The organism is Marinobacter sp. H13, assembly GCF_059072335.1.
This window is the reverse complement of the sequence record NZ_JCACRU010000001.1, coordinates 2,278,317-2,335,987: the sequence shown is the minus strand read 5'-3', so window position 1 is coordinate 2,335,987 and position 57,671 is coordinate 2,278,317. Positions and strand designations below refer to the sequence as shown.

Below are 57,671 nucleotides of genomic sequence, written 5' to 3'. Positions count from 1 at the left end.
GGGTATTCCTTGGCAACCTGGGCGGCGCGCTGACCGTCGCCTTCATGATGGCCTTTATCTTCACCTATGGTTTCAATACCGATCCGGGAGCCGTTGGTGCGAAGATCGCCAGTGTTGGCGAAGCGCGTACGCTTGGCTACGCCGAGTTCGGGGCTGCCGGCTGGGCCACCATTTTCATTCGCGGCATGCTTTGCAACTGGATGGTATCCATGGGCGCGGTTGGCGCCATGATTTCCACAAGCGTCAGTGGCAAGGTACTGGCCATGTGGATGCCGATCATGCTGTTCTTCTTCATGGGCTTCGAGCACTCCATCGTGAACATGTTCCTGTTCCCGTCCGCCATTATCATGGGCGGCGAGTTCTTGGTGATGGACTACCTGTGGTGGAACGAGATTCCCACCGTGCTGGGCAACCTGGTGGGCGGCCTGGCCTTTACCGGCCTGACCCTCTACACCACCCATGCGCGCACCGCGTCCAAGCGCAAGATTGCAGCAGCCTACAGCGACGCTACCCTGGCCCGCTCCAACTACGCCGGGTCTTCCTGCAACTCCGGCTGCCGCACCCGCCGGAGTTGCTTTTTCCTTTATCAGGGAAACCCCAGCTCTCGATGACCTGATCCCTTTCCATTTCCGCCGGCCAGTACTCTGACGCCGGCGGAAAGCCCGTAAACCAGGACTTCCACGGGTTGTTGGTGCCGACGGGCCATCAGCTGCTTACCAAGGGCATCGCCGTAGCTATCGCCGACGGCATCAGCTCCAGCAATGTCAGTGAGATTGCCAGCGAGTCAGCCGTTGCGGGCTTTCTCAGCGACTACTTTTCCACCCCGGAAAGCTGGTCGGTGAAACAGTCCGCCCAGCGTGTGCTACGAGCTGGCCGGGTTACCGTTTGCGCCGGAACTGCAGCCGGGGCAGCGTCTTGATGGCTACCGGATTCTGAGACAGATTCATGCCAGTAGCCGTAGCCACGCCTACCTGGCCGTGGATGAGGAAACCGAAATCCGGGTAGTGCTGAAGATGCCCTCACTGGAACAGAGACACGATCCGGTCTACCTGGAACAGTTTTCCACCGAGCAGTGGATTGCCAGGCGAATCAGCAGCGCTCATGTCGCAAGACCGTTCCAGTCCAGCCAACGACCCAGCTTTCTCTACCAGGCCACAGAGTTCGTGGAAGGCTGTACCTTGCGGCAATGGATGCTGGACAACCCGGCTCCGACACTTGATACCGTGCGTGATCTCGTTGAGCAGATTGGTAAAGGCTTGAGGGCATTCCACCGGCTTGAAATGGTGCATCAGGACCTGAAGCCGGAAAACGTGCTGGTGGATCCCCATGGCACTGTCACGCTGATTGATTTCGGTGCCACCCGGGTCGCCGGCCTTGAGGACTCTGAGATCGGCGAACAGGCGGTTCCTCGGGGGGCCGCCCTTTACAGTGCCCCTGAGACCTTTCTCGGCGAGCCCGGCAGCTGGCTATCAGACCAGTTCTCCCTGGGCGTGATTACCTACCAGTTGCTCACCGGCCAGCTTCCCTATGGCGCGGAAGTACCGAAAATCCATAGCCGGAACCAGCTTCGCGGGCTGAACTACCGGCCCGCGAGACACTTACGTGAGAATCTTCCCGCCTGGGTCGACGATGCCATTGAAAAAGCGGCTCACCCTCAGGCCCACAGACGTTACCCGGCGCTCTCGGAATACCTGTACAAGCTGCGACACCCATCCGTCGACTGGCACAAGCGTCATCGGCCGCCGTTAATGGAGCGCAATCCCGTGGCCTTCTGGCAGGGTGTATCCGCGTTATTGCTCCTGGCGTTGCTGGCAGCCCTCGGCCTGGGCTGAAGCGGGTATTGCCCGAGCAAGTTTTTGCCCCACCAGCAATCCTTCGCCCGGCGTTCGGGCGCGCGGTTGCCTGGCCCGCCGGGGACATCTCCGAGAAAAAAGATAACCCACTGTTTTAAAAACTATTTCCTCTTCTGGCACAGGCTTTGTAATGAAAGTCCGCGTCCAGGGAACACCCGGGGACACTATTCATTCACAAGTCATGGAGCAGACTATGCCAACTCCTTGTTATATCAGCATCGAAGGCCAGACCCAGGGCAACATCACCGCCGGCGCATTCACGTCCGATTCTGTCGGTAACATCTACGTGGAAGGCCACGAAGACGAAGTGCTGGTGCAGGAATTCAGCCACGTTGTTACCGTACCGACCGATCCCCAGTCCGGTCAGCCATCCGGTCAGCGCGTGCACAAGCCGTTCAAGTTCACCTCCGCCCTGAACAAGGCCACCCCGCTGATGTACAACGCCCTCGCCTCCGGCGAGATGCTGCCCAAGGTCGAGCTGAAGTGGTACCGCACCTCCGTTGAGGGCAAGCAGGAGCACTTCTTCTCCACCATCCTCGAAGATGCGACCATTATCGACATCAACTGCAACATGCCCCACTGCCAGGACGCCGGCAACGCCGACTTCACCCAGCTGGTCACCGTTTCCCTGTCCTACCGCAAGGTAACCTGGGAGCACGCCGTTGCCGGTACTTCCGGTGCTGACGACTGGCGTTCGCCGATCGAGGCGTAATCACGCCAGAAGGGCCCCGCAGGGGTCCTTCTGCCTTTGCAGGGATGAAAAAAATGGATAGTCAATTGTCGGCCGAAGACATTGATAAAATCAGAGCCATCATGAAGGCGTTCTACGGCCATTCTGTTGCTTCAGGATTCACTGAAAGCAGCGTAACCGAAGAAACCGTGCGCGCTATCGCCCATATGCTCGTGGAAACCGTCGATTGTAGTAGATGGGTTGATGCTGTTCCTTCTCCACAGGACCTACTACGACCAACACGCAGGATCACAAAATGGGCTTTACGCCTGATTCGCGAGGCAGGGAAACCTTTTTTGCAGAACGAAGTGAAGGTAAGCTGGATTTGCCGAACTGTTCGTTCTGGCCAGTTCAGATCCTCTATCGAAACGACATTGAGATGAGACTCCCACCATGGCAAGGACAGCCCTAGCTTTATCATTTTTACTTCTTCTCTCCGGCTGCGCATCCCAATCTTCATTGGTCATTCAACCATACAGCGAACTAGCTATAGAAGTACCAGAAAAGATGTTCTCCTCTGTGAAGATGAGGGATGGCGAGCTTGTATTTTTGAGAAACAACCGGGTCGTAGGTTTTGTCAGATCGGAGGAGATTCCAAGTACAGTAAGCTCAAGTTCAGCGATTGACACCTCAACGACGCTTTTTGAGAGTGCCAATCAGGGTTCAAGTAAACCAATTTGGATGGAGCAAATTCCCGAAGCTCAGGTATTTGGAGTAGTTCAGGGGGACTTTAGAACCGTATTTATTGTACCGAACGGCCAAGCTCAATCGCTTATTACCTTCCAGGGCCCAGTTGAAAGCTCAACGTCATTGCGGATAAATGGCGCGAAGATTTCAGAATAATGCATAGCTACCACTCACCCGAGTCCCGAATTCAGCAGCCTTCCAGCAGCTTTACGTCGAAATACAACCGGTAATGAGAAGATTCATAATTTTAAGGATTGTTTTGGCCAGCCTGGTCTCAGGTTGTGCTGTAACTGACCAGGCATCCATTGAGTTTCGCACCTCCAACGATCTGACGTTCGAACTCAGTAAGAGTCGGTTTGATGCTATCGAAGTGCAGCCTTTCGAAACGCAACAATACTCTGGTAAGGTCAAAAAGTTGGATTTGGGTGGCAGCGCCTACGGCTTCTCGGTCACCGTCAAAGGCTACACCACTGCATTTATCGCGACCTCGGAACACCCTTCTTCATGGATTACCATTAGTACTCAGGATGACGTGTTCGGCGAAGTTCTATCTTCTTTGTCTGTCAGTAAAACACGCGAATGATCTATGCTGTCTATGTCAGGTTTTCCAGCTTTTCGGTATGACGGTCCAGCCCATTGGAGCCGTAAATATGCTGCAAGCGCTGCAAAAGTTCTTGCTTGATACTGTCTTCCGAAATAAGACTAGCCATAAGCCTGCCGACTCCATGGACCGGGTGGGCACCAAATTTCCTTGGGCGCGTCCACGTCTCTGCTCAGCATCAAAGGGCCGAGGAACTCAACCACCGCCTCTACTACCTCCGAAAAAGCCTCTGGCACATGTTCTTGGCCAAGGCGCTTACGGAAAGCCCGCCACTGTGGTTGCTTGCTGTCCATAAAAGCGGCAGAAAAGGGACTGGTTTCAGGGATTGCTGTCCCACGCTTTCGGAAGGTGCCCTCAACCGCCCCCTCGAGATTTTCCAACCGGAACTCGTGCTGACGCGAAAGCAGCCAGATATCGTAAAAGTCCTTCATCCGGCTGTTCAGTTCGCCAAGGTTGACCATCGCCTGGAACTTCTCAGCAATCGACGATTCCGGGGTGTAGCACTTAATCCGTGCAGTTGGAAAATCCAGCAAGCCCGGGAACTCCAGCCAGGATGGGAACGGAAATATGGGATCGCCAAAGCCAATGTCCAGTTGCATTGGAATCCTGGCGTTGTCGAGAAAACCGCTGAAGGTCACCCTTAGCCCCTGATAGTCTGCATCTTCGGTAATGGTCTCCGCCTTCAGGGTATCCGGATCAAATCGCAAGCCATCATCCGGCACCTCAGTCGCAATAATCTCGCCCACCTGGGCCAGAATAGCCTCTGGATCATTGCTGGTCTGGCCCGACATATCGATATCCCGTGTCGGTCTGCTGTTCGGCCCCTGCATTGCCCAGAACATCAGCGCACCTTTGAGGGTAAAGCAGCGGTTATGGGGCGACTGACTCAACCGGTAAAGAAACCGCTCCATGGCGTAATACTGCAGCAGTTCATCAAAGCGACGCTTTTCTTCCCGGGACTTATTCAGCAATCTCTGCCGAACGGACGCAGCAGTGTTTTGTGCCACCGTGATCTCCTTTCACTCTTTTTATTCCATCGCCAGGATGATTCTGTTCACAGCTTGGCTTCCAAGTAGGGTGCCATGACATTGGCGACCCTGCAGATTCTGGCATATTCCATCAGTTTTCCTGGACGGAAGTTTTTGCGGGTGCGGTATAGATCCAACGCCTCCAGAACCACATCCATGCCGATTCGATTCCGGAACTTGAAACAGTCGGCCAGGGTTTTCTCCGGGTTGTAGACGTTCAGGGTGATGGCATCCACGTCAACCTGTTCAATGCCTTCACTAAAGGCCCGCCCGGAGAACCGGTACCCGGCTACCGGCGGATAATCCAGCACCGGCAAACGGGCATCCCGCTCCACCGCCAGATGCACCTGATGGGGAATCTGTGTAGTAATGTCGTGCCAGGCCAGCGCGGAAATCAGGCAAAGCACCGCATTGGGAAAACGGGTAGCGGCAGCCACCAGATCCGGGTTCTCTATTGAGGGCAGGTCCGCCAGCCGGTAAATGCCACGGCTGACCGGCTCAATCAGCCCCTCGTCCCGAAGCTGATAGAACTGGTACCGGCTAAAGCCCCGAGCCAGCGCTTCTGTCAGGCGGAGCTGACCGCCGCGTTGACGGAACATGGTTTGGAGTTTTGCCCTGGAAGATCGGGCGGAGTCGGAGCCAGACAAATCGTCACCACTTATTTATATATGGTGACAGTTTGTCTGAATGGCATAGGTCATTCAAGTGTCGGCTTTGCTGGACCTTTCCCAAGGTCGATAATCAGTACCACCGCATAATATTGCCGAGCCAGACCATAGCAAACCGTAAATTCGAACGTTAAGCTTGTTTGGTATTACGCATCCGTGAAGTAGCCAGGTACCCAAGTTTGCAGAAAACGCCCCTACCAACCCAGACCGCCATCAGCCTTGGCGAACTCATGTGCGCCGTCACCCGGGACTGGCTCTGGCAACCGGCGGAGCAATGGGTCCGGGAACGCAATCCGGGCAGCGTCCTGCATTGCCGGGTTGGGTCCGGCCAGGCCACCTATCACCGTTACGATTCTCGAGACCGGCAACACCTGATCACCTACGGTGCCCGCATGATTGCCGCCAAGCACCAGCCGGAGACGGCGAGCGGCTGGCTGTCAGGCCGAGAGATCCGGAAACGGGGGTACTTTGGCGGGGAACTGAGCACTCTGAATCTGTTGGCACACACCTGCTGCCACGAGTTTGCCCATCTCCTGCAGCAAAGTGCCGGCCAGCGATATCGGGGCTCTGTGCACAACCGCCATTTCTATACCATTCTGGATGAGTTGCACGAGAACGGGGCGGCGCAAGCGACCCGTAAGGCCCTGGCAGATGAGGCGAGGGAACAGGGTCTGGCGCTACCGGATACGCCCTTCGAGCCTGTGGACACAAGGCAACAGATGGCCCACTGGCAGGTGGGCGATACCGTGCGTTTTGGTGCCGGCCGGCGGGAACTGCACGGGCAGATCATTCGGGTCAATCGAAAGACCTGCACCGTGGACGGCATCGGGCACTCGAAAGGGGTGCGATACAGAGTGCCTGTGCAGATGCTAAGCCCGCTTACACCACCTCGGTAGAGGCAACCAGGAGGCTCCGTATCTCCGGCACACAGGACCCACAGTTGGTGCCACACTTGAGCTCACGGCCGAGGGCATCGACGCTGTTGGCACCCCGCCCAATTGCCTGCTGAATCTGTCGGTCCCCAACCTGGAAGCAGCTGCAAACCAGGTTGCCAGCATCATCCCCATCGACGGCCTTTGCCGCCAGCAGGCCGCGCCGGCTCGCCTCGTCGAGCTCTGGCTGACTAAAGCAGCTGACCAGCCAGTCCACGGATGGCAAGGCAGCCGCGTCACGATCCACCATGAGTACCGCCTCCAACTGACCATTGCGCAACCGCGCCGCCCGGAAGCGGCCTTCGCGGACATCTTCCATCACCAGCTGCGGCTGGCCGCCGAGCCAGTCTGGCACAGCACTTTTCCAATCCATTTTGCACTGCCCCGCCACGATCCAGCTATCGCAATCGGGCAGAACCTGTTGGGCCCAGTAGTCTGCCTTCCAGCGTTTTGGACGATCCCGTCGCACCAGCAAACGTCCATACCAACGGGCAGGCCAGTGGGTGAGGGTAGCACGACCGTGCTTGGCTTCCGGTTGCCCGGATATCGGGTCTACCAGGCTGTCAGTAAGCGCTGTAGCCAGACCCTGCCCGGTGAACTGATCGTTCCAGTGGATCGGCACAAACACCTCACCACGCCGCTGCTCCGGCGCACTGCGCGCCCGGCCGACAAAGTGCCCATGGGCACTCTTCAGTGTTGCCAATGCCCCCGGGGTGAGGGAAAGCGCCCGGATATCCTCGGGATGCACCTCAATGAACGGCTCGGGGCGATGGGCCAGCAACCGGCTGGACCGGGCTGTCCGGGTCATGGTGTGCCACTGGTCCCGGATACGGCCCGTATTCACGATCAACGGAAACGCTTCATTCGGATTCCTGGCCGGTAATCGAGAGGCAATCGGTATCAGGCGGGCGCGCCCGTTGGCGGTCGCAAACCGACCGTCAGTGAACAGTCGCCTGGAATCAGACGCCGCCACGGTAACCGGCCATTGGACAGGCTCAAGCAACTCGTATTGTTCATTGCTCAACTCCGCCAGCCCGGAAATATCGAAGAAACGCTGACCGGCGTTCTCGAACCCCGACAACCGGGCATGTTCCCGGAAAATGTCCGCGGGCTTCTCATAGTCAAAACCCGCCTGGTGTCCCAGGGCGCGGGCCACCGCACTGACGATCCACCAGTCCGGCCGGGCCTCTCCGGGCAATGGCAGAAAGCGCCGCTGACGGGAAATACAGCGTTCGGAATTGGTAACCGTGCCGTCTTTCTCACCCCAACCTGCCGCCGGCAACAGGATGTCCGCATGGCGAGCGGTGTCTGTGTCCCTGACACAATCAGACACAATGACAGTCGGGCACAGGTCCAGAGCCCGCCGGATACGATGGGTCTCCGGCAAACTGACCGCAGGGTTGGTGGCCATGATCCACAACACCTTGATGTCACCCCGCTCAACCGCATCGAACAGGTCGACGGCTTTCATTCCCGGTCCATCCGCGACCGCCTCGGTCTCCCAGAACCGGGCCACGCGGGCCCGGGCATCCGGTCTGTCGTAATCCATATGAGCGGCAAGGGTATTGGCCAGCCCACCCACTTCCCGGCCACCCATGGCATTGGGTTGGCCGGTCAGGGAAAAGGGGCTGGCGCCGGGTTTGCCCACCCGGCCTGTGGCCAGATGGCAGTTGATGATGGCGTTGCCCTTATCGGTGCCGGCCGAAGACTGATTGATGCCCTGGGAGAACGCCGTCACCGTGCGCTGCTCTTCTGCGAACCATCGGTAAAAGGTAATGACATCTTCTACCGGCAGCTCACAGATCCTGGACACCGCTTCGGGAGAGGGTGCCGCGGATCTGGCAGCGCTGAGGCTGGCGTCGAAACCCTCGCAATGCTCCGCCAGATAGCCATTATCAACAGCCTGCTGGTCGGCCAGCCAGACCAGTAAGCCATTGAACAGCACCGTATCGGTCCCGGGACGAATGGCCAGATGCAGATCCGCCAGATCGCTGGTCGCGGTTTTACGGGGATCAATCACCACCACCCGGCGGCCGGGTCGCGCCGAAGCCTGCATTCTCTGATACAGCACCGGATGCGCCCAGGCGGCATTGCTGCCCGCCAGCACCAACAGGTTCGCCAGTTCCAGGTCTTCATAACAGCCGGGAACCAGATCCCCGCCAAAGGCCCTTTTATGGGCAGCGACGGCGGACGACATGCACAGGCGGGAATTGGTATCCACGTTGGGTGTGCGGATAAACCCCTTGGCCAGTTTGTTGGCCACGTAATAATCTTCCGTCAATAACTGACCGGAGAGATAGAAGGCCACAGACCCGGGCCCATGAAGCGCCACTGATTCACGAATCTGTCGGGCCACTTCCGCCACTGCCTGCGGCCAGGCACTTTCACGACCGTGAACAACAGGCCGCAACAGTCGTCCATCAGGAGTCAGCGTTTCGTGTAAGGCAGAGCCCTTCACGCAAAGGCGCCCCAGATTCGCCGGATGTGTCTCATCCCCGCGGGTCGCAGATGGCGTTGCGCTCACTCCACAACCCACACCGCAATACGGGCAGGTGGTTTGAACCGTCGCCGGTTTTTTGTTGGTACCGGTCACAGCACCTCCTCGGGTTTCATAAAAAAAGCCCGCCAATCCGGATGCCTTGGAGGCGCATCAGGGGCGGGCTTCGTTGCCAGTGGAATCAGGTTGTCTTGAACAGTCGCATAACCGGTTGCAATAACAGGGCCATTCCGATCGAGAGCGGCTCCGGGGTCTGCCAGGCACCGACTATGGCGGCCCTCGAGGATTTCAGCCCCGCATCAATGCGCCAAGGTTCCGGGCCAACCACCAAATCCGGTATCAAAGTGGTGCAAACCTGCCCTACCACGCACTAAAACCAGACGAATACCCGCTCACCATACCTGCCGCCTCCTCGAAGAACTCTCCTAACTCGTTGTTTTATTTAGACCAGCCGATATGGCACGGGCCATGCAAGACTAAAAACAGAGACGCGCGTTACGACTCAACAGAAAACTGATCCCCAGGCACAGGCGCCTGCTTTCCGGCAACGGAGAGCGGGCGTTTTTGCGTTTGGGCCACACAGAATGAGGTATATCCATGTACACGCTCACACGAAGAACCGCCCGCTGGCTCACTCGAATTCTGCTAACAGCCACCTTCTGGACAGTCAGCACGGGGACTCACGCGGAAATTGGTCCGGCCGAGAAGCCGGACCTCAAGCTCGGCTTTATCAAGCTGACCGATATGGCGCCCCTGGCGATTGCCTGGGAACAGGGCTTCTTTATGGACGAAGGCCTTTTCGTGGAACTTGAAGCGCAGGCGAACTGGAAGGTGCTGCTGGACCGGGTCATCACCGGAGAACTGGATGGCGCCCATATGCTCGCTGGCCAGCCTCTTGGCGCCTCCATCGGCTACGGCACCCGGGCCGATATCATCACGGCCTTCAGCATGGACCTGAACGGCAATGGCATTACGGTTTCAAACGATGTCTGGGACACCATGAGCCAGCACATCCCCGACAATGCCGACGGCAGGCCCGAACATCCCATTAGCGCCAGCGCGCTGCGGCCGGTCGTGGAAGCAGCCCGGGATCGGGGCGAACGGTTCCGGATGGGCATGGTGTTTCCCGTGTCCACCCATAATTACGAGCTTCGCTACTGGCTGGCGGCCGGTGGCCTGAATCCCGGCTACTACGCGCCCCAGCGCGGCGACACCAGCGGCACCCTGGAAGCCGACGTGCATCTGTCCGTAACTCCGCCGCCGCAGATGCCCGCCACCATGGAGGCGGGCACCATCCAGGGCTACTGCGTGGGTGAGCCGTGGAATCAGCAAGCGGTTTTCATGGGCATCGGCGTGCCGGTGATCACCGATTACGAAATCTGGCCGAATAACCCGGAAAAGGTCTTTGGGGTTACCCGGCAGTGGGCCGAAGACTATCCCAACACCCACCTGCGACTTTTGCGCGCCATGATTCGGGCCGCCCACTGGCTGGATGAGAACAACAACGCCAACCGGGACGAGGCCGTAAAAATCCTGGCCCGGCCCAGCTACGTGGGTGCCGATAAGGCGGTGATCGCCAACTCCATGACCGGCACCTTCGAGTATGAAAAAGGCGACATTCGCGAGGTTCCGGACTTCAATGTCTTCTTCCGGTATCACGCCACCTACCCCTATCCGTCTGATGCCATCTGGTATCTCACCCAGATGCGCCGGTGGGGCCAGATCCCCGAGGCCAAGCCGGACGACTGGTACATGGAAACCGCAGCCAGGGTTTACCGGGCCGACATCTACGAGCAGGCAGCTCGTTCACTGATTGCCGACGGCACCCTGAAGGCCTCGGATTTTCCGGACTTCGATGCCGAGAACTTTCAGCGCCCGCAACAGGGGGAGCTGATTGACGGTATCGGCTTCACCCCCCGAACACCCAACGCCTATATCGACAGTTTCGACATCGGCCTGAAAGGTACGCAAACCCCGTAACCGGGTTTGCAAGGAGGTTTGATAACCATGACTACGATCACTTCGGCCAAACACACCTCCCAGCCGCCGCGATGGCTGGGCCAGAGACTCAAGTCCCTCGGTGAGTCGCTGACACCCCGCCAGCTCGCCGCCACCGGGCGCCAGATGTTGCTGCCACTGATGGGTATTCTGGTATTTGTCGGTTTCTGGCATCTGGCTGCACCGCAGGTGGATACCTCCCTGGGCAGCTTCCCGGGCCCGGCACAGGTCTGGGAACAATCGCAGCAACTCTGGCAGGAGCACGTCAACCAACGCGAGCGGGCCGACAAGTTCATTGCCATGCAGGAAGAGCGGAACGCCCGGATTCTGGCGGACAACCCCGAGGCTGAGGTCAGGATCCGGAATTACCCCGGTGCCCCCACCTTTCCCGACCAGATCCTGACCAGTCTGGTTACGGTCCTGGCCGGATTCATCGTGGCGACCGCTATCGCCGTGCCCCTGGGCATCGTGGTTGGCCTGAACCGGCATTTCCAGGCGGCGGTCAACCCGCTGATCCAGGTGTTCAAGCCGGTGTCACCGCTGGCCTGGTTGCCGCTGGTGACCATGGTGGTCTCAGCAACCTACGTGAGCGATGACCCGATGTTCGAGAAGTCGTTCCTGACCTCCATGATCACGGTCACTCTGTGCAGTCTATGGCCCACGTTGATCAATACCAGCGTCGGTGTGGCCGCGGTCAATCCGGATCTGCTGAATGTCTCCAGGGTGCTGCGGCTGTCGTTCTGGACCCATGTCCGCAAGGTGGTTTTACCTTCTTCGGTGCCGATGATTTTCACCGGCCTTCGGGTGTCGCTGGGCATTGCCTGGATGGTGCTGATCGCGGCCGAGATGCTGGCCCAGAGCCCGGGGCTGGGCAAGTTTGTCTGGGACGAGTTCCAGAACGGCAGCAGCCAGTCCCTGAGCAGGATCATGGTGGCGGTTCTGGCTATCGGGTTTATCGGGTTTGTGCTGGATCGGGTGATGCTGTTGATTCAGCGCAGGGCGGCCTGGAACGAATGAGCCCTGGTTTGGAGTATGCCGCACCGGGCAGGGGATGCCTCCCGGGACACGCGGTGAATACATCCCTGTACGCTCCGCAAAAACATCCATGTTTTTGAGGGTCCCGGGAGGCATCCCCTGCCCGGTGCTCCGCATGATTGAGAGGTGACTTCTATGAGTAAAACACATTTGGAACTGACTGGTGTTGAGATGGCGTTTGATACGCCGAAGGGGCCATTTGTGGCCCTGGACAACATTAATCTGAAGATACAGAAGGGCGAGTTTGTTTCCCTGATTGGCCACTCCGGTTGTGGCAAGTCCACCGTCCTGAACATTGTGGCTGGCCTGCTTCAGGCGACCAGGGGCGGCTGTGTGCTGGATGGCCATGAGGTGAATTCGCCGGGGCCGGAGCGTGCGGTGGTGTTTCAGAACCATGCGCTGATGCCCTGGCTGACGGTGTACGAGAATGTCGAGCTGGCAGTGCAGCAGGTTTTTCGAAAATCCATGGGCAAGCAGGAGCGACGCGACTGGATTCATCACAACCTGGAGCTGGTGAATATGGCCCATGCGGCGGACAAGCGACCGGGTGAGGTATCGGGTGGTATGGCCCAGCGGGTGGGGATTGCCCGTGCCCTGGCCATGAAGCCCAGCGTGCTGCTGATGGACGAACCGTTCGGCGCGCTGGATGCACTGACGCGGGCCCACTTACAGGACTCGTTGATGGAGATTCAGCAGGAGTTGAACAACACGGTAATCATGATCACCCACGATGTGGACGAGGCGGTGTTGCTGTCAGACCGGATCATCATGATGACCAACGGGCCCGAGGCCACCGTGGGCGAGGATCTCTACATTGACCTGCCCCGGCCGCGCAACCGGGTGACTCTGGCCGATAACCCGGAATACGTGCATTACCGGCAGGAGGTCTTGCGCTTCCTGTACGAGAAACAGCGCAAGCTGGAGCACATCTCGCCACGTCGTTCGGGAAAGCCGGAAGCCTCCGAGGGTGAGCAACCGAAGGCCCGGGCCGCCAGGACGTGATACGTTTCGGTTACTTCAGCACATCCGCCATGGACACCAGGGCCCGGGCTACCTCGGGCAACTTCCGGCCCTGGTCCATGGCCAGTTTCCTTAATACCCGGTGAGCTTCGTCGTTGCTGATCCTGCGATGCTCCATCAGCAGTAGCACGGCTTTTTCCTGGGTTTTGCGGTCTTCCAGAGCCTCCCTGGCACTCTGCAGTTCATCGGTCATCTGTTGCAGGCGCCGGGTCTGCTCCTGGACCAGATCGAAGATGGAGCGGCCAAACTGCTGACCAATACCATCGCTGGCCCAGGACTCACCGGCCTGTTGTTCGTTTCCGGAATCGCACAGCACCAACATGGGTTGAGAAGCCGGTTCCTGGGCATCCAGGGAAGTAATCAGGGTTTCCTGGTGGGCCAGCGAGTTTCTGGCATCGGCAAAACGCTCGGTGCAACGGGCGTGAAAACAGCCCTCCACGGAATCCTCTATCTTTTTGAGCTCATCCATCCGCTCAGACATGAGCCTGAACCATTCATCGGCCAGGGCCGGGTCCAGGTCTTTATAACGACCAATGGCTGTGCCCCGCTGGCGGAGGTTTTCAATTTCGGACTCACGGGGGTTTTCGCGCAGTTTTTCCCACAGGTCCAGGGAACCCTCATCGGCAAAGCTGTTAAACACCTCGAAACAGCGTTCCTGCGCCTCAATCAGGTGCGCCATGCGCTCTGACAGTGCACGATCAAACCGGCCACTGGAAAACCCCGCCGAACCGACAGCCCGCTCCTGTCCACAGAATTCTTTGCCGTTCATCAGGTGCACCATGGCCACCAGAAGCCCCGCTATGGTGGGGTCAACCGCGGTATCTGCGGCCTCAAACACCACCGCAATCAGGTTGTGGATCAGGGTACTGTAATCCTCGGTGGCAGAGGCCGCGGTTACTTTCCGGGCCACCACACACCGTCGCAGTTCGGGCAAGCCCTCAAGGCCGTGAAGGGCGCTCGCAAGCTGGTTAAGCAGGCGGCTACTGACAGGATGCGCCGTCAGTTCCTGGTGAATCTCGGCAAGGGCCTGCTCAAACTCAGAACGGAGCTGATCCGACGTCGCAACCAGGTGTTTTCGCTCCTGGGCAAACTTTTCGCCGGAAGAACCAAGAAACACGTTAGACGCACCCCGCTCGCACTGCAGTGCATGTACCAGATTGCTGATGCACTGGACCAGTTTGCCCATCTGCAAGAAGTACTGGAGGTTCATCAACTCGCAGCTTTTCGAGGCAATCAGGTAGTCGCCCGCGGATGGCGATTTATAGGCGGGGGCACGTTTGGTGTTCATAACAGACTCCGGAGGCAGACAGCCTCAAATGCGACAATCACGGTCAGATCAGTCACTCGCGTAACCAACCTCCTGCCAGTGCGCAGCAATTACCGCGCCACCGCATCTGGCCCAAAACCGTGCAATCCGCCCCGTCGCAGGGCAGTTTTCAAGTGTTCGTACTGGTGATAGCAGCCTTATAAAATTCTAATTATCTGATTTTTAAAGGTTCGTAGAACTGGCACGAAGATCGCTTTGCAATTGGTAAGGACGAACGTCTCGGCCAAGGATCAGGCCGGACCATCAGATCATTGTTGTTGGCATTGGCGCCGGACCATCGACTTCCCCTCGGGAATAGATGCTCCGGCTTTTTTTGTTTGGTCGAAAAGTACGGGTTCGAGCGAAATGACAGGAAACACTGAATCGACACTGGTGATCTGCGGGCACGGCATGGTTTCGCAACGCCTGCTGGAAGCTCTCTGCCGTGGGCGAGTCAGACCGTTTACCCGCATCATCGTGTTCAACGGCGAAGCATCCGCTGCCTACAACCGGATACAACTCTCGCTGCTGCTGGCCGGTGAAACAAACGAAGCTTCGCTGGCCTTGCAGCAGGACGAGTGGTTTCGGAACAGCGGTATTGAAGTCTGCAACGGAGAACCGGTAGTCACCATCAATCGGGAAGATCAGACGGTGACCACCGGATCCGGTCGGGTACAGCCCTACACCCATCTGGTGCTGGCCACCGGATCGAGGCCCGCAAAACCGGGGCTACCGGGCGCAGACCTTCCGGGTGTCATGACCTTCCGGGACCTGGAAGACACCAGGACCCTGATTGAGTCTGCTGGCCGCCATCGGCGGGCGGTGGTCGTCGGCGGAGGCTTTCTTGGCCTGGAAGCCGCTGAAGGTCTCCGCCAGCGTGGTATGGCCGTCACCCTTCTGCACCGCAGCGGCCATCTTCTGAACCGTCAGTTGGACAGAATCGGGGGTCAGCTCCTGCAACAGCACATGGAAGAGCGGGGCGTAAATATTCGCACCGGAACGGCTCCCAAAGCCCTGCTCGGGCGTTCCATGGTCCGGGCCGTCCAGCTGGATGACGAAACTCTCGTCAGCACGGATCTGGTCTTATTCGCCACCGGTATCACGCCTGCTACCGAGCTTGCCCGGACTGCCGGCCTGGAATGCGATCGCGGCATTCTCGTGGACGGGCAGCTACGCACCAGCGATCCGGCAGTCTCTGCGCTGGGTGAGTGTTGTCAGTTGGGAAACACCACCTTCGGACTGGTGGAACCCGGATACCAGCAGGCCGAGGTGCTTGCAGGCGTGCTCGGCGGAAACACTCCAGACGCCGAGTATCGGCCGGTGGATACACCAACCCGCCTGAAGATCAGCGGCGTTCCGATTTTCTCCTGCGGACAGATCAGCCCCGACGGGGACACCGAATCCGTGGTCTGGCAGGACCACGAACAGAACCACTATTGCCGGCTGCTGATCCGCAATCAGCGCCTGACCGGCGCCGTACTGCTGGGCGACACCCGGGACGGCCCCTGGTACAGCCAGCGCATTCAGCAGCAGGACGATATTTCCCGCTACCGGGACTTCATTGCATTCGGCAAGAACTACTGCGAGGCGGCGGCATGAGCCGCTCCGGAAAGAGGACAGACCCATGAGCAAGAAAACCCTGATAGTCGTCGGCAACGGCATGGTCGGCCATCACTTCCTGGAACAATTCTGCGCCAGCCCGGCCGCTGCCGATTTCGAGATCATCGTGTTCGGCGAGGAAAAACAGCTGGCCTATGACCGGGTCCACCTTTCCGAGTATTTCGGCGGCTCCAGCCATGCCGATCTCGCCATGGGTACCCTGGAGTGGTACACCGAGCAGGGGATTCAACTGCACCTGAACGAACAGGTAACCGGCATAAACCGGGAAAATCGCACTCTGGAAACGCCCCGTGGCAGCTACCGGTACGACGAACTGGTGCTGTCCACCGGCTCCTATCCGTTTGTACCCCCTATCAAGGGCAATGACCGCCCGCACTGCCTGGTTTACCGGACCCTGGATGACCTGGATGCCATTCACGCCAGCTCGGAAGGTGCCCGCACAGGCGTGGTGGTAGGCGGCGGCCTGCTGGGTCTTGAAGCTGCCAATGCGCTCAAGAGCCTGGGACTGGAAGCCCACGTTGTGGAATTTGCACCCCGGCTGATGCCGGTTCAGCTGGATGCCGATGGCGGCGCCCTGCTGCGCCACAAGATTGAGGAGCTTGGCGTTCAGGTGCACACCGAGAAGGCCACCACAGCGATTACCGAGGGCGAGGATGCCCGTCTGCGCATGAATTTCAGCGACGAATCCTTCCTCGAGACAGACCTGATCGTCTTCTCCGCAGGCATTCGGCCCCAGGACGCCCTGGCCCGGGCCAGTGGACTGGAGATCGGCGAGCGCGGCGGCATCGCCATCGACAACCACTGCACCACTTCGGACCCCCATGTGCACGCTATTGGCGAGTGCGCACTCTGGGAGCAGAAAATTTTCGGCCTGGTGGCCCCCGGCTACACCATGGCCCGCACTCTGTCTTCCGCCCTGAACGGTGATCGGGAGACTGCTTTCACCGGCGCCGACATGAGCACCAAGCTCAAATTGCTGGGCGTGGACGTGGGTTCCATCGGCGACGCCCATGCCCAGACCCCGGGCGCTCGCAACATCCGCTTTAACGATGAACAGGCCGGCCACTATCGGCGCATGGTGATCAGCGAGGATGGCAAGACCCTGCTGGGCGCCATTCTGGTGGGCGACAACAGCCACTACGACACTCTGCTGCAATACGCCCTCAATGGCATCACCCTGCCGGAGAATCCGGAAACGCTGATCCTGCCGGAGAGCCAGGGCGGCGCGCCGGCCCTGGGCCCGGATGCACTTCCGGAAACCGCCTCGATCTGCTCCTGCCACAACGTGACCAAGGGCGATATTTGCGGCGCCATTGATACCGGTTGCTCGGACCTTGGCAGCGTCAAGGCCGAAACCAAGGCCAGCACGGGCTGCGGCGGCTGCACCGCCCTGCTCAAGAACGTGGTGGACAGTGAGCTGGAAAAACGCGGCGTGGAGGTCAGCAAAGATCTCTGCGAGCACTTCCCGTGCAGTCGCCAGGAGCTATTCCACCTGGTGAAGGTGAACGGCATCCGCACCTTCCGGACCCTGATCAGTCAGCACGGCAAGGGCCACGGCTGCGACATCTGCAAACCGGCCGTGGCCTCAATCCTGGCCACCTGCTGGAACGAGCACATCCTGGCCACCGACCACGTGCCGCTGCAGGACACCAACGATACCTTCATGGCCAACATGCAGAAGAACGGCACTTACTCGATTGTGCCGCGCATTCCCGGCGGCGAGATCACCCCGGACAAGTTGATTGTGCTGGGTGAGGTGGCGAAGCAATACGATCTGTACACCAAGATCACCGGTGGCCAGCGCGTGGACCTGTTCGGTGCCACCCTGAGCCAGTTGCCAGAGATCTGGGAAAAACTGATTGCCGCCGGGTTCGAGACCGGCCATGCCTATGGCAAGTCACTGCGCACCGTGAAGTCCTGCGTTGGCAATACCTGGTGTCGCTACGGCGTTCAGGACAGCGTGGGCATGGCGATTCGCCTGGAGGACCGCTACAAAGGGCTGCGGGCGCCCCACAAGGTGAAGATGGCGGTCTCGGGCTGTACCCGGGAATGCGCGGAAGCCCAGAGCAAGGACTTTGGTGTGATTGCCACGGAGAACGGCTGGAACCTGTATGTCTGCGGCAACGGCGGCATGCGCCCCCGCCACGCCGATCTGTTTGCCACGGATCTGTCTGACGAGGAGCTGATCCGCACCATTGACCGGGTGGTGATGTTCTATGTGCGCACGGCCGACCGGCTGCAGCGCACCAGTGTCTGGATGGAAAATCTGGAGGGCGGCCTGGAGTACCTGAAGCAGGTGGTGCTTGAGGACAGTCTGGGGATCGGCGCTGAGCTGGAGGAGCACATGGAGGGGATTGTTGGGACCTACCAGTGCGAGTGGAAGACGGCCGTCGAGGATCCGGAGAAGCGGAAGCGGTTCCGGGAGTTTGTTAATGCGCCTTCGCAGTGCGATCCGGTTCAGGAGTGGACGGTTGAGCGGGGGCAGCGTCGGCCTGTTTTGGAGTCTGCGTAGCCTTTAGGTTCTGGTGAAGAGCAAGGCGCCATGGGGGTGCTTTTCTTCTGGGAAAAACAACTCGCTTCGCTCAGACATCTTTTTCCCGACAGAAAAGCACCCCCATACCACCTCGCTCACCAAGCTTCCGTGGTATCGCTTGTAACGCACAGTTGAAATAAACGCACAAGGAATAGGAGAAACACAATGAAACCACGCACTCGTTGGGAAGCCGTTTGCACCGTAGACGACCTGGTGCCGGAATCTGGCATCGCGGTATGGACCGAAGAAGGTCCGGTGGCGGTGTTTTATCTGCCGCATCGGCTGCCGGCGTTGTTTGCCATCAGCCATACGGACCCGTTCAGCGGCGCCAATGTGCTGGCCCGGGGGATTACCGGGGATCTGAAAGGGGAGCCGGTGGTGGCGTCGCCGTTGTACAAGCAACATTTCAGTCTGCTTACGGGTGTCTGTCTGGAAGACGATACCGTGCGGGTCAAAACCTACCCTGTCCTGCTGGACGGCAACCAGATCCGCTTGGAAGTACGGGCCAACCAGCGAGAATCCATCGCGGCCTAGGCCCTTAACAATGCCGGCGAAAGCCGGCGCGTGGTATGGGAAGTCTTTGTGCAGGGGAAAAGATGTCTGAGCGAAGCGAGTTGCTTTTCCCCGGAAGAAAGACTTCCCATGGCGCGTGACGGCGATACTCCGAGGCTAAACCTCTCTGGAGCGACGCCAACGCTCCCGCCAGCCAAGAACAAAGATGGTCAGTGACGGCAGAAAAGTCACGGTTACGATCGCTGCCCCAAGCAGGCCAAACAGAACGATGGCGCCCACGCCCCGATACAGCTCGGTGCCTTCGCCGGGCAGGAACACCAGGGGCGAGAGGCCGCAGATGGTGGTCAGGGTGGTCATGGCAATCGGGCGCAGGCGGGTCTGGACGGCGGCGGTGACGGCCTGTACTACGGTAACGCCTTTCTGACGCAGGTTCTGCCGCGCCTGATCCACCACCAGGATGGGGTTGTTCACCACGGTTCCCATCAGGATCAGGAAGCCCAGCATGGTAATCATGTCGAAGGGTTGTCGCAGAGGCTGGAGGCCGATCATGGGCAGCAGGCCACCGACCAGGTTCATCAGGGCCAGGCCCACAATGCCACCGGCCACGCCAAGCGGTATTGCGGTCATGATCAGCAGCGGGAATCCCCAGTGCGCGAAGATGGCCACCAGCAGCAGGTAGACAATGGCAATGGCAATGGCAATGATGAAATTGCCGGTCAGAGCCTCCCGTGTGGCATTAAGCTGATCGCTGGCGCCGGAAATATCCACGTTCACATTCGCGGGCAATGCGCCGCTGTCCCGCATGAACTGCAACAGTTCCGTGCGTACCCTCTCAACGCCGGCTTCGAGCGGCACATCGTCCGGGGGAATCACGTTCAGAGTCACCGTGCGGCGACCGTCCACCCGGCGGACCGTGCTGGTATCGACGGTTTCCTCGATGGTAGCCAGGCTGGAGAGCGGCAGGGTAGCACCCTGGGGGGTGTGCACCATGACATCCGGCAGGCTGTCCAGTGACGGGTTGCGACCCTCGCTGCCGTAGACGTAGATATCGATCTTTTCGTCGTCCAGGAAGAAATCGTCGACGTAGCTGCCCTCGGTCAGGGAGGCAACGGTAAAGCCAATGCCTTCAGCGCCAAGGCCAAGTTCCGCGGCGCGATCCCAGTCAGGCATGATCTGGATCAGCGGCTGTGCCAGGGACAGCGTGGAGGGTTGGCTCTGGATGCGGGGGTTGTCGAAGATTTCCTCGGCGCGCTGATAGGCAGCGTTCGCAGCGCCGTAGACCGACACCAGATCCGGCCCAGAGATGTCCAGGTTGATGCTGCGGGTGCCGCCGTCGTTGCTGGAAATGATGGAGCCTTTGGCCGCGAAGGCGCGCATGCCCGGGAACTGTTCATAGAACCGGGTGATCTCGTCCATCAGGGCTTCGATGTGCCGCGGGTTCAGGGTCTCGGCGATGATCCGGATCCTGGTGGGCGTTACCTGCATGTTGAGATAGGCCATGGGCGGCACGCTGGTTTCGCCCGCGGCGTAGGCCTGGCCGTCCGCGTTCACGTGGGGCAGGAAGTAGTCTTCCACCTGGCGGGCAATGGCTTCCATCTCCTGCAGGTTGTAACCCGGCGGCGCCGACATGGCGGCAAAGGTCTTGGGCTCCTCGCCTTCCGGCAGGTATTCGGCGGGTGGGGTCAGCACAAAAATCACCCACAGGCTGAAGCCGACGGTGGCTGCCATCACCAGAAGCCGGCGCACCGTGCCATTCACCAGCCATCGCACCGCCCCCATGGCGGCCCCGCTCCAGCGACCCGAGGTTTCGTTGCCGTATTCATCGGTGGTCACGCCCCGGCGGCCGAAATCCAGCCGGGCGCAGAGGGTGGGTATGATGGTGATTGCCACCAACATGGAGGCGAGAATGGCGGCAGAGATGGCAATGGCTACGTCGGAATACAACTGGCCCGCCTCTTCCTCGATAAACAGGATCGGCAAGAACACCAGAATGGTTGTGGTGGTGGACGCCAGCACCGCCGGCCAGACTTCACGCACGCCCTTGAGGGCCGATTCGAAACGGTCCAGCCCCAAACGCCGGTGTCGCTCGATGTTCTCCAGCACCACGATGCTGTTGTCCACCGTCATGCCGATGGCAAAGGCGATACCGGCCAGAGAGATCACGTTGATGGTGCGGCCGGTGATCAGCAACCCGATAAACGCGGCTATGGCACACAGCGGTATGCCCACCACCCCGGCAAACGTGGCCCGGCCGGATCTCAGAAACAGGAACATCACCAGGGTTGCGAAGGCGGCACCGATACCCAGATTGGTCCAGACATTGGCCACCGAGGCTTCCACGTAACGGGCATCGTCTGCGGTCAGGCCCAGCCTCATGCCCGCCGGCTCCAGCACCTCCTGGTTGATGGCGGCCACTTCGTCCATCATCGCGCGTTTGATATCTATGACGTTGGAGCCGCTTTCACGGCGCACCTGCAGGCCAATCACCCGCTGGCCGTCGATAAAGGACAGCTCCCGGATCCGGGAATGGCCCTGCTGAACCCGGGCCACCTCACCAAGGCGCACCACGCTGTCACCCTGCCGGCGTACCACCAGCTGTTCCAGGGATTCAACGTCGTCAAAGCGCCCGACCGTGCGCAACAGATACCGGCGCTTGCCAGAGTCGATCTCGCCGCCGGAAATGTCCTGGTTACGGGCCACGATTGCGTTGCGCAGATCCACCAGGCTCAGGCCGCGCTGGGCCAGGGCGGATTCGTCCACAATGATCTGCATCTGCCGGTCGGCACCACCGCCAACGGTAACCTCGGAAACCCCCGGCACGCTCTCCATCCTGGGCCGCACGCGGTCCTCGATAAAATCGCGCATCAGCTCGATGTCCAGCTCACGGGGATTGCCTTCGAGGGTGGCGATGCGAAAATACATGAATGCGTTGGAGGAGAACGACGCCGCCACTATGCGCGGCTCATCGACGTTCCTCGGATAATCCGGCACCTGGCTCAGGGCATTATTGATCTGGATCAGGGTCTCGGTGATATCCACCCCGAACGGGAACTCCAGCTCGATCTCCGCCGCTCCGCTGGATGCGGTGGAAGTCATCCGGCTCAGGTTAGGAACATTGCGCAGGAACCGTTCCTGCTCAATCAGTATGTCCTTCTCAATGTCCTGGGGCGTGGCGCCTGGCCAGCTGGTTTCCACCGTGACCGTCCGCACCTCCAGATCCGGAATCATCTGGACCGGAATCCGCAGTGCTGCAGCAGCCCCAAGGATCGCGACAATCAGGGCAATAACGGTGACCAGAGTGCCGTGGCGGATAATGCCGGCAAACATCAGCGGCTCTCCCGTTCGGCAATGCGAACGCTGATGCCCTCGCTCAGGGACTCGTTGCCACGGACCACCACCTGCTGGTCCGCTTCAAGACCACTAGTGACCTCTACCCGGCCCTCGAAGCCGGTGCCAAGGCGCACCCGCTTTTCGCTCACGGTCCAGGTGTCTTCATCCCCCGGTTCGGCGATCCACACGGTGGTTCGTCCTTCGGGATACCGGTTGATGGCATCGCGGGAAACCGTCAGGCCACGTTCACCGGTAGTGACCCGCAGTACCGCCTGTACCGACATCCCCGGGAGCAGCTTCACGGATTCGGGCTTGATGGCGCGGAGGAGAAAGGTTCTGGACTGGGGATCGTTGACCGGTACCAGAACATCGATGGTGGCGCTGCTCAGTGCCTGGTCATCCTGCACCAGCAGCCGGCTGTTGTCGTCGATGCGTTTGTAGAAGGACTGGGGTACCTGGAAATCCAGACGAAGGTTGTCGGTATCCACCAGAGTCAGCAGCTGGTCACCGGGGGTAACCCATTCCCCGAGATCCCGGGAGCGCTGGCTGACCACACCGTCGAAGGGCGCGGTCACGCGGTGGCGCCCGGCCCGGACTTCCACCTGGCGGCGGGCGGCTTCCAGGCGAGCCAGGGTCGCTTCGCTGGCGGCCACTTCACTTTCCCGTGCACTGACTTCGGTGGCCGCGATATTGCGGCCTGCGCCGACGGATCTGGCCTCACGCAGGCGACGCCGGGCTTCCTCCAGGCGACTGCGGGCCTCTTCTGCCTCGGCTCTTGCCGCGGCCAACTCCCAGGTAACCAATTCGTCATCCAGCTCGACCAACACATCGCCCCGGTCAACACGATCACCGGTTTCCACCCGAACCTCGTCCAGCAGGCCCGCAACCGCCGCCGACATGCCAGATACCCGAAGGGCATTCACCGTACCATTCAGGGTCACTTCCTGAACGATATCTTCTGAAGAGACGGTTTCCAGCTGAACACCAGGCAGGTCCTGGGCAGCGGTGAGCACCGGAAACAGGCTGCACAAAAACAGAACAACACCCTGCAGGCTCTTCATGGGGGTAGCCACGTCCTTTTCTCCAAGATTCATTTCGATGGATGCAATTACTAACCTTAGTTCATGGCTTACGAAGAAAAACCCCGTCCAGACCTTGGCCCGCGTTTGACCTGGCCGGTGCGGAGAATGCGAACCGTGGTCAATCACGTTGCCAGCTATCTGCGCTACTATTGTCACAACACCGACAACAAGGACGCCCTGTGAAACCTCTCAGCCCTACGGATCAGCTTTTTCTCTGGCTGGAAAAGCGGCAGCAGCCCATGCACGTGGGCGGTCTTCAGCTGTTCTCTTTTCCCGACGACGCACCGGATGATTACGTCGCACAGCTGGCCGACCGACTCAGGCAGTACACGAAGGTGACGCCGCCGTTTAATCAGCGCCTGGATTACCGTTTCGGCCAGCCGGTCTGGGTGGAAGACGAGCACCTGGACCTGGAACACCACTTCCGCTTCGAGGCACTGCCGACACCGGGGCGGGTCAGGGAACTCTTGTCCTTTGTTTCGGCAGAACATTCCCACCTGATGGACCGGGAACGTCCCCTGTGGGAGTTTCATCTGATTGAAGGCCTGGGGGAACGGCAGTTTGCGGTGTATATCAAAGTCCACCATGCCCTGGTGGACGGTGTATCGGCCATGCGGATGGTCACCCAGATGCTGTGCCAGGATACCGGCGAGCGGGACATGCCGCCGATCTGGGCCATGCCACCCCGCCCATCCCGTGAAAAGGATGATAGCGGTCCTTCCCTGTGGCGAAGTGTCGGCCATCTGCTGGGTGAATCCGGCAAGCAACTGGGCACCGTGCCCACCGTGGCCCGGGAACTGCTGCGAACCATCAACGACGCCCGCAAAGACCCGGCCTACTCCTCCATTTTTCACGCACCCCGCAGCATCCTGAACCAGAAGATCACCGGTTCCCGACGCTTCGCCGCGCAATCTTACTGCCTGAGCCGGATAAAGGGTGTGTGCAAGGCCTATGGAACCACGGTCAATGATGTGGTGATGGCCATGTGCGCCACCGCGCTGCGCAGCTACCTGATGAACCAGGACGCCCTGCCGGAAAAGCCGCTGATCGCCATGGTGCCGGTGTCCCTGCGCAAGGATGACAGCTCCGGCGGCAACCAGGTCGGCGTTATCCTCGCCTCACTGCACACCGATGTCACCAGCCCGGTGACACGACTGATGCAGATCCATGAGGACGTGAAAGCCGCCAAGGACCGCTACGCCGACATGTCTGCGGAAGAAATCATCAACTACACCGCCCTGACCCTGGCGCCGGCGGCGTTCAATCTGCTCACCGGCATGGCACCGAAATGGCAGACCTTCAACGTGGTGATTTCCAACGTTCCCGGCCCGCGAGAGACTTGCTACTGGAACGGCGCCACGATGGACGGCATGTACCCGGTCTCCATCGCCATGGATCGCCTGGCCCTGAACATGACCCTGACCAGCTACGGCGACCAGGTGGAATTCGGCCTCATCGGCTGCCGCCGCACGCTACCCAGCCTGCAGCGGATGCTCGACTACCTCGAAGAAGCCCTGGTCGAACTGGAGGCCGCTGCCGGACTGTAAGCAGCTCGATCAGCCGAAGCGGCGCTCTTCGTTGCGGATGGAAATCTGGTTGTTCAGGGTCCAGAAGTCATACAGCACGCCGATCAGGAACAGGCCACCGGTAAACAGGTAGATGATGCCCGTGATCCATTTGCCCATGTACATCCGGTGAATGCCGAACACACCGAGGAAGGTCAGCAGAATCCAGCCGATGTTGTAGCTGACCTCACCTTCCCGGAACCGCAGGTCCGCTTCGCGGTCCATGGCCGGAATCAGGAACAGGTCGATGATCCAGCCGATGAACAGCAGCCCCAGGGTAAAGAACCAGATGGTGCCGGTAACGGGTTTGCCGTAGTAAAACCGATGGGAGCCCAGGAATCCGAAGATCCAGAGCAGGTAGCCGATCAGTTTGCTGTGGGTGTCTGGCCTTTGGGTCATGTTCGTTTTCATCCTTTTGGGTTGGTGTCCGGTTTCAATTATGGCCCTAGCCGGGTTGATTTGGGGGCTGGCCGGGGGGAAGGAATATTTTCCCTCGGGAAAAACAACTCGCTTCGCTCAGACATCTTTTTCCTGTCGGGAAAATATTCCTTCCCCCCGTCCGTCCAAACATTGTGGCATAGGAAACGAAAAGCAAATTAAGACAGAGCAATAAAAAATAACACGGCAATCTCGTCTGTCAGCAGGGCGTGGGGTGGGGCATAATTTTTTTGGGGAAAAAGATGTCTGAGCGAAGCGAGTTGTTTTTACCCAAAAAAATTATGCCCCTCCCTGCGACCACGCTCCAAACCCAGCGGCAAGAGAAACCCAACCGCCCAAGCCAAACATCAGGGCCCAACTTCCGGCGCAGGGTCCGGACCACCCTCGCGAAACTCTCTGGCCGACTTCCCGGTCCACTTCCGGAAGGCCCGGCTGAAGTTGGAGAGGTCCGCATAGCCCAATTCGTAGGCAATCTCGCTGACGGACTGGTTGGTATACCGAAGCAACTGGATCGCCCGGTCTTTCAGCACCGATTCGAGGATCTCCCGATAGCTGGTATCCCGGTCCGCCAGCCGGCGTTTCAGGGTGCGCGACGAGACGCAGAAACGTTCGGCCATGGCTTCCAGTGATGGCAAGGGGCCAGGCATCATCCGGAGCATGTTGCGGATCGCCAGGACGATGTCGCCCTGTTCCTTCAGGGCTTTCTGCAGCTCGAACTCGCACTGGTCCCGGGCCATTCGGGAGGCTTCGGCATCGGCCAGGCGCATGCGCACCTCCAGAAGCTCCCGGGGGAACACCATCATTTCGTCGGGCTGGCCGTACTCGAACCGAACCGGAAGCTGGTCGGCAAACCGCTGGTACCAGGGCGGCTCCGGAGCGCTCAGGCGAACGGTGACACCCGGCAGTTTGCCGTCTTCCAGGGCAAAGCCGTGTTTTGCCGCGTCCTCACGATCCAGGAGCTGTTCGGTGAGCAGGATCAGGGTTGCGCTGACGGTCTCCGCCAGAAACGGATAGAGGCCGGGCACTTCGAATTCGGTGCACAGCTTTACCAGCACCTGATCCCCCGCTTCGGACTGGCTCATGCTGAGGAACGGCACTCGCAAATGCAGGTAACGGCGCACCGAATCCAGGGCATCGGCGAAGGTGGGGCTGGTGAGAGCCGCGAACCCCAGGGTGCCGTGGATTGTCAGCCGCAACTCCCTGGCCAGCGTGAAGCTGAGACCGTCCTGGCCGGCTAGGTTCACGGCCCGTTTGGCCATGATGATGGCGTCGGTGACAAACACCCGACTGTCGTTGGACTTGAGATCGTCCGGGGTGAAGTCCAGCCCTTCGTAAAGTGGCCGGTCGTTATAGCCCAGCTGGCGGACGGTCTCGGCCAGAACCCGCAGGTAAGCGCCCGGCACCAGGAACAATCCCAGCATCTGCCGTTCTTTGTCCGGACCGGTTGCACTCATTGGCATTCCTTCTTATTGGGTTGGCTGAAGCACTTCAATTGACTCTATCAGATGCCTCCCGCCGCTACAGTGGGGCCCGGTACACCTTGCTCGCCGTCAGCCTGGCCAATCAAATCCCGGCCCGTGTCCCATCCTGATCGACGGCCGTCCCCTTTGCGCATTCCTGCCCGGGCTTGACTGCCACACACTGGAGCCATGACATCAGCCAGAGTGAGGAGTACACACATGCTGAGCAGCAAAACCGCAGAAAAGAAGACGGCTCCCGTTACGCGGGCCTCCAACACACCGGACAACGTCACCATCACCGCCCAGCGCATGGGGTTTGAGTTCGGCGACCAGGTGCCCCGTTACTGGGTCGACAACAGCTACACCATCAGCCACATCATGAATGCGCTCTCGGTGTTGTTTCCGCAGGGCGAGCAGTTCTTCGTAGATTCAGTAAGGGCGTTCCGGGACCAGATTTCCGATCCCAAGCTGAAGGAAGAGATCCGCGGATTCATTGGCCAGGAGGCCATGCACTCCCTGGAGCATGTCGCCATGAACCAGCACGTTCGTGACCAGGGCATGCCGGTGGAAGAACTGGAAAAACACCTGGAAGTGGTTCTGGGGATCGCCAGGAAGCTGCCCAAGCGTCACCAGCTGGCCATCACCTGTGCCCTCGAGCACCTGACCGCCATGATGGCCGACATGTTGCTGGAGCGTGACGATGTGCGCCAGGACATGGATGAATCCATGCGTCCGCTGTGGGTCTGGCACGCGATTGAAGAAACCGAGCACAAGGCGGTTGCCTACGATGTGTTCCAGGCGGCTGGCGGCACTTATGCCGAAAGAGCCTTTTATCTCATGTTCAGCACCGCCGCACTGGGCGTGATGAGCACCTATTTCACCAGCCGGATGATGCTCAACGACCGCAAGAACTTCTCTTTGAAGGACACCGCCACCGGTCTCTGGCGACTCTGGGGCGTAAACGGTACCTTCTCAAGCCTGATTCCCACGTGGCTGGAGTACTTCAAACCCGGCTTCCATCCCTGGGATCACGACAACAGCGATCTGATTGCCCGTTTCAAGGAAGAAATCCAGGCGCATATTGCACCGCAGTATCAGAAGGGTAATCGCCGGACTCTGCAGTAATCTTCGGAGTTACGCGGACAAGCAGGTGGGGAGGTCTTTGTTCCGGGAAAAACAACTCGCTCCGCTCAGACATCTTTTTCCCTGCACAAAGACCTCCCCACCCACTCATCCGCTTGATCTGGCAGAGATCAGCTGCCCGCTTTGGCCACTCCGGATCGAATGACCTCACCTTTCTTCCATAACCGCCATTCACCTGGCTGGTAAACATCCCACTTTTCATCTGTGGTCAGAGGTTCAGTAACGATCACGCTGACGATGTCGTTGGGCGTCGTTTCCGATTCGAAATCCACCGTTACATCGGCGTCTTTCAGACGGGCAGGACCAAACGGGGCTCTCCGGGTGATACTGGCCATTTTGGTGGTGCAGTAAGTGAACAGCCAATCACCGTTACTCAGTAGGAGGTTGAAAACGCCCTGGCTGGCGTAGGCGGCGGACAACCGGACCAGGCGGTCGACGACTTCGTCGGTTCCGGTATTGCGGTCACAGTGCGTTCGTAGATGATTGAGGATGTCGCAAAACAGGGCTTCGCTGTCGGTGGTTCCGACCGGCTCGTAGAATCCCGGATTTGAACGGAAGCCGGAGAGCTGGCCGTTGTGGGCGAACACCCAGTAGCGGCCCCAGAGTTCGCGCATGAAGGGATGGGTATTGGCCAGGCAGATATCGCCAACGTTGGCCTGGCGAATGTGGCAGATGGCCACTTCGCTTTTGATCGGATGGGTCTGGACCACTTCGGCGATTCGGGAATTAGCGCTGGCATCGGCGTCGTGGAAGGCCCGTACGCCTTTGCCTTCGTAAAAGGCGACGCCCCAGCCGTCCTTGTGCGGGCCGGTCTGTCCACCCCGACGGGTCAGGCCGGTAAAGCTGAAACACAGGTCAGTGGGGGTGTTGGCGCTCATGGCCAGTAATTCGCACATGGGTTACGTCATTCTTGCCGGAGGATGTCTGCCACAAGAATAACGTAATCAACTCGCTTCGACAGTGAGAATCTCAAGCTGGCGGGGATTGTGGCCGGCGCCGACCACACAGTTACGCCCCGCTCGCTTGCCACTGTAGAGCCACCGATCGGCAACCCGGAACAGGCTTTCGGCCTCGCGACCATGGTCTGGCCACTGGGCTATCCCGAAGGAGGCAGTCACCCGGATGCGGGCTTCCCCGTAGGGCAGTTCAAGGTCAGATATCCGCTGGCGCAGCTCGTCCATCAGGACAAAGGCATCCGCCGGCTTCACATCTCTCAGAATCAGGCCGAACTCCTCGCCACCCAGGCGGCCGACAAAATCGGTGCTCCTCAGCCGTTCGGTCATGCATCGGCTGATGTTTTTCAGAACAAAGTCTCCGGCCTCATGGCCCAGAGTGTCGTTAACGACCTTGAAGTGGTCAATATCCATCACCACCAGCGCAAAACCGGCTCCACTGCGATCGCACTCGGCAATGGTGCGATTCAACGTACCCTGGAAGTTGCTGCGATTGGCCAGACCAGTGAGCGCATCGGTCTGGGCCATGTCCACCAGGCGCTGCTCGGACTCTTCGCGGCGCACCTCATACAGGTGAATGAAGGCCAGCATCAGTGCACCGCACAACACCATGTTGAGCAGATCGATCATCGCGTGGGGGCTGCCGACCTGGCCAAGGTGAATGTAATAGATAACGCCCCCGACGAGCATAAAGGGTGCGCTGAGAATCATGCCTTCTTTCTTGCCAAGCAACAGGTAGGCGAGAACCGGCATCATCAGCACCCAGACGAAAGCGGACACCGAGGCTTCCGGTAACAGCATGATCACCAGGAAGAACGCGAACAAAGGCACCAGATAGGCATAGACCCACTGCTGCAGATGAGGAGTGGATTTCAGGCGCCAGACGCCGAAAAAAAGCAAAGTGCTGGCAAACAGCTCAGCAACCGCCACCCATGGGTAGCCATTGAGAAACTGCAGGCAAGCAAAAATCACCAGAGCCGAGCCGGTGATCAGAAAAAGCAGCCGCATCAGTGAGCGGCGATGGCTGTCGCGCAGACCCGAGCGGCTCTGTTCCAGAGTGGCCCCCAGGTCAGAATGGTGAGGCGTATTCATGCTGACTCTTCCTTGGATCAGCTTCCGAGTATAGCCCCGAAAAACTGTTTGTAAAACGTACAGCGAGCCCAAGCTTCAGGCCCGCCGCACGCATCGAGTCTTCAGATATAGAGGTTCTTGCGGGAGAAACGCTCCACCAGCGGCTGGTAAGCAGAACCCAGCAGGCGGTTGATCGCATCAATACCCCAGGCGTCCGGGCCCACCAATATGCGGGACTCATTCTTGAGGATGCCTTTTACAATGATTTCTGCGGCTTTCTCGGGCGTGGTCATGGCGAGTTTATCGAAGCCTTTACGCTGGGCGACGGCGTTCTCGGACTTGCCCATGCGCGCTGCATTGACAATGTTGGTGCGGATACCACCAGGATGCACACAACTCACCGCCACGGGCTGGTTTTCCAGCTTCATCTCCTGACGCAGGGCTTCGGTGAAGCCGCGAACCGCAAACTTTGCGGCATTGTAGGCACTCTGTTTGGGCACGCCAATCAGGCCAAACACACTGGACACGTTCACCACATGGCCATCGCCCGAGGCAATCAGATGAGGCAGGAACGCCCGGGTACCGTGGGCAACACCCCAGAAATCAATGTCCATGACCCATTTGAAGTCCTCGTCGGTCATCTCACGCACGGTGGCGGAGAGCGCAACGCCCGCGTTGTTGATCACCAGATTCACCTGGCCAAAGTCCTTCGCAACCTCTTCGGCATGGGCAAAGATGGCATCGCGATCAGACACGTCCAGCCGGTAGGTTTTTACATCAGCGCCGCTGAGCGCAGCAGCGGTTTCGGCCAGGCCTGACTCATTGACGTCGGACAGCGCCAGCCGGCAGCCCCGGTCCGCCAGCGATTTGGCGAGTGCGCGGCCGATACCCGAGCCGGCACCGGTAACAACGGCCACTTTGTTTTTCAGCTTTTTCATGGTCAAAGACCTCTTGTTGTAGGCTTTTCAATTAAAGCAGATACTCTAACAATTGCCCGCCCGCGGGATATGGCTTTAGTGAACCAGGCCGCAAGGCATTCCGGCCACCCTCTGACTCGGCCCACGGTTTCCGGTACAATCCTTTGCCGTTGTTCGGTGCGCAAAAGCAACCCGACGCCTCTCCCGAACCTGTGGATTTTCTGTATGGAATGGAGTCTTACGCATTTCTGGCTGATCCTGGCACTGGTGCTGTGCCTGGCCGAGCTCACCTCCGGCGTGCTCTTGCTGCTCGCTCTCGGCATCGCCGCGGCCCTGACCGCCTTGCTGGCGTTCCTCGATGTGCCCTTTGAATGGCAACTGGCGGGGATGGGGATTTTCTCGGGAATCCTGGTTCCCGTCGCCATACGCTGGATACGGCCGCGTTTCTCCCCCAAGGGCGTGGCGTATGGAACGACAGGCACAGGCGTCGAGCAGGGCCGGCGTTACCAGACCCTGAAACGGGACTTTGACGGTGCCACGGGCATCAAGGTCAACGGAGATTTCTATCGCCTGCGAGTCACCGACACCGGGGAAACCGACCTTCCGGAAGGAACCGACGTCATTTTCAAACAGTTTGACGGCACTACCGCCGTTGTTGAGACGATCACACACAAGGAACAGTAAACATGGAACAGTATCTTTCACCCGGACTGGTTATCAGTCTGATCGTAGTCGCCATTGGCATTTTCATCATTGCCAAGGGTCTGGTCATCGTGCGCCAGTCGGAGGTAATGGTGATTGAGCGCCTGGGGTCGTTCAACCGGATCCTCGAAAGCGGTGTGAACATCATTATTCCCTTCATCGAGCGCCCACGGCCGATCACCATGATCCGCTACGTGCGCATGGGTGAGGATTATCATCCGGTGATGAGCGATGAAACCCGCATCGACCGCCGGGAAACGGTCATGGACTTTCCGGGACAGCCCGTGGTGACCACCGACAACGTGACGGTGAAGATCAACGGCGCCCTCTACTACCAGATCATCGACCCGCGCCGGGCCGTGTACGAAGTGGCCAACATGAGCCAGGCGGTGGAAGTGCTGGCCAAGACCACCCTGCGTTCGGTGGTCGGCAAGATGGAACTGGACAAGCTGTTTGAATCCCGCAGCGAGGTGAATAACGCGATCCAGGCCGAGATGGAAGAGGCCGCTTCCAAGTGGGGTGTGAAACTCACCCGGGTGGAGGTTCAGGACATCAGCATGCCGGAAGAAGTGGAAGAGGCCATGCGATTGCAGATGGCTGCGGAGCGGAAACGCCGGGCCACGGTCACCGAAGCCGAGGGTGAAAAGTCAGCAGCCATCGCCATGGCCCAGGGCCAGCGGGAGTCTGCCATTCTCAACGCCCAGGGCGACAAGGAATCGGCCATTCTCCGGGCGCAGGGCGAACAGGAGTCCATCCGTCTGGTACTCAGTGCCATGGGCGATTCCGAGGAAAACAAACAGACCGTCATTGGCTACCTGCTGGGCCAGAGCTATATCAAGGTTCTGCCGAATATGGCGAAAGAAGGTGAGCGGGTGTTTGTACCCTACGAATCCTCGGCCCTTCTGGGCTCCATGGGCATGTTCCGCGAACTGGCCGGCAGCCCGGAAGACACCGTTCGTCAGCATTTGCAGCGCGATGGTCTGCGTGGCGGGCTGGTCGGCTCGGCCGGTAACAGCTAAAGCCTGAGGGCCTCTCAACCCAGCAGATTATCCAGAGGTTGCTCGTAGCTGGGGGCAAACACCTTCAGAAAATAAGCAACCTCTGGCAACCCGTCCTCGTCCAACCGCTGGCGGATCTGCCGGGCGGCCGGCTCGAATTCCTTGTTGCCGGCCCGGATCTCCGCCTGGCACTTGAGCCACGCCGAGAGCCTGTCGGCGGCCTTGATCAATTCCCGGTCTTCGGCCGGTAGCTGAGACTCCCGAACGTAGGGCGAAAAAGCCTCCCGCAAATCCTCCGGTAACAGCGCCAGCAGCTCGGCCTCGGCCTTGTGCTCGATGTCCCCGAACGCCTCACGCATCACCTTCGAATGGTATTTCACCGGTGTTGGCATATCCCCGGTAATTACTTCCGTCGCATCATGGTAAAGCGCTGCCGCTGCAATGCGGTCGGCGTTCACCTGGCCGCCAAAATGCCGGTTGCGGATGATGGCAAGGGCGTGGGCGAGGGTCGCCACCTCCCAGGAATGGGTGGCCACATTTTCCTCAATGGCATTTCGCATCAGCCCCCAGCGCTTGATCCAGCGCAGGCGGGAAACATAGGCGAAAAAATGGCTGGCAACGTTACCCATCACTTACAGACCTGTTTTGCATAAGTTCATAATCTTTTGCTTCAGGTGCACAAAATCCCCGTGCTATTCTGAATGCGTATTCAATTGTTACATAACCGGAGATATCGTGTCCGCTGAAGCCCATATTCGAAGATTAATGGCCATTCTTGTTGCGGCTATTATGCTGGCAACGGCGCCGGTTCGGGCAAACGAAACCGAAATCACTGTGGGCGTTTACCATTTTCCCCCGATCGCCAGTGTCAATTCCGATGGCAAAGTCGAGGGCTTCCTCGGGGGACTGCTGGAGGTGCTTGAGCAGATACACCCGGATGTCTCATTCCATATCATCCACACCTCCCCCAAACGCCGCCACCTGGATTTCGATGCCGGTCTCTACGACGTCATCTTCTTTCAAAGCCCTGACTGGGGTTGGACAGAGAAGGATGTGGACATTACCCGCCCGATCCTGGCCGACGAGGAACTTTATGTCGCTCTCAAGAAACCCGGCAGAGACTCCTCATTCTTTAACGACCTGCGCAACCGATCTATTGTGGCCATTTCCGGCTATTACTATGGTTTTACCGGGTACGAAACTGACAACTCCGTGCTGGAAGAAAAATTCAATATCGAGTTTTCCGACAGCCACACGCGCAACATGAATCTGATCAAGGCCGACCGGCCTTCTGTTGCCGAGGTTGCCATCATCAGCCGTTCTTACCTGCAGAAACATTTTGCCCAGCACCCGCAAGACCGGGACAAATTGCTGATCTCGAACGAGCCGGATCAACGCTACCAGCTCAGCATCATTGCCCGAAAGGGCGGCGCCCCGAGTGCGGACGAAATGCTTCGACTACTGGCGCCACTGGTGGACGACGGCCGCTACCGGCAACTCGTTGAAAACTGGGGCCTGCGGTTGCCAGCGGGCTTTCTGACCAGCTTCGAGGCACCCTGACTTCATCGCACGTCCAGGTTGAACGCCACGATAACGTTGCCCTCATCGCCCACTTCCGCATTGCGGGCCGGACTCAGAAGGAACAATTGATCGGCAGGGACTCCGTGGGTTTGCTGCATGATGTTACGCAAGCTTTGGCCTCGCGAGGATGCCAGATTTCTCAATGCCTCCGGCGCAAGTGACCGCTCACCGGCCAGGTAGGCTTCCCGGGCCTCCTGCCATGCCTCCTCCGACAGGTCCTGCTCACCACTTGCAGTCAGTTCATCACGCAACAGGGCAAGGCCATCTGCCTGGGACTCAACGTTGCCACGTATGTTCAGCAACAGGTCCGGCCGGTCCAGCAGCGCGTCTGCCAGCGCCGCCAGCTTTTCAGCCTCGCCTTCGGCCAGTTGGATACTGCCAGGGATAAACCTCACCTTCCCGAGCTCCTCCCCGCTCAGGCCGGCGAGCTCGGCAATCGAGCCGAGCATACTGAACGGTGAGGCCGCTGCCTTGGCCAGAAGGTTCACGAACGCCCGCATCACAACTTTTCCGACGCTGAAGTCCGGGTCAGACAGGTCGCCGCTGATGGGCAAGTCGACTTCAATCACTCCCTTACTGTCCCGAAGCAGCGCGAGGCCGAGTTTTACCGGCGCATTAACGGCCTGATCACTGGCGATGGCCGAACCCAGCTCGAGACGATCCATCACCACCAGATTGGACGCATCGATCCTGGATCCGGCAATTTCATAATCAAGATTCAGGTTCAGCTTGCCACTGTCCACGCCATAACCCAGGTAACGACCAAAGTAAGGCGAAAGCGCAGGCAGGGACAATTCCTGCATATTCAGTTTCAGATCGCTGACATCCTCGGTACCAAGGGTGCCAATGGTGCCTTCAAAGTCCAGGTCCGCCACGCCGCCGACCCGGCCCCGGATAGAGACCTTGCCCTGTTGTGGGGAAATGTTGCTGAGGCCTGCCACGCTGCCGTTCAGCTCATCAAACCAGGTGGTAAACGCCGGCGCCAACGTGCGGTCGGTATACGCCAGCTCGCCATTTTCCAGCATCAGCTGGCCAATACGGAAAATGAACCCCGGCTCGGAATCCTCCCCCTGCTGAGCATCTGCGGTCGCCTCCTGCTGACCACCGGCCGCTGGCGCTTTGGCGATCCGCTCGACGTTGTGGATATTGTCGGTATTGCGGACAACGTTGATGACCGGCTGGGCCAGGGTCACCGTTCCTATTTCCAGGCGTGCCGGATACACGTTGTATTCAATAGGTGCCAGGCGCAGGGTTTGCCAGGAAACCAGCGAACCAGAACTGTCGGGCAGCTTCAGATCCAGACCGGCCACTTCCGCGGTGCCGCTGAAGGTGCCTGTGAGCGGCTCCTGCTGCCCATCCAGATCAAGGTTGCCGTCAACGCCCAGCGTGCCGCTGGTAATGGCGAGGTTGGCGCCTTCCTGAACGTAGGGCTCAAAGGCGGCCAGAGCGATGCCGTTTCCGGAGATGGCGGCTTCCAGGGTAAACGGTGCAGGTGTCAGCTGGCCGTTCAGTGACAGTTGGCCGCCACTGGCCAGGCTTCCGGTTATCTCGTAAGACACCGGTTCTTCAAGTTGATGGCTCAGTGGCCCGATGGATGCGGAAAGCTGCTCTACGGCAATTTCAGTCGCTGTCGCCGGTTGACTGTCCTGCCAGAGAATACGCCCACCGGAGAGCGCGACGCCCGCCACTGACCAGCGGAATGGCTGGCCGCCGGTAGACGCTTCGCCGCCGCCCTCCGTCTCACCGTTGTTGGTGGCCAGCGGCGCCAACCAGTCAATCTCTCCGTTTGCGCTCCTGGCCACGGCCACATCGAGCTTGTCCAGAGAGACCTGGCCGATACGGATTTCGCGGCCATTCAAGTCGAACCCGACAGCATCCAAAGAAAGCTCAGCGTTGGTCAATCTCGCCTGCTCACTCTGTTCATCCAGAGCGACGGCCAGATTCTCGAGTTGCAGCTGACCGTTGGCCGTCTCCAGGAAAAAGCCGTCGCCGGCCTGGATTTCATAGTCGGAGCTCAGGGTGACGCTGCCACCACGCAGATCATAGGGAAAGAAAGGAGCCAGGAAATGAGCCAGGGTTTCATAGCCCACCGATGACACCTTGAGCGTGCCGTTCGAGTAGAACGGGGCGACGCTCAGATCACCCTGCCACTCGATGGTCTGACTGCCCAGCGCCGCCAGCAGGGAGTAATCGCTGTCCTGCCCCTCGCGACGCCAGGTGGCCAGATCACTCAGGGTAAGATCCATCGGGGTAATCCGGAACTCGGCCATGTCCGCCTGGGTAAAATCCCGGAACAACATTTCGCCGCCGTTGAGTTCAATTTTCCCGAAGTACAGCCGGGGTGGCGCCGCCGCGTCATCCGATTGCGACGCTTCAGGCGCTGGTTCTGCAGGTCCCGGGTTGGCCGCCTGCCAGTCTCTCGCAAAATTGACGCTGTAGTCCTCCAGCAGATCCACCCGAACATAGGGCTCATCCAGCTGGATGGCTTCAAACCCGGCAATACCCCGAACCAGCTGGAAAAAGTTCATGTCCAACATGAGCCGGTCAAAGGCAACCACCTGCTCACCCTGGGGATCGTTGGCCGACAGACCCAGCGCCTCAACTCGAAGGGTGAACGGGTTGGTTCGGATATCAGTGATTTCTGCCTGCCAGCCCATACGCTGGTCCAGCTGCTCGGGTACCAGACGCTCCAGCCACCAGGGAAGTAGCAGGAAACCGGCCAGGGCATAGAGGATGAAAAGCACCAGGAATCCGATCAACAGATTCCTGGGCATATGACTGCGTTTACGGCTCTGGGCCACGGACATCTCCTTCTAAACGGCGGATTCCCGGGGCAATATTGCCCACCTGCCTGTTCACAAGGATAGTCGGCCCAGAGGCGGTTTGTCAGCTGTGACGGTTATGACCCGGCATCACTAACTCCGGGTCGGCGGCCATGTTCGCAAATTCGCCGATCTCATTGAGGTCTCTGGGTACCATGGCAGCCCGCACCAACTTGCGGGTCGAATTGCCGGTTTTCGGATAGGCCGCCTGGCCGGCGCGCCAGGTAACCGGCATTGAAGGCGTGCCGATACGCTGATCAATCTGCCGCAACCGCTTGTACATGAAGGCATGCTGGCTATCTTCATGATCTGGCACCAGGGCAAAGAAGGCGCTGGCCGAGTATCGGGCGAGAAACACCTGATCCGACATCTGATCACGCAATGCCTCGCTGATTTCCCTGACGACCGCGTTCAACGACTCATCACCCATTCCGGTGGACAGTTCACGGAAGTTGGCGATGTCGAGGTAAATCAAGGCAAACGGGTTGCCGCGGTCGTTGTCCCGGGCAAGGATATCCAGCAGGCGTTGTTCCAGCGCTGACCGGTTGGGCAGGCCGGTAACGGCATCGGTAAAGGCAAGCTCTGCCACCCGTTTATCCTCTTCCGCCTTGAATGCCTCAAGTGCCCGCTGATGTTTTACATCCAGAACGGTCACAACCAGGGCCACGGCCAGCATCGCAATGCAGAAGACTGCCAGGGGTATTCCCATCCAGTTCCCCCGCAGGCCGTTGTCAGCTGCAGGCACGGCGCCCTCCGGAAAGGTCATCGCCATCATGCCCGTGTAATGCATCCCACAGATTGCAGCGGCCATCACCAGGGCGGCCACGAACTGTACCGCCAGGGTGCCGGATCCGTCCATGCCCTGCAGTTTCCGGCAGAGGGCAAGCGCAGCTCCCGAAGCCACAACGGCAATCGCGATCGAAATCAGCAAAAATACGGTGTTAAACGTTGGCGGCGCTGACATGCGCATGGCATACATGCCCAGGTAGTGCATCACTACGATACCGCTGGCCATGGACAGGGTCGCACTGACGAACAGAGGGACTCCCAATTGTTTGCGCCCGATGATGTGCAGAGCCACACCGGAAGCGAGCACGGCTGCGAGCCAGGAAACCAACGTCATCATCACATCAAACGACATGGGAACACCCATCGGCATAGCCCGCATTCCGACGAAATGCATCGTCCAGACTCCGGTGCCCATCAGCAGGGCGCCGGCCAGTAGCCATTTCCGACGTTCGCCAGACTCCGCATTAACGAGTCTGGCACCAAAAAACAGAGCCGCATAAGCTGCCAATACAGCAACCAGAAAGGAGGCGACAACCAGGGGCAGATCATATTCGGACATCATTTGTGCAAACCTTTGTTTTGTGTGTGCGCGCGGGCCAGCCAGGAAGTTTGCCTAAACCAGACCCGCATCAGCGTCGAAGGAGATACGGGCCAGCTGTGATCCGGGTCTCACTTTATTGTTGGGTTTATGTAACCGTTTCAGACATAAGCAGCGCTGACAGTGAACCCTGAACCCGATATGCTTCTGGCTCGTATTTCTCCCGGGTCGTTTTACGCGCAGGCAAGAGGACAGGTTATGGACATCGGCGATATGCGTCGTGATTTCGAGAGCGAGGGGCTGGATCGCGATGCACTGGACAACAATCCGGTGCAGCAGTTCCAGAACTGGTTTGAGGATGCCCGGGAAGCAGGCATTCTGGAACCCAACGCCATGTCGCTGGCGACCACGGGGCAGGACGGCATGCCAGATCTCCGCACGGTATTGCTGAAGTACTTCGACGACCATGGCTTTGTGTTCTACACCAACTACGGCAGTCGCAAAGCGAAGGAGATGGAGGAAAATCCGCAGGCGGCGCTCTTGTTCCCCTGGATCGGACTGAACCGACAAGTGAGGATCCAGGGTGCCGTTGAGAAAGTCAGCAAGGCCGAATCCCTGCGCTACTTCGCATCGCGCCCCAGAGGCAGCCAGATCGGCGCCTGGGTTTCCGAACAGAGCAAGGCCATTACGTCCAGGGGCCTGCTCGAACAGAAGGTTGCCGAAATCAAGCGGAAATTCAGCGAGGGCGAAGTGCCTCTTCCCAGCTTCTGGGGCGGCTATCGCATCGTGCCGGAGCGTATCGAATTCTGGCAGGGCAGGCCCAGCCGGCTTCACGACCGTTTTGAATATGTGAGGAAAGGCGATGGCTGGCTCATCCAGCGACTTCAACCCTGAATCCCGGCCGTCGGTCTGGCTGTGTCACCAGACCGACGGGCCTGAAATTGCGCACCCGCATTGGCTGACTGACTACGAACGCCAGACAGCGAGCAAGTTCAGCGGTCCCCGGGAACGAGAATACCTTTCCAGCCGCTGGCTGATTCGTCAGGCCATCGGCAAGTCAGCGCAGGTGGCACCGGACCTCTGCTGCCCGGTATCCGGGCGCCCCAACGCGTCGGGCACGCCCGAGGGCTGGCGACTGTCCCTCAGCCACAGCCAGGGCCTGTCTGCCTGCGCCACTCTATCAGGCTCGCCCATTGGACTGGATCTTGAACCCTGCCAGCGCCATGCTCAATGGCAGAAAGTGGTAAAACGCTGGTTCTCCCCCGTCGAGCAGGAGTGGCTGTTCCGGGAAGACGACTCCAACACCTTCCTCAAGGTCTGGACCCTGAAGGAAGCATGGCTGAAAGCCACGGGCAGGGGCATTGCCGGCAACCTGCAAACGCTTGAGGTGCGGAAGAATTTCGAGATCTACGGCGACCAGCCCGAGCAGGACTGGCAGGCGGCCTGTTGCTACATCGAAGGCTATCTGTTGACCGTGGTGTACCGTGGAAGCCGGCCCCTATGGCCAGAAATCACCCTACTTGAGCCGCCGCCACGGGACTTCGCCCTGGTGGATGCCGAGCCGATGGAGGCCTACTGGGAGCCACTGTTCCAACGCACGATTCGTCGAAAAAGCACGTAACCCGAACCAGACACAAATGACACAGGCTATTGTATGGAGAACGCTGAACGCTGCCCCTGGTGCGGGGATGACCCGCTTTACGTGCACTATCACGACACCGTCTGGGGCCGCCCGGAGTACGACGATCTCGCCCTTTTCGAAAAACTCTGCCTGGACGGCCAACAGGCCGGCCTGAGCTGGATCACCATCTTGCGAAAACAGCACAATTACCGAGCCGCTTACGATGACTTCAATCCGGAAAAGATCGTCCGTTACGATGAAGCGAAGGTCGAGGAACTGCTGTCAGACCCGGGCATCATCCGCAACCGGCTAAAGGTCAGGTCGATCATCAAGAATGCCCGGGGTTATCTGGATCTGCGGGAACAAGGTATCGGTTTCAGTGATTTCCTCTGGTCTTTTGTTGGCGATAAACCGATCCAGAACCATTGGCGCGCCTTCTCCGAAGTACCGACCACAACCGCAGAATCCGAGGCCATGTCGAAAGCTCTGAAGCGATCCGGTTTCACCTTTGTCGGCCCAACCATTGTGTACGCCTTCATGCAGGCGACCGGCATGGTGAACGATCATCTGGTTCAGTGCCCACAACACCGGGAATGCTATTTACTAAGCCAATGATCTCAATAGGCTGAGGGGTCGTAAGTTCTGGAGTGTTTGAAACCGCGGAGCTTTACTGTGCGAATCACTCTTGACCAACTCAGAAGCCTGCAGAGTCCGGTTATCGACCTGCTTGAGATCCTCTCGCTTGAGGGCCAGCACTACATGGCCCGCCTGAGTATGGATAAGCAGACCCTGCTCCTCTCGGAAAAGAACGGAACCACCAGCCTTTTCCGGGGTGCCTGGCAGATCCAGGACACCCTGGCGTCGTTTGACATTCGGGAGACCCAGGTGGTCCACCCCTCCGCTTACCACGAAATGGTGGGAATGGAACCGACCGACGTTGAACCGATGCGAATCCGGGTGCAGAGGCAGAAGCCGTGATTGCTGTAGCGAGACTCGCCATCCTTGTTGGCATCGCCGGATTGATCCCGTTTATCGGCCTCCTGGCGGGGCTGTTTTTCATGCCGCAATACAGTGTGGCGCTTCTCGGCTACTTCTATCTGTACAGCGCAGGCATTCTGGCGTTTATGGCTGGCGTTTATTGGCCCATTGCCATGCAGCTGGACAACTGCTGCTACCCGTTGTCCCCACTGATGACCATGTTACTCAGCCAGGTCTTTTTTGTGGCTGCGGGGGTAGGGCTACTGCTTCCTGTCAGTGGCCAGATTGTTTTGTATACGAGTGCCTATCTCGCCCTCTATCTGGTGGACGCCCGCTGGATGAAGGTCTATTGGCCAGCCTGGTATCTTCGTCTGAGACTGGTCCTCACCTCGGTGGTACTGGTCTGTCAGCTTACAGCGGCAGCCTGGTTTCTCCTGCTGCACACTGCTCACTGAATTCTGAAGGGGAATGCCGGAGCCTGACTGATGTCAGGCTCCAAACGCATCTTCGGGGGATTCGTAACGACTCTGCAGCTTCTTCAGGGCAGTTTTCTCGATCTGGCGCACCCGCTCTCTGCTGATGCCAAGATCGTCGGAAATCACCTGCAGCGTTTCCGGTTCCGGCAGTCCCAGACCGTAACGACGCGACAGAATGTCTTTCTCACGATCATTCAGCTCGCTGAGCATCGACTTCAGGGTGCGCTGCCGGTCCCTGTCCGACATCGGATGATCCGGCGCCATCTGGTCGCCGGCGTCCAGGCTGTCTCCCAAGGTGACGGACCCGTCCTCAACAAGGGGAACATCGGTTGATATCTCCCGGGTCGCCAGCGCCCTTAACTCGCCGATCCTCGACGGGCTTGCCTCCATTTCGCGGGCAAGCTCCGATTGGGAAGGCGTCCGCCCAAGGCTCTGATGCATTCGCAGTGACACCTTGTGCAGCTGGCGAATTTCATCCACCACGTTTTCCGGTGTGTGCACCAGCCGGGTCCCACGCTGCAGGCAGCGTTTGACTTCCTCGCTTATCCACCAGTAGGCATAGGTCGAGAATCGGAAGCCCTTGGTGGGATCAAAACGCTCTACCGCCTTGATCAGACCGACGTTGGCGTCCTGGATGAGGTCAGACATAGGGATACCGTGCTGCCCGTAACGGCGGGCAATATGCACCGCCAGACGCAGATTGCTCTGTATCAGCTTGCGACGACAAGCCGTCGCCAGATGAAAGGCCCGGCGACATCGAGATGAAAACGCACAGGCGTCGCCGAGGCTACCAATCACTTCCCGGAACGTCTGCGGAGTCTCCTCCGGCAGGGCCAGTTCGGTACTGATGATTCGGTAGCACAGTGTCAGTTTGCGGGAGAGGCGGCGTTCGGCCTCATCTGTCAGCAGTTCATACCGGGACGCATCCCTGAAGTACAGCCCGACCAGGGAATCCCTTTCACCATCGTTGGGCGTTGTCGGAGACGGTCCCAGCCTTTCGGTCGTTCGCATGGCTTAGGTACCGGTCAGAATTTACACCAAAGAATACGACGTGCTGTAGCTGATGGATTTACCGGGGCAGGGTCAGTAAAAACCCACAGGCGACACGGACGGTCGGCTGTGGGTATTGTGCGGGGAGGTTACAGAAACTCAGGCTGCGACGATCGCATACTCATGGTTGTGAGGCTCGATCAGAACGCCATGCAGAGCAACGATGGCTTTCTCATAGTCGTCCTCATCCACCACAAACTGGATGTCCACCTGACGCATGCACTGGTGCAGCGCAAGAATACTGATTTCCTCATCGGCCAGCGCCTTCACGGAACGGGCCAGAATACCCGGAACCTTCATATCGCTGCCGATGGCCGAAACAACCGCCACCTTCCGGGTGTTGATTTCGGCATTGGGGAACTCTTCCTTCAGCGCCTTGACCACCCGCTTGACGTGTTTCAGCGTGCTGCCCACATAGTGGGTAATGGTGTTGGCGTTGGTGTCCTTGGACATGAAACGAACCTTGAAACGGCTCAATACATCCAGAATACGGCGATCGGAGCCCGGCTCGCCCTGCATGTCCTGATCGAACACTTCGACGGCAAAAACGCCTTTGGCGCCCGCGATGATCTCCACCTGAGGCTTCTCACTGACGTAATCGCCGGTGATCAGCGTACCGGTGTGCTCCGGCTCAAAGGTGTTCATCACACGCAGCGGAATCTCGTTCTGGCGCATGCCTTTACCGGCACGGGGATGAATCGCTTCCATGCCCAGATTGGCCAGCTGGTCGGCCACGTCGTAATTGGTGCGACCGAGGGGCACCACCTTGTCTGCGCCAACAATGTTGGGGTCGGCAGAGCTCAGGTGGTATTCCTTGTGGATAATCGCTTCTCGGGCCTCGGTGATTACCGCTACCCGACTGAAGGTCATCTCGCTGTAACCCCGGTCGAAGGTACGCATCAGACCTTCCTTGCACTGGGCATAACCGGTCACGATCGGCAGCTCACGGGTGAGGTCCACCGCATCGAAAGCCTGCTTGAGCTTTTCGTCCAGCGGCAGCAACTCGTTATCGCGCCAGCCGGTCAAATCCACAAAGCGGGCATTGATGCCTTCCTGCTGCAGCTTCAGGGCGGTATTGAAGGCACTGTGGGCCTCACCAATACCCGCCAGCATTTCACGCACCGTCAGCAGATGTTCTTCCAGCTGAAACTGGCCATAGGAGCACAGACGCTGCAGGTCGATCAGGCAGCCCCGAACACCTTCAATCCGGTCGGTGATAAACTGGTCCGCCTGCTGCTTCAGCATCGGGTCTTCGAACAGCTCGCCGTTGATGTCGGTCAGGAACTTGACCAGTTTGGTGAGGTCGTCACCCCAGGCCCAGTCAGACTCTGCATCCGCAAACAGGGCATAAACGCCTGGCTCACCGGTCTTCTTGTGTTCCAGCAGTTCGTTGGTCACGCCACCATAGGCAGAGACCACAAAAATGCGCTGGTACAGGTTATCCTTCTTGCGATTACCGATAATGATGTTGTCACGGACGGCCTCGTAATTACTCATCGAGGTGCCGCCGATTTTCTCAACGGTATGTAGTTGGCTGGTCATAATCTTGCCTTTGCTATCCTGCAGCATGAATGTCCGGAGGTGCAGGCGTCTTACGACGCCTCGCTGAGCCCTTCCTGCATGATTTCGTCCACACTTTTTGCCAGCAGAGCAGCCCCTTTCTTGAGGTCTTCCTCGCTGGTTGTAAGCGGCATCAGGCACTTGATGACTTCATCATTCGGACCACTGGTCTCGATGATCAGGCCGTGCTCGAAGGCACGTTTGGTAATCGGGCCTGTGATGTCTGCGTGCTTTGCTTCAATACCACGCATCAAACCGCGCCCCTTCATTTTGAACTGACCGGGGTACTTGTCGCAAATCGACTGAAGGGCATCGCCCAGCACCTTGGTCTTGGCCTTCACCTCATTGGCAAAGGCATCGTCTTTCCAGTAGTTCTCGACAGCAGCGCGGGCAGTGATAAACGCCATGTTGTTGCCGCGGAAGGTACCGTTGTGCTCGCCCGGATCCCACACGTCCAGTTCCGGCTTGAACAGTACCAAGGCCATTGGCAGGCCATAGCCACTGAGGGACTTGGAAACCGTTACGATGTCCGGCTTGATACCGGCAAATTCAAAGCTGAAGAACTCGCCGGTGCGGCCATTGCCCGCCTGGATATCATCCAGGATCAGCAGAATATCGTGCTTCTTGCACAGCTCCGACAGACCTTTCAGCCATTCCGCGCGACAGGCGTTCAGACCGCCTTCGCCCTGAACCGCTTCGACGATTACCGCCGCTGGCAGTTCAAAACCGGAGGAGCCGTCGCTCAGCAGTTTATCCATGATCGCCAGGGTATCGACATCGTCGCCCAGGTAGCCGTCATAGAACATGAAGTCGACATTGCCCAGGGGCGTGCCAACACCGCCGCGGTGATGCTTGTTACCCGTAGTGGCAACCGCGCCCATGGTCACGCCGTGGAAACCGTTGGTAAAGGAAATAATGCCGCTGCGGCCTTTCACCTTACGGGCCAGCTTCAGGGCCGCTTCCACACAGTTGGTGCCGGTGGGACCGGTGAACTGCATTTTGTAGTCCAGACCACGGGGATCCAGGATGTGCTTCTTGTAGGATTCCATGAAGTCGTGCTTGGCCGTAGTAAACATATCCAGGCCCTGGCTCACGCCGTCTGCCTCGATGTACTCAAGCAAAGCCTTCTTCAGGGTGTCGTTGTTGTGGCCGTAGTTCAGGGACCCGGCGCCGGCGAGAAAATCCAGGTATTCCTTGCCATCTTCAGTGTACAGGTGCGCGTTCTTGGCACGGTTGAAGATAACCGGAAACGCACGGCTGTATACACGTACTTCGGATTCAGTCGACTTGAAAATTTCCATCGTCTTGCCTCTTAGCATGTCAGGTTCGAGGTAGATGCGCGGTGGCTTATCAAAAACTGCTGATGGGGTAGCGATAGGCCTACCGTGCGTTGATTAAAGCCCTGTGACAGACCTACCTCAGTGGTCCGCCGGCTAATTCAAATCACAGCTTTACAGTCGTTCACAGCGCCGCAATCTTGTTGCAGGGCTGATCCAGGACCGCGGCCCTCAGGCTGGCTTCGTGAAAGGCCCTATGCGCAGCAAGAATTCGGAATCGTGCTTGCCGCCAAAGTGGGTCTCTTTCTCGAAATGCTCGTGGTAGGTGAGCTCGGCTCCCATATCACGGGCGAACGAACGGAACAGCGCCCATGAAGCCTCGTTGTCCTCGGTGATGGTTGTCTCCATATGGGTGACGTTCTTGCACGCATCACGGCCAACGATTTCTTTCAGCATCCGCTTGGCCAGGCCCTGTCCACGACCTTTCTCATGCACGGCCACCTGCCAGACAAACACGGTTTCGGGCTGTTGGGGAGGGATGTATCCGGAGATAAAGCCGACCAGATCGCCGTCCTTCTCCGCGGCCACGCCGGTTTCGGCAAAGTGGCTGCACTGCAACAGGTTGCAGTAAATCGAGTTGGGGTCCAGCGGCGGGCACTCTGCCACCAGCTGGTGGAGCCTGAAGCCATCATCTTTCACCGGTGTGCGAAGCGTGATGGCGGTGGTATTCGATCCTTCTGATGTCATAACGAGATCAATTCGTGGCAAAAAGTTAGTGTTGAATTATATAGACCACAAAATATATTTCAAGTCAGGCCGAAAGGCCGCATACGGCGGGGCTCAGCCATCTATTTCAGAATAGACTGCTTTGGTCCATCCGCCAGTAACAGAATGGTTAAATTATGGAAGGGAAAACCACATCATCGGCACTCAGTGAGGTGCCAGTCAGAATCCGGTTCCGATAGGAGATGGCGGCGGGCGAGCCGGCCGGCCATAACCGGTCAAACTCCGGCAACCAGGCCTCAAGGGGGAAGGACACCGGCAGCAGAGAGACATGCAGCCCATGCCGCTCAATTCCGGCAACAGGCTCAATGACGGGGCTGGACAGACCAATCCGGGTGATCAGCCCACGCGGGTCTGATTGCAGATTCCCCATGCCTGCGGAGCCATTGTTCACCACCACCCGACTCTGCTCACCCACCAACCCCGACCAGAGCACCGGCAGGCACGTGTGGGTTGAGGCAATGACATCGGCCCCCGACGCCAGGAACCATTGCGAGAGCTTGCCATCGTTACCCTCGACAAAAGCTTCGTGAGCCAACCCCCATCCGGCCAGGGACTCCAGATCCCCGTGCACCACCAAAACCTTTAGGCCTCCAAAGATCAGGCATCGATACCGCGGCAGCAAGGACAAGCGACGCTGGATATCCGGATGTTCCCCGGCAATCCCCTGAAGCCGCTCCATGATAAGGTTCGACCGCTCCACTACGCCCTGATCGACAAAATCCGGGTAGGCGCAACCGCATCCGGCACCGGCACTGGGATTCGCCAGCTCGAAATCCACATTCCCGAGACTGACCGTGTGATCCAACACCCGGTTGTTGATGGTTCGGAACAGGCTATCGCTGGCGTTGAACCAGTTGAAGTCGCCATTGAACACCAGCTTCACCCGATGCCCCTGTCGCTCCTCCGCCAGCGCCATCTGCTCAATTTCATCAAGGGCCCAGGGATTGCCATACAGCCCGCCGATAATATAGAGCACATCCTCGGAGACCGTGCGAGGCTCCTGACACAGATCCTCGGCAGAATAGCGGTACGCCAACGGACAGCTGCGGCCTTCGCTCATCGACTCAGGCCTCCCCAGCCGCCAGTGACCGTCCGGCAAGACGACGGAGCAATAAAGGGGTAAAGAAGCCAGCCGTGCAGATCAGGAAGCCGTAGGCGTTCACGCCCAGCAACATGGCGTACTTGCCATCGCCAATGGCCCAGCTTGCCGGAATCAGCCCAACCGCCAGCAACACGCCAAGGCCCAGACCGGTCCAGAAACTCAGATGGAAACTCCAGGGCGACCATTTGGTGAACCCATAAAACAGGAACACCGGCGCCAGTCCCATCACCATGGTGCCGGAGATGGTGGTGGCCTTGAGGATATCGGTACCGGCGAACATCGGCAGGTTGCCCAGGAAGGCAAAGATCACCATCACAATCGCACCCACCCGCATGCTCGGCAGCTTGTCAGAAGCACGTTGCGCCAGCCTGGGCAGATCTACCGCCAGCGACTTGGCCAGCGACGTGAAAGTGGAATCCAGGGTGGACCCCGCCGACGTCATCATTACCACGCTCATGAAGAACAACGCTGCCAGGCCCAGAGACTGGCCCACGGCAGCAGGCGCGTTGCCCATGGCCTCAATGCCGTTAAGACGGGCGTGAACACCCACCAGACTGAAGATAAACACCGCCACGAAGCCCAGTAGCCCGGCCACCACAAAGCTCTTCAGCATGGTCTTTTCCTTGTTCACAAAGCCCCGGTCGGTCAGCACCGGATCGTGGAACGGATAACTGAACAGCTGCAGCAAAGCCACCAACAGCAGGTCAAAACCGGCGTTGAGCCGGAACTCACCATTGGTCAGCAAGGCGCTGGTATCGTTGGCCGGAATGATCAGTAACAGCACCGCTCCCACAAAGAACACAAACACGAAAGCCTGAATCACATCGGTGAAAATCGAAGACCGCAGCCCACCCTTCAGGCTGTAGGCCAGAGTAAACACCGTAAACAGCATCGCCGCCGCGTAATACTCCCACTCACCGGGCAACCCGAAATAACCGCCCACCACCGCCGTATTACTCCAGACTTCGTTATAAAGCCGGATCAGAATCGCCGCCGCAAACGCCAGACTGGCCAGCCGGCCAAAGCGGGAGGTCAGAAAATCCTGCAGACTCCGCGCCCCGGTCTGGGTTCGGATCAGGTAAATCACATACCCCGCCACAGGAATCGACAGCCAGTAACTGGCATAGGCCAGACCGCCCACCACGCCATAAGCCGCACCCAGGTTCGCCGCATTGGTCACCGACTTGGCAAAGATCCAGCTGATAAAAATACTGGCCGTAAGCGACCACTGCCCCACCGGGTTACCCTGGTCATCGGCGCCTTTATAAAAAGAATTCGCGTTCTTGCTCCTGGGCGACAGCCAATACATCACCACGCCGTAGACCAGCAGGAATCCCCAGAACAGGGAGGCCTCTGTGAAGTTCATGTTTTCTTACCTTGTTCTTTGTCGTTTAATCCGGGGTTTTTCCCGGGTTTCTGGTTTGGGTGCCTTTCGGGACAGGCCGGTAGGGATTTCAAAAAAACGCCCGTGAACCCATCCATGGGGGGCTTGGTCGCGCCGTCCATGGCGCTCCACATTTTTTGAAATCCCTACCGGCCTGCCCCTTGTTCAACTTCCGTTCTGGTTTCCCCGGCGAAGGAGATAGCCAACAACCGAATAGCAAAGCCGTACCCGCGGTCTGGGTGGTGAGGTTATTTTCCCGCCAGGAAAAAGATGTCTGAGCGAAGCGAGTTGTTTTTCCCAAGGGAAAATAACCTCACCTCCCAGGCCGCCAATGACCAGCAATCAGTCCTGAGCGGCCCTACACCAGAATCAAGCCGGCGCCGAACAACTAGCCCCAAAGCGGTAACAGGAAAAACACCGGTGATGCCGCAACATAATGCGCTCATCCATACTCTCGGTCAGCGTCCCCCCCAGGTCATACTGCGGGTCATCATCCACCAGCGTGCAGGCATAAACCCGAACCTGATCGCCCTTCTTCACCAGCATCCGCGTATAGGTGCACATAAAGTGCGACCGGGATTCCTTCGTCGGATACTTCTCCATACACGTCTCGGTAATCTCCGGGCTGCCGTCCTCGGAGCCAGGCGTCCCCAGATCCGGAAACGCGGTAAACGCCAGGTCCTCCGGAATGCCCCATTCCCGGAAGATCTCACGGAACGCGGCTTCGACGTCCGCAAGAATTTCCTCCGGGTCGGTCTGGCGGGCAATGGACACCTTGAAGCCCTGTTCAATCAGCCAACGGATGCCCTGAAGGGCTTCATCAAAGCTGCCGTCGCCGCGATCCTTGTCGTGCCGGGCCCGGTCGGGGAAATCCAGGCTGACCCGGAAATGGATCGGGTAGGGGTTGTCCAGCAAGGGCAACACCTGATGCTGACGCTTATGCAGTGGCTCGGTGGCGTTGGTGAGCACGAAGCAGGGCCGGTGCTGGCTGGCGTAGTCCAGGATATTGACGAAGTCGCGGATCACAAAGGGCTCGCCACCAGTGAAGGAAAACTGCTCCACGCCCATGTCGATGGCTTCGTGGATAAACGGTTTTACGTCACTCAGTTTCATGCCCGGAATGCGGCCATCGCCGGGGTGCGATCCCTCCAGGCAAAACGGGCAGGCCAGGTTGCAGGCGGTGCCGGTGTGGATCCACAGCTCTTTGAGCTTGTCGCCATCGATGTAACCCCGGGGGTCGCCGTTGCGAGTGTGGGTCCAGCTGTCGCGGGCCCGGGGTTCCAGGACTTCCACGGCCGGAATGCGATTTTTCCGGGCCGGTCGAACTTCAGTCAGGGGCATGAATGCTCCTCGCTTGTACAGAATTCCAGGGGCAGAGACAGGGGCGATGCCTGTTTGGTTCAGTCATCGCCGTATGGCCTCAGCTTGTCGTCACTTCTTTTTGCTTTGTCGGCTCGTTTCCACCCCTGCCCCGGCGCCAGCCATGGAGCTTTTCCAGCAGCTTCAAGATGCCTTCGGGGGCATGAGCGCGCTTCCATTCGCCGGCGGCGTATTTCGCCGACTCGTTCCAGGTCGGGTACGGATGAATGGTGCCCAGAATCTTGTTCAGGCCCAGGCCATGCTTCATGGCCAGGGTGAATTCGGCCAGGATTTCCCCGGCGTGGCTGCCAACCACCACGGCGCCCAGGATCTTGTCCTTGCCCGGCGGGGTCAGCACCTTGATAAAACCATGATCCTCACTCTCGGCAATGGCACGATCCAGATCATCCAGCCCGTAGCGGGTCACTTCGTAGGCCACGCCCTGCGCGGTTGCCTCGGCTTCACTGAGTCCCACCCGCGCCACTTCCGGCGAGGTAAAGGTCACCCAGGGCATTACGCGGTAGTCTACCTTGAAGCGCTTGAACTGCCCGAACAGACCGTTGACCGCCGCGTACCAGGCCTGATGGGCCGCCGCGTGGGTGAACTGGTATGGACCAGCCACATCGCCGCAGGCAAATACGTTCGGGTACCTCAGGCTCATGTCTTCCTCTACCGGTACGGTTCCGTTCGGCAGGGTATCCACACCAATCCGCTCCAGGTTCAGGCCGGCGGTGTTGGCCGCACGGCCAACAGCAACCAGAACCTGGTCGAAAGGAATGCGCACCCGCTCACCCGAGTGCTCGCAATAGGCAACTTTCTCTCCTTCCTCTATACGGAACTCGGCAGCAGCATGTTTCAGCCGGACATCCACACCGTCCGCCTGGAACTGCTTCAGAACCAGTTCGGAGACATCCTCATCCTCCTTGGCCAGCAGGCGTTCACCCATCTCCACCTGGGTCACCTTGCTGCCCAGTCGGGCAAAGGCATGGGCCAGTTCGGAGCCAATCGGACCACCGCCCAGCACCAGCAAGCGCTCGGGCTGCTCCTGCAGTTCCCACAGGTTATCCGAGGTTAGCGGCTCCATGTCCTTCAGGCCGGGAATCGGTGGTACCGCCGGCTTGCCGCCGGTGGCCACCACAATGCTGCGGGCGGTCAGGCGTTCGGTGCGGCCGTCATTGTGCCGGACCTCTAGCTCCCAGGGCGACACGAAGCTGGCTTCGCCGGCAATGCAGTCCACACCCAGCTTGCGGTATCGCTCCGGCGAATCGTGGGGCTCCACTTTCGCGATGACATCCTTGACCCGGTTCATGATGTTCTTGAACGAGCCTTTAACGGGCACCGATTCCAGCCCGTACCGGTTGGCATGGCGCAGGGTGTCCGCCGCCTTGGCGCTGCGGATAAGCGCTTTGGAGGGCACGCAGCCGGTATTCAGGCAGTCGCCACCCATCTTGTGCTTCTCTATAAGAGCCACCTTGGCTTTCACGGCTGCGGCAATGTAGGCCGAGACCAGACCGGCAGAGCCACCGCCTATGACCAGCAGGTTGTAATCGAAATGTTCGGGCTTCTGCCAGCCGGCGTACACTTTGCGGCGGCGGATAAAGCCCACCACAAATTTGGCAATCAGCGGGAACAGACCCAGTAGCGCGAAGGAGAGCAGTAGATCGGCCGAGACGATGTCGCCGGTGGACTGGATCTGGCCCAACTGGGTACCCGCATTCACATAAACAAAGGTGCCGGGCAACATGGCGATCCAGCTTACCAGCGCATAGGTGCGCAGCTTCATGGCCGTCAGGCCCATGGCCAGGTTGATCAGGAAGAAGGGAAACACCGGCACAAGCCGCAAGGTTGCAAGGTAGAAGGCGCCGTCTTTTTCAATGCCGCGATCCATCTTCGCCACGGTTTCGCCATACCGTTTTCGAAGCGTGTCTCGCATCAGGAACCGCGCCACCAGGAAAGCAAGCGACGCACCGATAGTTGAAGCAACGGAGACGGCTGCCAGACCGTAGAGATTGCCGAAAAACGCACCACCAGCCAGAGTCATGATGGTAGCGCCTGGCAGAGAAAGCGCTGTTACCACGACATAAACAACAACGAAGCCCAGCACCGCAACCAACAGATTATGATCGATCCAGTTACCGAGGGACTGTTGGTTTTGCTTCAGGTTCTCGAGAGTCAGAAGCTCGCTACCACCACTGGCAATAAACCCGACAACCACAGCCGCAATCAACGCGACCAGAATCCATTTCTTGAGTGTCATGAAATAATCCTTTCTACCTTGAACGTGATAACGAAGAGACACCCCAATCCCGGAAGTGTTACATCAAACCTTGGGCTCAGTGTTCGTTACCGGCTGACCGTTGTTGTACGTCGTTCGGCAACGCATTGTGTCAACGATTGCTCATGAATATCTAACAATTTGATTACACCGCCTACCGAATACGCCGGGAACTTATCGACCGATTTCCAAACTTACTGCTATTCTTGAACAATTGCTCATAAAAGGGAACGGTCATGACTGACTCAAGTCGGGAAAAGGAGATAGAACTGATTCAGGGCTTGAAAACGGGTGATAATGACTCTTTTCAGGAAGCAGTACGTGCCTACACCCCCGGCATGTTAGCAGTCGCCCGGTTCTATCTGGATCATTCCAGTGCAGAAGAAGCCGTTCAGGATTGCTGGGTTAAAGTTATTGATGCGATCCATGGCTTTGAAGGTCGTTCAGGTTTAAAAACCTGGTTGCACCGGGTTGTTGCCAACCGTTGCAAGAATCAGCTTCGATCGGCCAACAGGGAAGTCCCAACAGACTTTTCGGACAGCCTGGAGCCAGAACTGGCCCATCGTTTTAACGCCAAAGGACGCTGGGAGTTGCCACCCAAACTTCAATTCCATGAATCCGCCGACACCCTGATGGAGAACGGCGCCCTCAGCGATTGCCTCGACAAACACCTCTCCTCCCTTCCGGAAACCCAGCGCTCGGCGCTGATGCTCTACGAAGCCCACCAGCATAAATCCGATGACGTCTGTAACATTCTTGACGTCAGTGCCTCTAATCTTCGTGTTCTTTTGCATCGAGCGAGGCAAAAGATCTTTCTGATGGTGGAGAATTTCCAGGAGACCGGCGAATGCTGATGTGCAGGGATCTCGCGGTAATTGCCAGCGACTATATTGATGGCGAGCTGCCTGTTCTCCAGAACATGTCAGTCAAAATGCACCTGATGATGTGCAAGGACTGCCGGACCTTTATCGGCAATCTGCGGGCAAGCACCGACATGTTAAAAGCACATTCCTCTGGCGAGGCAGACGAGGAGCTTATCCGCAAGATTGACGAACGGGTGGCCGAGGCGCTAAAAGAGGGTCCCCGCGATTCCACAAACCGAGGCCCGAAATGATCAAAGTCAGTGTGATGTATCCGAAAACCGCAGAAAGCACCTTTGACCTTGCCTACTACCGAGACACGCACATGGCGTTGGTCCGCGACAGGCTGGGCGATGCCTGCAAGCGCACAGCCATCGAATCCGGGTTGGCCGGCGGCGCCCCGGGAGAGGGCCCCACTTACATTGCCATGGGCCACATGTATTTTGACTCTGTTGCCGATTTCCAGACCGCCTTCGGCCCCCATGCCAAGGAAATTCTTGGCGACATCCCGAACTTCACCAACGTTCAGCCAACGGTCCAGATCAGCGACGTTATCGAATAATCCTTCAGGTCGGACTCACAAACCGGACATCAAGGATCTCCCATGGTCAGCAATCTCCCTCCCGAAAGAAAAGGCGCCATCACCGCTGCTCTGGCAGGCGGCTGGGTCGCAGACGCAGCCAGCCTGGGTTTGCACTGGCTCTACAACAGCGAGCGCATTCTGGAGGTGGGTGGACAGTCGCCCGAATTCCTGCCTCCACGAGCCGAGTACTACACAAAGGGATTCGGTTACTTCGCTCACGAGGGGAAACAGGTTGGCGATGTGAGTCACTACGGCGCAGCCACCGGCGTGCTGACCGACAGCTTACTGGCCACCAACGGCAATCTGGACATCCGCGATTACCAGCGCCGGTTTCGTTCGTTCTTTGGGCCCGGTGGCCAGTGGCGGGGATTCATCGATAACCCGACACGGATCACGCTGGAGAATTTCAATGCGATCGAGCGCAAGGCGGTCGAGGAGGCGCAGTCCGGCATGCCGGATGATCTTTCCGACAAACAGAAGCGGATTCTGGTGCAGAAGGTCATGCCCTACACCCGCCGTCTGAGCGGCAGCGCGCTTGCGCAGCCGGTGCGGGAGGCCATCAGCCTGACGTACAAGGAAAAGGCCATTCAGGACGCCGGCGTTCATCTGGCGGAAACCATCGACCGCAATCTGGTACCGGCGAGTGGCGCCGACGACATGCAGTTGCCTGCGGTGTCCAAGCTGCCGCCACTCGTTGCCGCCCATAGCGGAAGCACAAACCTCCTGGACGTTGTTGAAGCAGCCGTGCGGGTTACCAATCACAACGACGAGGCCGTTGCCTGGGCAAAGTGTGCAGCGGTGCTTCTGGACGGGCTATTCAGGGGCGAGCCTCTTGCCAAGGCAATGAATTCGGCCATCGACGAAGCACCCGATCAGGCGTCCCTCAAACGGGCACTTGAGAGCTCGGAACTGAACGGCGTTGCTGCCGGTGACACGTTTGGCCGCACCTGTTACCTGCAGGAAGCCATGCCGGTCAGCTTTCACATTCTGAACACCGCCCGGAGCTACACCGAAGCCATCCGCGCCAACATTCATTGTGGTGGTGACTCCTGCGGTCGAGCCTGGCTGATTGGCCCGGCCATGGCCGCCATGCACGGTGTTGGCGGTGAGAACGGCATTCCTCTGAGCTGGCTCGCCAGGGTAACGGATGCTGCGACCGTCTATCAGGATATCGAGTCGCTTGTGGGAAATTGAGAATCTGCAGCGGGCATCAGACCCTTCCATCCAGCTGCAGCCAGCGAGCCAGACGGGAATGTGGGCGATGCCGCAGGTAAAGGGGCAACGTGCTCATGACCAGCAATACCGTAGCTGCCGCTATAACGGTCAGGGTGGGGTTAAGCTCGAGGGTATGCCCCAACCCGGCAAACACAAAGGTCATGGGTAACATTCCAATAACCGTTGCCAAGGCGTAACGCCAAAGGTGTATCGCCGTCACTCCGGCGGCATAGCTGATCAGGGCGAAGGAGAACACCGGGATTAACCGGGTGAGGAGGACTGCAATAAACAGGAACCGCTGTGACCCTCTGGCCGAGAATACCGGGTTGTTTTCGAGCTTCTGCTGAACAGCATCGCGACCAAGCACTCGCGCCAGATAAAAGGCAATCAGCGAACCCGCCAGTGCACCGGCTACCGCGATTGCCGTTCCGTTGAACATTCCGTAAACCAGGCCGGACGCCGCACTGATCGGCAACGTGGGTATTGGCCCGACCACGACAGCAAGAACCATCAGGAGCATCAGTAATACCGGCCCAAGAGTCCCATGACTGGCAAACCAGTCGGACAGCACCGTTGGTGCAAAGCTGGCAGGCATGCCCAGTTGCCGCAGCAGAAGCCAGATCATGGCCATCAAAAACGCGACAATGGCAAGAAAGGAGAGACGGAAAACCAGCGGCGATCGGGTCATCCGGCTATTCTACCCGCTCATCAGGTAACAGGAAGCACAGCCGGTGCCTCGATAAAATAAAAAGGGCCGGATGTCTTACCAACATCCGGCCCTTGGGCACGCTCTCTCAAGCGTAATCTGCGATCAATTTCGTGATACTTCGATTAACGCCAGCCCACACGGTCGAAGATCTTCACCGCTTCCGGATTGTTGGTGCCCAGTACGCTCACATTGATGTCATCAATGTTCAGGTTGCCCCAGGAATCCAGCACCGGATTCTTCAGTACACCGTCTACCGCCGGGAACTCGTGATTGCTCTCAGCGAAGATCTGCTGGGCGGTATCGGAGGACAGGAACTCCAGGAACCGGACAGCGTTGTCGCGGTTAGGCGCGGTAGCCACCACACCCGCACCACCGATGTTGGCGTGAACACCACGGCCATCCTGGTTCGGGAAGATAATGCCAACCTCCCGGGCCACTTCACGGTCTGCAACATCATCAGAGTTCAGCAGGCGCGCGTAGTAGTAATGGTTGCCAACCGCCAGGTTGCATTCACCGGCAGCCACAGCACGGATCTGATCGGTGTCGCCACCCTGGGGATCACGGGCCATGTTATTGACTACGCCCTGCGCCCACTCCTCAGCGCCTTCTTCGCCGTGGTACTCAACGAGGCTGGCCAGCAATGACTGGTTGTAGATGTTGCTGGAGGACCGGATGCAGATCTCGCCCTTGAATTCCGGCTTGGCCAGGTCCTCGTACTGACTGATCCGGGAAGGATCAAAGTCTGAACGATCGTAGTAGATCACGCGCAGACGCTGACTGAAGCCGAACCAATGCCCTTCCGGATGACGCAGGGAATCCGGCAGACGGCTGTTCAGAACTTCCGAATCCACCGGCTGGAAGATGCCTTCCTGGTCGGCTCGCCAGAGGTTACCCGCGTCAACGGTAATCAGGATATCGGCCGGGCTGGCGACACCTTCTCGCTGGATTCGCTGGATCAACGCATCGGACTTCCCCTCAATCAGGTTGACCTTGATGCCGGTCTCCTCGGTGAAGGCGTTATAAATTGCCTGGTCCGAATCGTAGTGCCGCGCAGAGTACAGGTTGACTTCACTCGCGGAGACACTCGTTGCTGCCAGTGTTGTTGCCAGGGCAGCGGCTGCCAACTTCGCTTTATGAGATACCACGGGATCTCTCCTTGGTTGCTAATTACTATTGCAGGTGAAAACGATTAGTATTTAGATGCGATTTAAACGAACCCGGGCATAGAAGTCAATAAATAGGAATCAGTCGCTTTTACGTATTCAATACACAATCAGACGCAACAAGCTTACAATTGCACCTCCACTGGAGTTTGAACCGGGAGGCTGGATCGGCACCATGAGCATTTATCAGGAAAGCCCAACCTACAGCGACCAACTCGAGAACGGCCTGTCGGGCCCGTCATTGATGCTTGACCGCGTGCATTGCCAATTCCATGGCGATAGCGTTGTCAAAGACATCAACCTGCATCTGGAAGCAGGCGAGGTTGTCTGCCTCCTCGGCCCTTCTGGCTGCGGCAAAACAACGCTGCTGCGTATCGCTGCAGGCCTCCAGACGCCGTCCCGCGGCAAAGTCTTTCTCGGCAGCTCCCTGGTTTCGGCACCCGGTGGCGTGCAGGTACCCCCGGAAAAGCGGAATGTGGGCCTGGCATTCCAGGAATCTGCACTCTTCCCCCATCTGACGGTGCTGGAGAACGTCTGCTTCGGCATCAGCTCCATGCCGAAAAAGCAGCAACGTACGCGCGCACTCGAACTGTTGGGGCGCCTGGGCATGGCCGATGCCGCCAATGTTTACCCACATACCCTCTCAGGTGGTCAGCAGCAGCGGGTAGCCCTGGCCAGGGCCCTTGCTCCGTCGCCACGGGTCATGCTGCTGGACGAACCATTCTCCAGCCTCGACGCCCGGCTGCGCGACCAGATTCGGGACGATACACTGCATGTGCTGAAAGAGCTGAACACGGCCACTCTTCTGGTTACTCATGACCCGGAGGAAGCCATGTTCATGGCAGATCGGATCGCACTGATGC

The 57,671-nt window shown here is 58.7% G+C and carries 51 protein-coding genes and 1 pseudogene (2 of these 52 cut by a window edge); 28 read left to right on the top strand and 24 right to left on the bottom strand.

Annotation, left to right across the window (positions count from 1 at the left end; all coding sequences use genetic code 11):
- From AC5JQH_RS10765 to AC5JQH_RS10740, 6 genes and pseudogenes are all read left to right on the top strand, one after another.
- Positions 1-611, top strand: partial view of a formate/nitrite transporter family protein gene (locus AC5JQH_RS10765; RefSeq protein WP_493805572.1) — the 3' portion only. It extends 283 nt beyond the left edge of the window; only the last 611 of its 894 coding nucleotides appear in the window; its start codon lies beyond the left edge, outside the window; its stop codon occupies positions 609-611.
- Positions 612-625: 14 nt separating this feature from the next.
- Positions 626-1,832, top strand: a pseudogene (locus tag AC5JQH_RS10760) (serine/threonine protein kinase).
- Between the two features lie 214 nt (positions 1,833-2,046).
- Positions 2,047-2,565, top strand: coding sequence for an Hcp family type VI secretion system effector (locus AC5JQH_RS10755; RefSeq protein WP_008176957.1), 519 nt, complete (start codon positions 2,047-2,049; stop codon positions 2,563-2,565).
- A 53-nt stretch (positions 2,566-2,618) separates the two neighbouring features.
- Entirely contained in the window at positions 2,619-2,966 is a 348-nt protein-coding gene (locus AC5JQH_RS10750) for a hypothetical protein (RefSeq protein WP_139043689.1), read from the top strand.
- Positions 2,967-2,976: 10 nt separating this feature from the next.
- On the top strand, positions 2,977-3,426 hold the full coding sequence (locus tag AC5JQH_RS10745) for a hypothetical protein (RefSeq protein ID WP_493805571.1): 450 nt from the start codon (positions 2,977-2,979) through the stop codon (positions 3,424-3,426).
- Positions 3,427-3,529: 103 nt separating this feature from the next.
- Positions 3,530-3,853: a hypothetical protein gene (locus AC5JQH_RS10740; protein ID WP_273084176.1), complete on the top strand. Its 324-nt coding sequence runs from the start codon at positions 3,530-3,532 to the stop codon at positions 3,851-3,853.
- 119 nt (positions 3,854-3,972) lie between these two features.
- On the opposite strand, the gene AC5JQH_RS10735 is transcribed toward AC5JQH_RS10740, so the two are convergent.
- Together AC5JQH_RS10735 and AC5JQH_RS10730 are read right to left on the bottom strand one after the other, a co-directional pair.
- Entirely contained in the window at positions 3,973-4,878 is a 906-nt protein-coding gene (locus AC5JQH_RS10735; RefSeq protein WP_008176949.1) for a nucleotidyl transferase AbiEii/AbiGii toxin family protein, read from the bottom strand.
- A gap of 47 nt (positions 4,879-4,925) precedes the next feature.
- Positions 4,926-5,498, bottom strand: coding sequence for a type IV toxin-antitoxin system AbiEi family antitoxin domain-containing protein (locus AC5JQH_RS10730; protein ID WP_008176946.1), 573 nt, complete (start codon positions 5,496-5,498; stop codon positions 4,926-4,928).
- 299 nt (positions 5,499-5,797) lie between these two features.
- On the opposite strand from AC5JQH_RS10730, the gene AC5JQH_RS10725 reads away from it, so the two are divergent.
- Positions 5,798-6,463, top strand: a complete 666-nt coding sequence (locus AC5JQH_RS10725) for a hypothetical protein (protein ID WP_053115514.1) — start codon at positions 5,798-5,800, stop codon at positions 6,461-6,463.
- On the opposite strand, the gene AC5JQH_RS10720 is transcribed toward AC5JQH_RS10725, so the two are convergent.
- The gene (locus tag AC5JQH_RS10720) at positions 6,447-9,092 is read right to left on the bottom strand and encodes a nitrate reductase (protein ID WP_493805570.1); all 2,646 of its coding nucleotides are present in this window, start codon (positions 9,090-9,092) and stop codon (positions 6,447-6,449) included. The genes AC5JQH_RS10725 and AC5JQH_RS10720 overlap by 17 nt on opposite strands.
- Positions 9,093-9,593: 501 nt before the next feature.
- Between AC5JQH_RS10720 and AC5JQH_RS10715 the strand changes: the two genes are divergently transcribed.
- The 3 genes from AC5JQH_RS10715 to AC5JQH_RS10705 all read left to right on the top strand — a co-directional run bounded on the left by AC5JQH_RS10715 (position 9,594) and on the right by AC5JQH_RS10705 (position 13,031).
- Positions 9,594-10,976, top strand: coding sequence for a CmpA/NrtA family ABC transporter substrate-binding protein (locus tag AC5JQH_RS10715; RefSeq protein ID WP_493805569.1), 1,383 nt, complete (start codon positions 9,594-9,596; stop codon positions 10,974-10,976).
- 27 nt (positions 10,977-11,003) lie between these two features.
- Positions 11,004-12,011 carry an ABC transporter permease gene (locus tag AC5JQH_RS10710; protein WP_493805568.1) on the top strand — a complete coding sequence of 336 codons (1,008 nt, stop codon included), beginning with the start codon at positions 11,004-11,006 and terminating at the stop codon, positions 12,009-12,011.
- Between the two features lie 153 nt (positions 12,012-12,164).
- A complete protein-coding gene (locus AC5JQH_RS10705; protein ID WP_273084169.1) occupies positions 12,165-13,031 on the top strand; it encodes an ABC transporter ATP-binding protein in 867 nt (288 codons plus the stop codon).
- 10 nt (positions 13,032-13,041) lie between these two features.
- Here AC5JQH_RS10705 and AC5JQH_RS10700 read toward each other — a convergent pair whose 3' ends face one another.
- Entirely contained in the window at positions 13,042-14,337 is a 1,296-nt protein-coding gene (locus AC5JQH_RS10700; RefSeq protein WP_092033062.1) for a nitrate- and nitrite sensing domain-containing protein, read from the bottom strand.
- Between the two features lie 384 nt (positions 14,338-14,721).
- On the opposite strand from AC5JQH_RS10700, the gene AC5JQH_RS10695 reads away from it, so the two are divergent.
- The 3 genes from AC5JQH_RS10695 (at position 14,722) to nirD (ending at position 19,042) form a co-directional block, all read left to right on the top strand.
- On the top strand, positions 14,722-15,954 hold the full coding sequence (locus tag AC5JQH_RS10695) for an NAD(P)/FAD-dependent oxidoreductase (RefSeq protein WP_493805567.1): 1,233 nt from the start codon (positions 14,722-14,724) through the stop codon (positions 15,952-15,954).
- Positions 15,955-15,979: 25 nt separating this feature from the next.
- Complete coding sequence (gene nirB / locus AC5JQH_RS10690) at positions 15,980-18,487, top strand: nitrite reductase large subunit NirB (protein WP_493791261.1); 2,508 nt, start codon at positions 15,980-15,982, stop codon at positions 18,485-18,487.
- A gap of 186 nt (positions 18,488-18,673) precedes the next feature.
- Positions 18,674-19,042 (top strand): nitrite reductase small subunit NirD, encoded by a 369-nt coding sequence (nirD, locus tag AC5JQH_RS10685; protein ID WP_008176927.1) that lies wholly within the window; start codon positions 18,674-18,676, stop codon positions 19,040-19,042.
- Between the two features lie 135 nt (positions 19,043-19,177).
- Here nirD and AC5JQH_RS10680 read toward each other — a convergent pair whose 3' ends face one another.
- The gene (locus AC5JQH_RS10680; RefSeq protein WP_493805566.1) at positions 19,178-22,348 is read right to left on the bottom strand and encodes an efflux RND transporter permease subunit; all 3,171 of its coding nucleotides are present in this window, start codon (positions 22,346-22,348) and stop codon (positions 19,178-19,180) included.
- A complete protein-coding gene (locus AC5JQH_RS10675) occupies positions 22,348-23,424 on the bottom strand; it encodes an efflux RND transporter periplasmic adaptor subunit (protein WP_227507862.1) in 1,077 nt (358 codons plus the stop codon). The genes AC5JQH_RS10680 and AC5JQH_RS10675 overlap by 1 nt, the downstream gene beginning before the upstream one ends.
- A 188-nt stretch (positions 23,425-23,612) precedes the next feature.
- Here AC5JQH_RS10675 and AC5JQH_RS10670 point away from each other — a divergent pair, with 188 nt between their 5' ends.
- Positions 23,613-24,980 (top strand): WS/DGAT/MGAT family O-acyltransferase, encoded by a 1,368-nt coding sequence (locus tag AC5JQH_RS10670; RefSeq protein WP_493791265.1) that lies wholly within the window; start codon positions 23,613-23,615, stop codon positions 24,978-24,980.
- Positions 24,981-24,989: 9 nt separating this feature from the next.
- Here AC5JQH_RS10670 and AC5JQH_RS10665 read toward each other — a convergent pair whose 3' ends face one another.
- Positions 24,990-25,397, bottom strand: a complete 408-nt coding sequence (locus tag AC5JQH_RS10665) for an NINE protein (RefSeq protein WP_088558487.1) — start codon at positions 25,395-25,397, stop codon at positions 24,990-24,992.
- Positions 25,398-25,783: 386 nt separating this feature from the next.
- Entirely contained in the window at positions 25,784-26,890 is a 1,107-nt protein-coding gene (locus tag AC5JQH_RS10660) for a helix-turn-helix domain-containing protein (RefSeq protein WP_493805565.1), read from the bottom strand.
- A gap of 225 nt (positions 26,891-27,115) precedes the next feature.
- Between AC5JQH_RS10660 and AC5JQH_RS10655 the strand changes: the two genes are divergently transcribed.
- Positions 27,116-28,021 carry a metal-dependent hydrolase gene (locus AC5JQH_RS10655; RefSeq protein ID WP_493805564.1) on the top strand — a complete coding sequence of 302 codons (906 nt, stop codon included), beginning with the start codon at positions 27,116-27,118 and terminating at the stop codon, positions 28,019-28,021.
- Positions 28,022-28,149: 128 nt separating this feature from the next.
- On the opposite strand, the gene AC5JQH_RS10650 is transcribed toward AC5JQH_RS10655, so the two are convergent.
- From AC5JQH_RS10650 to AC5JQH_RS10640, 3 genes are all read right to left on the bottom strand, one after another.
- Complete coding sequence (locus tag AC5JQH_RS10650) at positions 28,150-28,935, bottom strand: class II glutamine amidotransferase (RefSeq protein WP_493791830.1); 786 nt, start codon at positions 28,933-28,935, stop codon at positions 28,150-28,152.
- 48 nt (positions 28,936-28,983) lie between these two features.
- Positions 28,984-30,084 carry a GGDEF domain-containing protein gene (locus tag AC5JQH_RS10645; protein WP_008176916.1) on the bottom strand — a complete coding sequence of 367 codons (1,101 nt, stop codon included), beginning with the start codon at positions 30,082-30,084 and terminating at the stop codon, positions 28,984-28,986.
- Between the two features lie 101 nt (positions 30,085-30,185).
- Positions 30,186-31,001 (bottom strand): SDR family NAD(P)-dependent oxidoreductase, encoded by an 816-nt coding sequence (locus tag AC5JQH_RS10640; protein WP_493805563.1) that lies wholly within the window; start codon positions 30,999-31,001, stop codon positions 30,186-30,188.
- A gap of 204 nt (positions 31,002-31,205) precedes the next feature.
- On the opposite strand from AC5JQH_RS10640, the gene AC5JQH_RS10635 reads away from it, so the two are divergent.
- Together AC5JQH_RS10635 and AC5JQH_RS10630 are read left to right on the top strand one after the other, a co-directional pair.
- Positions 31,206-31,664, top strand: a complete 459-nt coding sequence (locus AC5JQH_RS10635) for an NfeD family protein (RefSeq protein WP_041645902.1) — start codon at positions 31,206-31,208, stop codon at positions 31,662-31,664.
- Positions 31,665-31,666: 2 nt separating this feature from the next.
- Positions 31,667-32,701, top strand: coding sequence for an SPFH domain-containing protein (locus AC5JQH_RS10630; protein WP_014578987.1), 1,035 nt, complete (start codon positions 31,667-31,669; stop codon positions 32,699-32,701).
- A 14-nt stretch (positions 32,702-32,715) separates the two neighbouring features.
- On the opposite strand, the gene yfbR is transcribed toward AC5JQH_RS10630, so the two are convergent.
- Positions 32,716-33,309, bottom strand: a complete 594-nt coding sequence (gene yfbR, locus AC5JQH_RS10625) for a 5'-deoxynucleotidase (RefSeq protein ID WP_493805562.1) — start codon at positions 33,307-33,309, stop codon at positions 32,716-32,718.
- A 106-nt stretch (positions 33,310-33,415) separates the two neighbouring features.
- On the opposite strand from yfbR, the gene AC5JQH_RS10620 reads away from it, so the two are divergent.
- The gene (locus tag AC5JQH_RS10620; protein ID WP_227497887.1) at positions 33,416-34,240 is read left to right on the top strand and encodes a substrate-binding periplasmic protein; all 825 of its coding nucleotides are present in this window, start codon (positions 33,416-33,418) and stop codon (positions 34,238-34,240) included.
- A gap of 2 nt (positions 34,241-34,242) precedes the next feature.
- Here the strand turns inward: AC5JQH_RS10620 and AC5JQH_RS10615 are convergent, their stop codons facing one another.
- Both AC5JQH_RS10615 and AC5JQH_RS10610 read right to left on the bottom strand, forming a co-directional pair.
- On the bottom strand, positions 34,243-37,068 hold the full coding sequence (locus tag AC5JQH_RS10615; protein ID WP_493805561.1) for a DUF748 domain-containing protein: 2,826 nt from the start codon (positions 37,066-37,068) through the stop codon (positions 34,243-34,245).
- A gap of 79 nt (positions 37,069-37,147) precedes the next feature.
- The gene (locus AC5JQH_RS10610) at positions 37,148-38,434 is read right to left on the bottom strand and encodes an MHYT domain-containing protein (RefSeq protein ID WP_008176902.1); all 1,287 of its coding nucleotides are present in this window, start codon (positions 38,432-38,434) and stop codon (positions 37,148-37,150) included.
- 234 nt (positions 38,435-38,668) lie between these two features.
- Between AC5JQH_RS10610 and pdxH the strand changes: the two genes are divergently transcribed.
- Genes pdxH through AC5JQH_RS10585 form a run of 5 tightly spaced genes read left to right on the top strand, consistent with a single transcriptional unit; the run spans position 38,669 to position 41,464 of the window.
- On the top strand, positions 38,669-39,304 hold the full coding sequence (gene pdxH, locus AC5JQH_RS10605; protein WP_008176900.1) for a pyridoxamine 5'-phosphate oxidase: 636 nt from the start codon (positions 38,669-38,671) through the stop codon (positions 39,302-39,304).
- Entirely contained in the window at positions 39,273-40,031 is a 759-nt protein-coding gene (locus AC5JQH_RS10600; RefSeq protein ID WP_053113545.1) for a 4'-phosphopantetheinyl transferase family protein, read from the top strand. The genes pdxH and AC5JQH_RS10600 overlap by 32 nt, the downstream gene beginning before the upstream one ends.
- A 33-nt stretch (positions 40,032-40,064) precedes the next feature.
- Positions 40,065-40,646: a DNA-3-methyladenine glycosylase I gene (locus tag AC5JQH_RS10595; protein WP_014578980.1), complete on the top strand. Its 582-nt coding sequence runs from the start codon at positions 40,065-40,067 to the stop codon at positions 40,644-40,646.
- Between the two features lie 57 nt (positions 40,647-40,703).
- Entirely contained in the window at positions 40,704-41,009 is a 306-nt protein-coding gene (locus tag AC5JQH_RS10590) for a DUF6482 family protein (RefSeq protein ID WP_493805560.1), read from the top strand.
- The gene (locus AC5JQH_RS10585; protein WP_014578978.1) at positions 41,006-41,464 is read left to right on the top strand and encodes a DUF3429 domain-containing protein; all 459 of its coding nucleotides are present in this window, start codon (positions 41,006-41,008) and stop codon (positions 41,462-41,464) included. The genes AC5JQH_RS10590 and AC5JQH_RS10585 overlap by 4 nt, the downstream gene beginning before the upstream one ends.
- Positions 41,465-41,497: 33 nt before the next feature.
- Here AC5JQH_RS10585 and AC5JQH_RS10580 read toward each other — a convergent pair whose 3' ends face one another.
- The 8 genes from AC5JQH_RS10580 to AC5JQH_RS10545 form a co-directional block, all read right to left on the bottom strand.
- The gene (locus AC5JQH_RS10580) at positions 41,498-42,496 is read right to left on the bottom strand and encodes a sigma-70 family RNA polymerase sigma factor (RefSeq protein ID WP_008176892.1); all 999 of its coding nucleotides are present in this window, start codon (positions 42,494-42,496) and stop codon (positions 41,498-41,500) included.
- A gap of 138 nt (positions 42,497-42,634) precedes the next feature.
- Positions 42,635-44,077, bottom strand: a complete 1,443-nt coding sequence (locus AC5JQH_RS10575) for an aspartate kinase (RefSeq protein ID WP_039882177.1) — start codon at positions 44,075-44,077, stop codon at positions 42,635-42,637.
- 50 nt (positions 44,078-44,127) lie between these two features.
- A complete protein-coding gene (gene ectB / locus AC5JQH_RS10570) occupies positions 44,128-45,396 on the bottom strand; it encodes a diaminobutyrate--2-oxoglutarate transaminase (protein WP_008176887.1) in 1,269 nt (422 codons plus the stop codon).
- A 207-nt stretch (positions 45,397-45,603) separates the two neighbouring features.
- A complete protein-coding gene (ectA, locus tag AC5JQH_RS10565; RefSeq protein ID WP_014578976.1) occupies positions 45,604-46,119 on the bottom strand; it encodes a diaminobutyrate acetyltransferase in 516 nt (171 codons plus the stop codon).
- Between the two features lie 148 nt (positions 46,120-46,267).
- The gene (locus AC5JQH_RS10560) at positions 46,268-47,218 is read right to left on the bottom strand and encodes a metallophosphoesterase family protein (RefSeq protein WP_273018451.1); all 951 of its coding nucleotides are present in this window, start codon (positions 47,216-47,218) and stop codon (positions 46,268-46,270) included.
- A gap of 4 nt (positions 47,219-47,222) precedes the next feature.
- Positions 47,223-48,626 carry a sodium:solute symporter family transporter gene (locus AC5JQH_RS10555; protein WP_493791835.1) on the bottom strand — a complete coding sequence of 468 codons (1,404 nt, stop codon included), beginning with the start codon at positions 48,624-48,626 and terminating at the stop codon, positions 47,223-47,225.
- 387 nt (positions 48,627-49,013) lie between these two features.
- Complete coding sequence (locus AC5JQH_RS10550) at positions 49,014-49,985, bottom strand: radical SAM protein (protein ID WP_493791836.1); 972 nt, start codon at positions 49,983-49,985, stop codon at positions 49,014-49,016.
- A gap of 79 nt (positions 49,986-50,064) precedes the next feature.
- Positions 50,065-52,260, bottom strand: coding sequence for a dihydrolipoyl dehydrogenase family protein (locus AC5JQH_RS10545; RefSeq protein WP_493805559.1), 2,196 nt, complete (start codon positions 52,258-52,260; stop codon positions 50,065-50,067).
- A gap of 254 nt (positions 52,261-52,514) precedes the next feature.
- Here AC5JQH_RS10545 and AC5JQH_RS10540 point away from each other — a divergent pair, with 254 nt between their 5' ends.
- From AC5JQH_RS10540 to AC5JQH_RS10525, 4 genes are read left to right on the top strand one after another with little or no spacing between them, the layout of a single operon-like run.
- Entirely contained in the window at positions 52,515-53,132 is a 618-nt protein-coding gene (locus tag AC5JQH_RS10540; RefSeq protein WP_273155801.1) for an RNA polymerase sigma factor, read from the top strand.
- The gene (locus tag AC5JQH_RS10535) at positions 53,126-53,392 is read left to right on the top strand and encodes a zf-HC2 domain-containing protein (protein ID WP_008176876.1); all 267 of its coding nucleotides are present in this window, start codon (positions 53,126-53,128) and stop codon (positions 53,390-53,392) included. The genes AC5JQH_RS10540 and AC5JQH_RS10535 overlap by 7 nt, the downstream gene beginning before the upstream one ends.
- Entirely contained in the window at positions 53,389-53,700 is a 312-nt protein-coding gene (locus tag AC5JQH_RS10530) for an EthD family reductase (RefSeq protein WP_008176874.1), read from the top strand. The genes AC5JQH_RS10535 and AC5JQH_RS10530 overlap by 4 nt, the downstream gene beginning before the upstream one ends.
- A 42-nt stretch (positions 53,701-53,742) precedes the next feature.
- Positions 53,743-54,915 (top strand): ADP-ribosylglycohydrolase family protein, encoded by a 1,173-nt coding sequence (locus AC5JQH_RS10525; protein ID WP_008176872.1) that lies wholly within the window; start codon positions 53,743-53,745, stop codon positions 54,913-54,915.
- A 16-nt stretch (positions 54,916-54,931) separates the two neighbouring features.
- Here AC5JQH_RS10525 and AC5JQH_RS10520 read toward each other — a convergent pair whose 3' ends face one another.
- Both AC5JQH_RS10520 and AC5JQH_RS10515 read right to left on the bottom strand, forming a co-directional pair.
- Positions 54,932-55,624 carry a TVP38/TMEM64 family protein gene (locus AC5JQH_RS10520; protein WP_104270410.1) on the bottom strand — a complete coding sequence of 231 codons (693 nt, stop codon included), beginning with the start codon at positions 55,622-55,624 and terminating at the stop codon, positions 54,932-54,934.
- Between the two features lie 143 nt (positions 55,625-55,767).
- Complete coding sequence (locus AC5JQH_RS10515; protein WP_008176867.1) at positions 55,768-56,790, bottom strand: Fe(3+) ABC transporter substrate-binding protein; 1,023 nt, start codon at positions 56,788-56,790, stop codon at positions 55,768-55,770.
- Between the two features lie 193 nt (positions 56,791-56,983).
- Between AC5JQH_RS10515 and AC5JQH_RS10510 the strand changes: the two genes are divergently transcribed.
- A protein-coding gene (locus AC5JQH_RS10510; protein ID WP_008176865.1) for an ABC transporter ATP-binding protein crosses the window boundary here: on the top strand, positions 56,984-57,671 show its 5' portion. 428 nt of this gene lie beyond the right edge of the window; 688 of the gene's 1,116 nt are visible here — the first part of the coding sequence; its start codon is at positions 56,984-56,986; its stop codon lies beyond the right edge, outside the window.

Excerpts from the sequence above, each read along its gene's own strand:
- AC5JQH_RS10755 (WP_008176957.1), top strand. The coding sequence starts at position 2,047 with ATGCCAACTCCTTGTTATATCAGCATCGAAGGCCAGACCCAGGGCAAC.
- AC5JQH_RS10750 (WP_139043689.1), top strand. The coding sequence starts at position 2,619 with ATGGATAGTCAATTGTCGGCCGAAGACATTGATAAAATCAGAGCCATC.
- AC5JQH_RS10745 (WP_493805571.1), top strand. The coding sequence starts at position 2,977 with ATGGCAAGGACAGCCCTAGCTTTATCATTTTTACTTCTTCTCTCCGGC.
- AC5JQH_RS10730 (WP_008176946.1), bottom strand. The coding sequence starts at position 5,498 with ATGTTCCGTCAACGCGGCGGTCAGCTCCGCCTGACAGAAGCGCTGGCT.
- AC5JQH_RS10725 (WP_053115514.1), top strand. The coding sequence starts at position 5,798 with ATGTGCGCCGTCACCCGGGACTGGCTCTGGCAACCGGCGGAGCAATGG.
- AC5JQH_RS10715 (WP_493805569.1), top strand. The coding sequence starts at position 9,594 with ATGTACACGCTCACACGAAGAACCGCCCGCTGGCTCACTCGAATTCTG.
- AC5JQH_RS10710 (WP_493805568.1), top strand. The coding sequence starts at position 11,004 with ATGACTACGATCACTTCGGCCAAACACACCTCCCAGCCGCCGCGATGG.
- AC5JQH_RS10705 (WP_273084169.1), top strand. The coding sequence starts at position 12,165 with ATGAGTAAAACACATTTGGAACTGACTGGTGTTGAGATGGCGTTTGAT.
- AC5JQH_RS10700 (WP_092033062.1), bottom strand. The coding sequence starts at position 14,337 with ATGAACACCAAACGTGCCCCCGCCTATAAATCGCCATCCGCGGGCGAC.
- AC5JQH_RS10695 (WP_493805567.1), top strand. The coding sequence starts at position 14,722 with ATGACAGGAAACACTGAATCGACACTGGTGATCTGCGGGCACGGCATG.
- nirB (WP_493791261.1), top strand. The coding sequence starts at position 15,980 with ATGAGCAAGAAAACCCTGATAGTCGTCGGCAACGGCATGGTCGGCCAT.
- nirD (WP_008176927.1), top strand. The coding sequence starts at position 18,674 with ATGAAACCACGCACTCGTTGGGAAGCCGTTTGCACCGTAGACGACCTG.
- AC5JQH_RS10680 (WP_493805566.1), bottom strand. The coding sequence starts at position 22,348 with ATGTTTGCCGGCATTATCCGCCACGGCACTCTGGTCACCGTTATTGCC.
- AC5JQH_RS10665 (WP_088558487.1), bottom strand. The coding sequence starts at position 25,397 with ATGACCCAAAGGCCAGACACCCACAGCAAACTGATCGGCTACCTGCTC.
- AC5JQH_RS10660 (WP_493805565.1), bottom strand. The coding sequence starts at position 26,890 with ATGAGTGCAACCGGTCCGGACAAAGAACGGCAGATGCTGGGATTGTTC.
- AC5JQH_RS10655 (WP_493805564.1), top strand. The coding sequence starts at position 27,116 with ATGCTGAGCAGCAAAACCGCAGAAAAGAAGACGGCTCCCGTTACGCGG.
- AC5JQH_RS10650 (WP_493791830.1), bottom strand. The coding sequence starts at position 28,935 with ATGTGCGAATTACTGGCCATGAGCGCCAACACCCCCACTGACCTGTGT.
- AC5JQH_RS10645 (WP_008176916.1), bottom strand. The coding sequence starts at position 30,084 with ATGAATACGCCTCACCATTCTGACCTGGGGGCCACTCTGGAACAGAGC.
- AC5JQH_RS10640 (WP_493805563.1), bottom strand. The coding sequence starts at position 31,001 with ATGAAAAAGCTGAAAAACAAAGTGGCCGTTGTTACCGGTGCCGGCTCG.
- AC5JQH_RS10635 (WP_041645902.1), top strand. The coding sequence starts at position 31,206 with ATGGAATGGAGTCTTACGCATTTCTGGCTGATCCTGGCACTGGTGCTG.
- AC5JQH_RS10630 (WP_014578987.1), top strand. The coding sequence starts at position 31,667 with ATGGAACAGTATCTTTCACCCGGACTGGTTATCAGTCTGATCGTAGTC.
- yfbR (WP_493805562.1), bottom strand. The coding sequence starts at position 33,309 with ATGGGTAACGTTGCCAGCCATTTTTTCGCCTATGTTTCCCGCCTGCGC.
- AC5JQH_RS10615 (WP_493805561.1), bottom strand. The coding sequence starts at position 37,068 with ATGTCCGTGGCCCAGAGCCGTAAACGCAGTCATATGCCCAGGAATCTG.
- AC5JQH_RS10610 (WP_008176902.1), bottom strand. The coding sequence starts at position 38,434 with ATGATGTCCGAATATGATCTGCCCCTGGTTGTCGCCTCCTTTCTGGTT.
- pdxH (WP_008176900.1), top strand. The coding sequence starts at position 38,669 with ATGGACATCGGCGATATGCGTCGTGATTTCGAGAGCGAGGGGCTGGAT.
- AC5JQH_RS10600 (WP_053113545.1), top strand. The coding sequence starts at position 39,273 with ATGGCTGGCTCATCCAGCGACTTCAACCCTGAATCCCGGCCGTCGGTC.
- AC5JQH_RS10595 (WP_014578980.1), top strand. The coding sequence starts at position 40,065 with ATGGAGAACGCTGAACGCTGCCCCTGGTGCGGGGATGACCCGCTTTAC.
- AC5JQH_RS10580 (WP_008176892.1), bottom strand. The coding sequence starts at position 42,496 with ATGCGAACGACCGAAAGGCTGGGACCGTCTCCGACAACGCCCAACGAT.
- AC5JQH_RS10575 (WP_039882177.1), bottom strand. The coding sequence starts at position 44,077 with ATGACCAGCCAACTACATACCGTTGAGAAAATCGGCGGCACCTCGATG.
- ectB (WP_008176887.1), bottom strand. The coding sequence starts at position 45,396 with ATGGAAATTTTCAAGTCGACTGAATCCGAAGTACGTGTATACAGCCGT.
- ectA (WP_014578976.1), bottom strand. The coding sequence starts at position 46,119 with ATGACATCAGAAGGATCGAATACCACCGCCATCACGCTTCGCACACCG.
- AC5JQH_RS10560 (WP_273018451.1), bottom strand. The coding sequence starts at position 47,218 with ATGAGCGAAGGCCGCAGCTGTCCGTTGGCGTACCGCTATTCTGCCGAG.
- AC5JQH_RS10555 (WP_493791835.1), bottom strand. The coding sequence starts at position 48,626 with ATGAACTTCACAGAGGCCTCCCTGTTCTGGGGATTCCTGCTGGTCTAC.
- AC5JQH_RS10550 (WP_493791836.1), bottom strand. The coding sequence starts at position 49,985 with ATGCCCCTGACTGAAGTTCGACCGGCCCGGAAAAATCGCATTCCGGCC.
- AC5JQH_RS10545 (WP_493805559.1), bottom strand. The coding sequence starts at position 52,260 with ATGACACTCAAGAAATGGATTCTGGTCGCGTTGATTGCGGCTGTGGTT.
- AC5JQH_RS10540 (WP_273155801.1), top strand. The coding sequence starts at position 52,515 with ATGACTGACTCAAGTCGGGAAAAGGAGATAGAACTGATTCAGGGCTTG.
- AC5JQH_RS10535 (WP_008176876.1), top strand. The coding sequence starts at position 53,126 with ATGCTGATGTGCAGGGATCTCGCGGTAATTGCCAGCGACTATATTGAT.
- AC5JQH_RS10530 (WP_008176874.1), top strand. The coding sequence starts at position 53,389 with ATGATCAAAGTCAGTGTGATGTATCCGAAAACCGCAGAAAGCACCTTT.
- AC5JQH_RS10525 (WP_008176872.1), top strand. The coding sequence starts at position 53,743 with ATGGTCAGCAATCTCCCTCCCGAAAGAAAAGGCGCCATCACCGCTGCT.
- AC5JQH_RS10520 (WP_104270410.1), bottom strand. The coding sequence starts at position 55,624 with ATGACCCGATCGCCGCTGGTTTTCCGTCTCTCCTTTCTTGCCATTGTC.